The sequence below is a fragment of the Psychroflexus gondwanensis ACAM 44 genome, assembly GCF_000355905.1.
GTDB classification, from domain to species: Bacteria; Bacteroidota; Bacteroidia; order Flavobacteriales; family Flavobacteriaceae; genus Psychroflexus; species Psychroflexus gondwanensis.
In genome coordinates, this window is the sequence record NZ_APLF01000004.1 from 344482 (window position 1) to 402152 (window position 57671).

General features: G+C 36.5%; 54 protein-coding genes and 1 tRNA gene (2 of these 55 only partly in view). 16 read left to right on the forward strand and 39 right to left on the reverse strand.

Annotated features, from left to right (window positions below; genetic code table 11):
- The 8 genes from PGOND44_RS05345 to PGOND44_RS05380 all read right to left on the reverse strand — a co-directional run.
- Positions 1-738, reverse strand: the 5' portion of a protein-coding gene (locus PGOND44_RS05345) for an FAD:protein FMN transferase (protein WP_003437620.1). The gene continues 264 nt to the left of window position 1, outside the view; the window shows 738 of its 1002 coding nt (coding positions 1-738); it begins with the start codon at positions 736-738; the stop codon falls past the left edge of the window.
- A complete protein-coding gene (locus PGOND44_RS05350) occupies positions 735-1094 on the reverse strand; it encodes a hypothetical protein (protein WP_003437622.1) in 360 nt (119 codons plus the stop codon). Before PGOND44_RS05350 ends, PGOND44_RS05345 begins: the two co-directional genes overlap by 4 nt.
- A gap of 61 nt (positions 1095-1155) precedes the next feature.
- Entirely contained in the window at positions 1156-2445 is a 1290-nt protein-coding gene (gene nqrF / locus PGOND44_RS05355) for an NADH:ubiquinone reductase (Na(+)-transporting) subunit F (RefSeq protein WP_003437625.1), read from the reverse strand.
- A 12-nt stretch (positions 2446-2457) separates the two neighbouring features.
- Positions 2458-3072 carry an NADH:ubiquinone reductase (Na(+)-transporting) subunit E gene (nqrE, locus tag PGOND44_RS05360; protein ID WP_003437627.1) on the reverse strand — a complete coding sequence of 205 codons (615 nt, stop codon included), beginning with the start codon at positions 3070-3072 and terminating at the stop codon, positions 2458-2460.
- A gap of 15 nt (positions 3073-3087) precedes the next feature.
- Positions 3088-3837 (reverse strand): NADH:ubiquinone reductase (Na(+)-transporting) subunit D, encoded by a 750-nt coding sequence (locus PGOND44_RS05365; RefSeq protein ID WP_003437629.1) that lies wholly within the window; start codon positions 3835-3837, stop codon positions 3088-3090.
- Positions 3838-3840: 3 nt separating this feature from the next.
- On the reverse strand, positions 3841-4566 hold the full coding sequence (gene nqrC / locus PGOND44_RS05370; protein WP_003437630.1) for an NADH:ubiquinone reductase (Na(+)-transporting) subunit C: 726 nt from the start codon (positions 4564-4566) through the stop codon (positions 3841-3843).
- Between the two features lie 2 nt (positions 4567-4568).
- Entirely contained in the window at positions 4569-5732 is a 1164-nt protein-coding gene (locus tag PGOND44_RS05375) for an NADH:ubiquinone reductase (Na(+)-transporting) subunit B (RefSeq protein WP_003437633.1), read from the reverse strand.
- A 13-nt stretch (positions 5733-5745) separates the two neighbouring features.
- Entirely contained in the window at positions 5746-7089 is a 1344-nt protein-coding gene (locus PGOND44_RS05380; RefSeq protein WP_003437636.1) for a Na(+)-translocating NADH-quinone reductase subunit A, read from the reverse strand.
- 145 nt (positions 7090-7234) lie between these two features.
- Between PGOND44_RS05380 and PGOND44_RS05385 the strand changes: the two genes are divergently transcribed.
- Together PGOND44_RS05385 and pruA are read left to right on the forward strand one after the other, a co-directional pair.
- Positions 7235-8485 (forward strand): type IX secretion system plug protein, encoded by a 1251-nt coding sequence (locus tag PGOND44_RS05385; RefSeq protein WP_003437639.1) that lies wholly within the window; start codon positions 7235-7237, stop codon positions 8483-8485.
- 102 nt (positions 8486-8587) lie between these two features.
- The gene (gene pruA, locus PGOND44_RS05390; RefSeq protein WP_003437641.1) at positions 8588-10213 is read left to right on the forward strand and encodes an L-glutamate gamma-semialdehyde dehydrogenase; all 1626 of its coding nucleotides are present in this window, start codon (positions 8588-8590) and stop codon (positions 10211-10213) included.
- A gap of 75 nt (positions 10214-10288) precedes the next feature.
- On the opposite strand, the gene rsmG is transcribed toward pruA, so the two are convergent.
- Complete coding sequence (rsmG, locus tag PGOND44_RS05395; protein ID WP_003437644.1) at positions 10289-10918, reverse strand: 16S rRNA (guanine(527)-N(7))-methyltransferase RsmG; 630 nt, start codon at positions 10916-10918, stop codon at positions 10289-10291.
- Positions 10919-11133: 215 nt separating this feature from the next.
- Between rsmG and PGOND44_RS05400 the strand changes: the two genes are divergently transcribed.
- On the forward strand, positions 11134-12228 hold the full coding sequence (locus tag PGOND44_RS05400; protein WP_003437647.1) for a fatty acid desaturase family protein: 1095 nt from the start codon (positions 11134-11136) through the stop codon (positions 12226-12228).
- A 13-nt stretch (positions 12229-12241) separates the two neighbouring features.
- The gene (locus tag PGOND44_RS05405) at positions 12242-13429 is read left to right on the forward strand and encodes a pyridoxal phosphate-dependent aminotransferase (protein WP_003437650.1); all 1188 of its coding nucleotides are present in this window, start codon (positions 12242-12244) and stop codon (positions 13427-13429) included.
- Here the strand turns inward: PGOND44_RS05405 and PGOND44_RS05410 are convergent.
- Complete coding sequence (locus PGOND44_RS05410; protein ID WP_003437654.1) at positions 13422-14288, reverse strand: mechanosensitive ion channel family protein; 867 nt, start codon at positions 14286-14288, stop codon at positions 13422-13424. The genes PGOND44_RS05405 and PGOND44_RS05410 overlap by 8 nt on opposite strands.
- A 325-nt stretch (positions 14289-14613) precedes the next feature.
- Between PGOND44_RS05410 and PGOND44_RS05415 the strand changes: the two genes are divergently transcribed.
- Entirely contained in the window at positions 14614-15276 is a 663-nt protein-coding gene (locus PGOND44_RS05415; protein ID WP_003437671.1) for a ferredoxin reductase domain-containing protein, read from the forward strand.
- Positions 15277-15344: 68 nt separating this feature from the next.
- Here PGOND44_RS05415 and PGOND44_RS05420 read toward each other — a convergent pair whose 3' ends face one another.
- The 25 genes from PGOND44_RS05420 to alaS all read right to left on the reverse strand — a co-directional run bounded on the left by PGOND44_RS05420 (position 15345) and on the right by alaS (position 42140).
- A complete protein-coding gene (locus tag PGOND44_RS05420) occupies positions 15345-17405 on the reverse strand; it encodes an alpha-ketoacid dehydrogenase subunit alpha/beta (protein ID WP_003437672.1) in 2061 nt (686 codons plus the stop codon).
- A gap of 30 nt (positions 17406-17435) precedes the next feature.
- A complete protein-coding gene (locus PGOND44_RS05425; protein ID WP_003437673.1) occupies positions 17436-17783 on the reverse strand; it encodes a four helix bundle protein in 348 nt (115 codons plus the stop codon).
- 33 nt (positions 17784-17816) lie between these two features.
- On the reverse strand, positions 17817-19145 hold the full coding sequence (locus PGOND44_RS05430; RefSeq protein ID WP_003437674.1) for a dihydrolipoamide acetyltransferase family protein: 1329 nt from the start codon (positions 19143-19145) through the stop codon (positions 17817-17819).
- A gap of 53 nt (positions 19146-19198) precedes the next feature.
- Positions 19199-19798, reverse strand: coding sequence for an acyltransferase (locus tag PGOND44_RS05435; RefSeq protein ID WP_003437675.1), 600 nt, complete (start codon positions 19796-19798; stop codon positions 19199-19201).
- 42 nt (positions 19799-19840) lie between these two features.
- Positions 19841-20209, reverse strand: coding sequence for a four helix bundle protein (locus PGOND44_RS05440; protein WP_003437676.1), 369 nt, complete (start codon positions 20207-20209; stop codon positions 19841-19843).
- Positions 20210-20234: 25 nt separating this feature from the next.
- Positions 20235-20987: an enoyl-CoA hydratase/isomerase family protein gene (locus PGOND44_RS05445; protein ID WP_003437677.1), complete on the reverse strand. Its 753-nt coding sequence runs from the start codon at positions 20985-20987 to the stop codon at positions 20235-20237.
- A gap of 116 nt (positions 20988-21103) precedes the next feature.
- The gene (gene paaZ / locus PGOND44_RS05450) at positions 21104-23614 is read right to left on the reverse strand and encodes a phenylacetic acid degradation bifunctional protein PaaZ (protein WP_003437679.1); all 2511 of its coding nucleotides are present in this window, start codon (positions 23612-23614) and stop codon (positions 21104-21106) included.
- Positions 23615-23728: 114 nt separating this feature from the next.
- A complete protein-coding gene (gene pcaF, locus PGOND44_RS05455) occupies positions 23729-24934 on the reverse strand; it encodes a 3-oxoadipyl-CoA thiolase (protein WP_003437681.1) in 1206 nt (401 codons plus the stop codon).
- 40 nt (positions 24935-24974) lie between these two features.
- Positions 24975-25379: a PaaI family thioesterase gene (locus PGOND44_RS05460; RefSeq protein ID WP_003437682.1), complete on the reverse strand. Its 405-nt coding sequence runs from the start codon at positions 25377-25379 to the stop codon at positions 24975-24977.
- A gap of 24 nt (positions 25380-25403) precedes the next feature.
- Positions 25404-26582, reverse strand: coding sequence for a 3-hydroxyacyl-CoA dehydrogenase NAD-binding domain-containing protein (locus tag PGOND44_RS05465; RefSeq protein WP_003437684.1), 1179 nt, complete (start codon positions 26580-26582; stop codon positions 25404-25406).
- A gap of 68 nt (positions 26583-26650) precedes the next feature.
- A complete protein-coding gene (locus PGOND44_RS05470) occupies positions 26651-27016 on the reverse strand; it encodes a four helix bundle protein (RefSeq protein ID WP_003437686.1) in 366 nt (121 codons plus the stop codon).
- Positions 27017-27115: 99 nt separating this feature from the next.
- Positions 27116-27298, reverse strand: a complete 183-nt coding sequence (locus PGOND44_RS05475; RefSeq protein ID WP_003437688.1) for a four helix bundle protein — start codon at positions 27296-27298, stop codon at positions 27116-27118.
- 93 nt (positions 27299-27391) lie between these two features.
- Positions 27392-28174: an enoyl-CoA hydratase-related protein gene (locus PGOND44_RS05480; protein ID WP_003437690.1), complete on the reverse strand. Its 783-nt coding sequence runs from the start codon at positions 28172-28174 to the stop codon at positions 27392-27394.
- A gap of 272 nt (positions 28175-28446) precedes the next feature.
- Positions 28447-28944 (reverse strand): 1,2-phenylacetyl-CoA epoxidase subunit PaaD, encoded by a 498-nt coding sequence (paaD, locus tag PGOND44_RS05490; protein WP_040555814.1) that lies wholly within the window; start codon positions 28942-28944, stop codon positions 28447-28449.
- 89 nt (positions 28945-29033) lie between these two features.
- A complete protein-coding gene (paaC, locus tag PGOND44_RS05495; RefSeq protein WP_003437693.1) occupies positions 29034-29789 on the reverse strand; it encodes a 1,2-phenylacetyl-CoA epoxidase subunit PaaC in 756 nt (251 codons plus the stop codon).
- 39 nt (positions 29790-29828) lie between these two features.
- Entirely contained in the window at positions 29829-30113 is a 285-nt protein-coding gene (gene paaB / locus PGOND44_RS05500) for a 1,2-phenylacetyl-CoA epoxidase subunit PaaB (RefSeq protein WP_003437695.1), read from the reverse strand.
- Positions 30114-30159: 46 nt separating this feature from the next.
- Positions 30160-31143: a 1,2-phenylacetyl-CoA epoxidase subunit PaaA gene (paaA, locus tag PGOND44_RS05505; protein WP_003437699.1), complete on the reverse strand. Its 984-nt coding sequence runs from the start codon at positions 31141-31143 to the stop codon at positions 30160-30162.
- A gap of 72 nt (positions 31144-31215) precedes the next feature.
- On the reverse strand, positions 31216-32289 hold the full coding sequence (locus PGOND44_RS05510; RefSeq protein ID WP_003437702.1) for a 2Fe-2S iron-sulfur cluster-binding protein: 1074 nt from the start codon (positions 32287-32289) through the stop codon (positions 31216-31218).
- A gap of 94 nt (positions 32290-32383) precedes the next feature.
- Complete coding sequence (locus PGOND44_RS05515) at positions 32384-32941, reverse strand: nitroreductase family protein (RefSeq protein WP_003437704.1); 558 nt, start codon at positions 32939-32941, stop codon at positions 32384-32386.
- 12 nt (positions 32942-32953) lie between these two features.
- Positions 32954-34096, reverse strand: a complete 1143-nt coding sequence (locus PGOND44_RS05520; protein ID WP_040555815.1) for a DegT/DnrJ/EryC1/StrS family aminotransferase — start codon at positions 34094-34096, stop codon at positions 32954-32956.
- A gap of 10 nt (positions 34097-34106) precedes the next feature.
- On the reverse strand, positions 34107-34673 hold the full coding sequence (locus PGOND44_RS05525; RefSeq protein ID WP_003437710.1) for a sugar transferase: 567 nt from the start codon (positions 34671-34673) through the stop codon (positions 34107-34109).
- A gap of 85 nt (positions 34674-34758) precedes the next feature.
- Complete coding sequence (locus PGOND44_RS05530) at positions 34759-37887, reverse strand: T9SS type A sorting domain-containing protein (protein WP_003437712.1); 3129 nt, start codon at positions 37885-37887, stop codon at positions 34759-34761.
- A gap of 83 nt (positions 37888-37970) precedes the next feature.
- On the reverse strand, positions 37971-38546 hold the full coding sequence (locus PGOND44_RS05535; RefSeq protein WP_003437714.1) for a TetR/AcrR family transcriptional regulator: 576 nt from the start codon (positions 38544-38546) through the stop codon (positions 37971-37973).
- 6 nt (positions 38547-38552) lie between these two features.
- Positions 38553-39506, reverse strand: coding sequence for a GSCFA domain-containing protein (locus PGOND44_RS05540; RefSeq protein WP_003437739.1), 954 nt, complete (start codon positions 39504-39506; stop codon positions 38553-38555).
- A 15-nt stretch (positions 39507-39521) separates the two neighbouring features.
- The gene (alaS, locus tag PGOND44_RS05545; protein ID WP_003437742.1) at positions 39522-42140 is read right to left on the reverse strand and encodes an alanine--tRNA ligase; all 2619 of its coding nucleotides are present in this window, start codon (positions 42138-42140) and stop codon (positions 39522-39524) included.
- Positions 42141-42249: 109 nt separating this feature from the next.
- Here alaS and PGOND44_RS05550 point away from each other — a divergent pair, with 109 nt between their 5' ends.
- Genes PGOND44_RS05550 through PGOND44_RS05570 form a run of 5 tightly spaced genes read left to right on the forward strand, consistent with a single transcriptional unit; the run spans position 42250 to position 45420 of the window.
- A complete protein-coding gene (locus PGOND44_RS05550) occupies positions 42250-43224 on the forward strand; it encodes a M23 family metallopeptidase (protein WP_003437745.1) in 975 nt (324 codons plus the stop codon).
- A complete protein-coding gene (locus PGOND44_RS05555) occupies positions 43224-43553 on the forward strand; it encodes a MerR family transcriptional regulator (protein WP_003437748.1) in 330 nt (109 codons plus the stop codon). The genes PGOND44_RS05550 and PGOND44_RS05555 overlap by 1 nt, the downstream gene beginning before the upstream one ends.
- Before the next feature lie 11 nt (positions 43554-43564).
- Positions 43565-44164: a LemA family protein gene (locus tag PGOND44_RS05560; RefSeq protein ID WP_003437751.1), complete on the forward strand. Its 600-nt coding sequence runs from the start codon at positions 43565-43567 to the stop codon at positions 44162-44164.
- 11 nt (positions 44165-44175) lie between these two features.
- Positions 44176-44613, forward strand: a complete 438-nt coding sequence (locus tag PGOND44_RS05565) for a TPM domain-containing protein (protein WP_003437754.1) — start codon at positions 44176-44178, stop codon at positions 44611-44613.
- 3 nt (positions 44614-44616) lie between these two features.
- A complete protein-coding gene (locus PGOND44_RS05570; RefSeq protein WP_003437757.1) occupies positions 44617-45420 on the forward strand; it encodes a TPM domain-containing protein in 804 nt (267 codons plus the stop codon).
- 113 nt (positions 45421-45533) lie between these two features.
- On the opposite strand, the gene der is transcribed toward PGOND44_RS05570, so the two are convergent.
- Positions 45534-46838 carry a ribosome biogenesis GTPase Der gene (gene der / locus PGOND44_RS05575; protein WP_003437760.1) on the reverse strand — a complete coding sequence of 435 codons (1305 nt, stop codon included), beginning with the start codon at positions 46836-46838 and terminating at the stop codon, positions 45534-45536.
- Positions 46839-47289: 451 nt separating this feature from the next.
- A complete protein-coding gene (gene era / locus PGOND44_RS05580; protein ID WP_051044073.1) occupies positions 47290-48183 on the reverse strand; it encodes a GTPase Era in 894 nt (297 codons plus the stop codon).
- A gap of 101 nt (positions 48184-48284) precedes the next feature.
- Here era and PGOND44_RS05585 point away from each other — a divergent pair, with 101 nt between their 5' ends.
- Together PGOND44_RS05585 and PGOND44_RS05590 are read left to right on the forward strand one after the other, a co-directional pair.
- The gene (locus PGOND44_RS05585) at positions 48285-48812 is read left to right on the forward strand and encodes a hypothetical protein (RefSeq protein ID WP_003437767.1); all 528 of its coding nucleotides are present in this window, start codon (positions 48285-48287) and stop codon (positions 48810-48812) included.
- A 203-nt stretch (positions 48813-49015) separates the two neighbouring features.
- The gene (locus tag PGOND44_RS05590) at positions 49016-50476 is read left to right on the forward strand and encodes an AsmA family protein (RefSeq protein ID WP_003437771.1); all 1461 of its coding nucleotides are present in this window, start codon (positions 49016-49018) and stop codon (positions 50474-50476) included.
- Between the two features lie 41 nt (positions 50477-50517).
- Here PGOND44_RS05590 and PGOND44_RS05595 read toward each other — a convergent pair whose 3' ends face one another.
- Complete coding sequence (locus PGOND44_RS05595) at positions 50518-51354, reverse strand: universal stress protein (protein ID WP_003437774.1); 837 nt, start codon at positions 51352-51354, stop codon at positions 50518-50520.
- Between the two features lie 140 nt (positions 51355-51494).
- Here PGOND44_RS05595 and rimP point away from each other — a divergent pair, with 140 nt between their 5' ends.
- Genes rimP through infB form a run of 3 tightly spaced genes read left to right on the forward strand, consistent with a single transcriptional unit; the run spans position 51495 to position 56044 of the window.
- Entirely contained in the window at positions 51495-51968 is a 474-nt protein-coding gene (gene rimP, locus PGOND44_RS05600; RefSeq protein WP_003437777.1) for a ribosome assembly cofactor RimP, read from the forward strand.
- A 7-nt stretch (positions 51969-51975) separates the two neighbouring features.
- Positions 51976-53211: a transcription termination factor NusA gene (gene nusA / locus PGOND44_RS05605; protein ID WP_003437780.1), complete on the forward strand. Its 1236-nt coding sequence runs from the start codon at positions 51976-51978 to the stop codon at positions 53209-53211.
- A 55-nt stretch (positions 53212-53266) separates the two neighbouring features.
- Positions 53267-56044: a translation initiation factor IF-2 gene (gene infB / locus PGOND44_RS05610; RefSeq protein ID WP_003437784.1), complete on the forward strand. Its 2778-nt coding sequence runs from the start codon at positions 53267-53269 to the stop codon at positions 56042-56044.
- A 305-nt stretch (positions 56045-56349) separates the two neighbouring features.
- Here infB and PGOND44_RS05615 read toward each other — a convergent pair.
- Positions 56350-56422 (reverse strand) — tRNA-Gln (locus PGOND44_RS05615).
- A gap of 181 nt (positions 56423-56603) precedes the next feature.
- On the opposite strand from PGOND44_RS05615, the gene PGOND44_RS05620 reads away from it, so the two are divergent.
- Positions 56604-57671 carry the 5' end (the start) of a glycosyltransferase family 117 protein gene (locus PGOND44_RS05620; protein WP_003437787.1) on the forward strand. The gene runs 2256 nt beyond the window's last position, so 1068 of the gene's 3324 nt are visible here — the first part of the coding sequence; it begins with the start codon at positions 56604-56606; its stop codon lies beyond the right edge, outside the window.

The following is a 57671-nucleotide window of genomic DNA, read 5'->3' on the forward strand; positions in this document are numbered from 1 at the left end:
CAAAGAATCTGATCTAAACTTCCTATAATTTCCCGACGTGGCTAGAGACTCATTCTTAAGTTGAATACCGTACATCAATTCTCTAGAATTATTTGCAACAGGTAACTCGATCCCAACTTTCCAAGGGGAAGCCTTCTCTAGGTTCTTGCCTTTCACTCTCACCTCTCCACCAATTTCTACCAAATAATTATTAACGCCCTTGGAATGAAGATATTCTCCAAATACGTCCACAGTATAGCCTTTAGCTATGGCGTTAAAATCTAAATAGAATACAGGAAGGCTTGATGCCACTTGAGCATCTTCAGATAATTGAATATGGTTAAAGCCCACAAATTGGAATAGAGAGTCTATTTGTTTCTCTGTAACGTCTTCTGAATAACCTAAAGGGCCAAAACCATAAGCATTTACGAGCAAACCTACACTGGGATCAAAGTATCCCTGAGTATCTTCATAAATACGTTTAGAAGCTTTAAAAACCTTTTGGAAATTCTGATCAACAACGACCAACTCTCCAGAATTGATTCTTGAAATATCAGACTCAGGCATATAAGTACTCATAGATAAATTAATATCCTTTAAGATAGAATCAATTTCAGACCCCATAAGTATATAATCTTCTGAAAAATATTTAATGGAATAAGTAGTGCCTATAGCACTTCCTCTTAAAGATTGTGCGTTTGGAGTATCCTTATCGCAAGATAAAAAGAGAAGACTTAAGACTAAAAAAAGATATTTCATTTAATTTCGATTAAGCCCGTATAATTTAGAACGTAATCTTCTTCTGAGTCGACGGGTAGTTCATAGCTTATAGAATTAGCTACACCAACTCCTGCATAAAAAGTTTTAGCCTCATAATTAACAGCATGTTTACTAACTTTCTGCATTAACTCCTCATCATAAAGCACAGGGTTATCGGGGTAGTTAACTGCACGTACCACAACAAATATCAACTTCTTTTCTTTGGTCGCTACAAACTGTGGGTTTTTCGATTTTTTACTGTTTACAGCTAAAAATTCGTATCCCAGTTCTTCAAGATCCTTACCAACAACATTCATAGCAAGATTGTGTAATTGTTGATCTGTAAGTAGCCCCATATTTCTTTAATATAAAAACCCCAAACAGTATCCTGTTTGGGGGTATAAAATTCAATTCGTCTTATCCGCCGAAATCATCAAATCTGATATTTTCGTCTGGTATACCATAGTCTTCACCCATTTTTTGAACTGCTTGGTTCATCAATGGTGGTCCACAGAAATACAATTCCATGTCTTCTGGTTCTTCATGATGATCCAAATAATTGTCTATCACACATTGGTGAATAAATCCAACAAAACCGTCGCCTTCACCATCTATCCCATCTTTCACTTTCCAGTTATCTTCTTCTTGAGGTTCAGATAAAGCTAGGTAAAATTTGAAATTTGGATAATCCCGCTCTAAAGCTCTGAAGTGTTCCGTATAGAATAATTCTCTTTTTGAACGACCACCATACCAAAATGTCACTTTACGACCCGTTTTAATGGTTCTGAACAAATGGTATAAGTGAGAACGCATTGGAGCCATACCAGCACCACCACCTACATATAGCATTTCTGCTTCACTTTCATTGATGAAAAATTCACCATAAGGTCCGGAAATCGTAACCTTATCCCCTGCTTTACATCCGAAAATAAATGAGGAAGCAACACCAGGATTTACATCCATCCAGTCCCCTTTTGCTCTGTCGAAAGGAGGAGTAGCAATACGCACATTCAGCATGACTTTTCTGCCCTCAGCTGGATAGGACGCCATTGAATAAGCTCTTTCTACAGTCTCTGTATTTTTCATGACAAGTGGCCATAATTTAAAAGAATCCCATTCTGCTTTAAATTTATCTACCTCATCAGGGTGCTCTTCTGGATGAGCAGCTATGTCCATATCTTCAAACTTCACTTCACATGCAGGTATTTCAATTTGAATATAACCACCAGCTTTGTAACCCATATCTTCAGGAATTTCAACAATAAATTCCTTGATAAAAGAGGCTACGTTATAATTGGACACAACCGTAGCTTGCCATTTCTTAATACCAAAAACCTCTTCGGGAATTTGAATTGTCATGTCTTGTTTCACTTTCACTTGACAACCCAATCTCCAACCTTCAGCAATTTCTTTTCTTGTAAAATGTGGCTCTTCCGTAGGAAGGATAGCACCGCCTCCTTCTGTTACAATACATTTACATTGGATACAGGTTCCACCGCCTCCACAAGCAGATGGCAGAAATAATTTATTATCACTTAATGTATTTAGTAAAGTAGATCCAGAACCAACTTCTAAATCTTTCTCCCCATTTATATTGACCTTGACTGGTCCAGACGGAGATAATTTTGCTTTAGCTGATAGCAAAATAACCACCAACAACAAAATTAAAGTTAAGAATACCGCAACACTCGCTAATATAACTGTCATAATCCTCTTTGTTTATAATTTAATACCCATGAAACTCATAAATCCAATAGCCATCAGTCCTGTAATAATAAAGGTGATTCCTAATCCCTTAAGGGGAGCTGGAACATTTGAGTAAGCTATTTTCTCTCTAATGGCTGCGATGGCAAGTATGGCTAAAAACCATCCTAGACCACTTCCCAGCCCATATACTACAGCTCCTTCTATGCCGCTAAAATCTTTTTGCTGCATAAATAAAGATCCTCCTAAAATCGCGCAGTTTACAGCGATAAGGGGTAAAAATATACCTAAAGAACCATATAAAGCAGGTGCAAATTTCTCTACAATCATCTCAACAAGCTGAACCATAGAAGCAATTACAGCTATAAACATGATAAAGCTGAGAAAACTCAAATCCACATCAATAAATTCTGCACCTAACCAAGATAAAGCTCCTGGTTGAAGTAAGTAATTATCGAGAAGATAATTGACAGGAACTGTAATCAACAATACAAATATTACAGCAGCTCCCAGACCTACCGCAGTTTTCACTGTCTTTGAGACTGCGAGATAAGAACACATCCCTAGAAAATACGCAAAAATCATATTCTCTATAAAAATGCTTTTGACAAATAAGTTTACTAAATCCATCTCTAATGCTTTTATTTAATTTTCTTCAATTAATTTTCTATTGCCTGCTCTCTGCACCCAGATAATAACACCTACCACGATGAGTGCCATAGGGGATAATAGGAAAAATCCATTATCTTCATAACCTAAAGAGTATAATCCGGTAGACTCTGCAAGGGTTACCCCTTGATGTCCTAAAACTTCATAACCTAGCAATTTACCCGAACCAAAAAGTTCTCTAAAAAAAGCAATAACGATTAAAATAAGTCCGTAACCAGCAGCATTCCCAATTCCATCTAAAAACGACTTATAAACACCGTTACCTAAAGCAAAAGCTTCAAGTCGGCCCATGATGATACAGTTTGTAATGATAAGACCGATGAAAATAGAAAGTTGTTTACTCACATCGAAAGCATAAGCCTTTAAAATTTGATCTACAAGAATTACCATAGCTGCTACAACCACAAGCTGAACTATAATTCGGATTCGGCTTGGTATTGAGTTTCTAAGTAAGGAAATAATGACGTTACTGAAAGCCATTACAAAGACCACCGCTAGGGACATCACAATTGCAGGCTTCAGCTGAACGGTAATCGCTAATGCTGAACAGATTCCTAAAACCTGAACTGTAATAGGATTATTATCATTTAAAGGATCTTTTAAAATCTTACGATTTGCCTTTGACAAAAAATGTTCTTTCTCTTCCGAACTCGATAAAAAGAGAAGCATTTCACTCTTCTTCTTTTCGGCTTCAGTTTTAGATTTTGGATTTGTTTCTGAGCTCATAATTTATCGTGTTACAACTTTAATATTTTGACGCTGTTTGAAGAAAGGTAGATAATTTTTAAGTCTCTTTTCAATCATTTCAGAAACTCCATCACTAGTTATGGTCGCTCCAGAAATTGAATCGACTTGGTTATCATCCTTATTGTTTCCTCCGCTATATCCTTTTTTAACGTTTACCCCAACAAGCTCTCCTTGCTCGTTGAAAACTTTCTCATCAACAAAGCTTTGTTGAAACCAGTCCGTTGTAATTTCCGCACCCAATCCAGCGGTTTCTGCTTTATGGTCAAAAACAACACCTTGGACAGTGTTAGCATCTTCCTTAAGTGCTATATATCCCCAAATAGCATCCCACAGTCCATTACCTCTCAATGGAGCGATATAAAACTGGGAACCTTCGTAATCTGCTACATAGATAGGAAAACTTTGCTCTTCATCTGGTTTTGACAATTCCTTAGCTAAGTTGACATCGAAGGCATTGACATCTTCTTTCTCTTCCCCTTTGGAATTTAGAGCGATTTGCTGAGTAATGTATTTGTTAAATAATACTTCTGCATCCTCCCTACTTGTTTCAATACCAATAGTAGAAAGTATATTTTGCATTTTTTCTTTACGCACATTTTCCTTTTGCAGGGGTCCTAATGTAGTAGCAGTAAAAGAAAGTGTTACCGCAACAACAATGACCATGATTATTGCAAAAATAAAAGTGTATGAATTGCTATTTTTATCCATAATTAAGCTGTTTTAACTGTTTTCATTTGTAAACGGTTCTGTCTTTTCTTCACATTACCTTGAATAACGTAATGATCTATCGTTGGGGCAAAAACATTAAGTAATAATATGGATAACATAATGCCCTCAGGATAAGCCGGATTAAACACCCTAATCATAATACCGAAGAGTCCTATTAAAAATCCATAAATCCATTTTCCCCTTGTAGTTTGTGCTGCACTCACGGGATCTGTTGCCATAAAAACAATTCCAAATGCAAAACCACCAACAATTATATGCTGATACCAAGGGAAATTAGTTAAGCCGTTACCTTCAATATTTAAGGCATTAAAGATTAATCCCATTACAGCTGCCCCTATTAAACCACTTAATATAATCCTCCAGCTTCCAACTTTAGTCAGAATAAGAATTAAAGCTCCTGCAGCAATACACAGGGTAGAAGTTTCAGAAATAGATCCGGGTATTATTCCTGTAAACATCTCTGCTGTATTGTAACCTATTTCTTTGTTAGCCGCTAATGAACCTAAAATCGTTTCACCAGATATAGAATCAACATTTGATGCTTCACTTACCCAAATCTTGTTTCCAGACATATAAGTAGGATAGGCAAAAAATGCAAAGGCTCTTGCTGTTAGTGCAGGATTTAAGATGTTCATTCCAGTACCTCCAAAAGCTTCTTTCCCAATCAAAACTGCAAAGATAACCGATAAAGCTACCATCCACAATGGGATATCTATAGGCATAATCATAGGAATAAGCAACCCTGTAACTAGATAGCCTTCGTTCACTTCGTGACCCCTCATAATCGCAAATGCAAATTCAAGACCCAATCCTACACCGTAGGATACTACAATCATTGGAACAATTTTGTAAGCTCCATGAAGAATAGCCTCCAATATAGCCGGGGTTTCACCAAGTTGGATATAGTGCTGATAACCGGCATTCCACATCCCAAAAACCAAAGCAGGAATTAAAGCTATAACTACTGTAATCATAGTTCTCTTTAAATCTACAGCATCACGAATATGAGCTCCCTTTTTGGTTGTATGGTCTGGAACAAATAAAAAAGTATCCAATGCATTTATAGCTGGGCGATACTTTTCGAGCTTGTTCCCTGGCTCAAAAGGCTCTTTAACTTGATCAATTTTCTGTCTAATCCAATTCATAATTATTATAAATTTATCCTACTTCTGTTAACATAATATCCAGACCGCTTCGAATAATTGATTGCGCTTCGATTTTGGATGTATTTGTGTAATCTATAAGCGCAAAATCTTCAGGTACTACTTCGTAAATCCCTAAGCTTTCCATTTTTTCTATATCGCCAGCCATACAAGCCTTAATGAGCTGCATTGGAAATATATCCAACGGCATGACCTCTTCCATCTCTCCAGTCACCACCAAGGCTCTCTCTTCTCCGTTGATATTGGTATTAACTTCATATTTCTTCTTAGGAAACAACCAGGATAATGAAGTTTTGGACATGGAGTGAATATTGTTATCTTTAAAAGGTAACCATCCAAACATCCTATATTCATTTCCTTCAGGAATAACAGTAAGTTCATTAGCGAAAAAGTTTAAATACCCATCGGCCTCTACTTTTTCACCAGTCAATACATTCCCACTTATAATCCTAGAATTATCTTCAAAGTCTTTTAAAACCGACTTTACTTCTGAACCAGCAATGGTTTTGAAGTAAAGTCTATTTTTAGCAGATGTCCCAGTAACAGCAACTGTTCGCTGAGCATTATACTTCCCTGTTTTAAATTGCTCTCCAATGATAGCGACATCTTCAGGGTTTACGGTCCAAACTCTCTCTCCCCTATTCATAGGTTCTGTTTCATGGATAAGTGTTCCTACGTTTCCTGCTGGATGAGGACCAGAAATATTTAAAACTTCTACGTTCTCAATATCCTTTAAAAAAGAGGCAGATTGTTTATCAACACCTAAGTAAACTATCCCGCCAGTAAGTTTAGTTAAGGCATTTATACCTGCTTGAAAAAATTCAACTCTATCTTTTAGTATAAATTCTGCTGAACCCGTTAACGGGGCCGTGTTATATGCAGAAATATAAATTGCTTTAGGCGTATCATCTGCATTTGCTGGAACATTATAAGGTCTCTGGTTTAAAAGAATTCCTAGACCAGTTGAAAATATACGCTCTTTAACCTCAGAAGAATCTGATTTTAAGGGATCCATTACTCCAAAATCTTTATATTCTTGAGTCTCATCTGCTTCGATGATGACATCCAGGATTTTTCGCTTTGCACCTCTACGAACCTCTTTGAGTGTTCCGCTAACAGGGGATACCACTCTAGTTTTATCTGAATATTTCGAGAAAAATACCTCATCTCCAGCTTTCAATTTAGCACCTTCTTTAAGTACCATTTTCGGGACTAGAGAGTAGAAATTGGCTGGTCTTAGAGCTATGGTTTTGGACTTTTCAGCTTGTTCAAAAGTTTTAGTAGCTTCACCCTTTAGATTTAGCCTTAAACCCTTTTTAATCTTTACGTCTGTGGGCATCTTAAATTATCGTTTGATTTTGGTCTGCAAATTTAATAATTAAACTTGCATTCTTATAGCAAACAAATCTTATAGTTATATTATTTATAATCATTCTAAATAAATATACTTTAGATTTGTAACTTTACACCTTAATCTTTTAAAAATGAAATTAAAACTTGTTTTTCTAGCCCTGTTTATAGGTTCCTTAAGTCATTCTCAACAAGACTACGAAACCTTGCCCCCAGATTTTATAAAAACCATTGAATTTTACGGCTCTAGTGAAGAATTTAGTGGGACTCCTATCATTGCTAGAGGAGAAAGTTTGATTTTGAAATTTGATGACTTGAGAGCTGCAGAAAATGATTATTACTATGAGATAGAACATTACAACTTTGATTGGACCCCTTCCATCCTTTCAAAAAATGAGGTTTTAGAGGGCTTTGATGACATTAGACTTTTTAATTTCAGAAACTCATTTACAACCTTGCAACCTTACACACATTACGAGTTAAGATTACCTAATACGAATACAAGACAGCTTAAAGTTAGTGGAAACTACATGTTGAAAATATTTAACGACGATAAACAGATTATTTTTTCTAGGAAGTTTATTGTTTATGAAAATTTGGTCAATGTAGATCTTACAATAAGACGGTCTCGAGAACTTGACTACATCGGTGAAAAACAGGTTGTGAATTTTGAAATAGGTAGAGATAGTTTCATTTTTAGAAATCCTGAACAAACCGTCAAAACCGTTGTGGTTCAAAATAACGATTTCAGCACAGCCATTTACAATCTAAAACCTCAGTTTGTTCAAGGTAATACTTTAGTTTACAGATATAATGACGAGTCTGCCTTTTGGGGAGGCAACGAATACTTAAATTTTGATAATAAGGATATTAGACAAGGAACTTTAAGAATTGAACGCATAGAATTGCTAGATCTCTACAACTCTTATCTTTACCGTAACTTCGTAAGAGACGGAAGAGAATACACCTTCAACCCAGATATTAATGGGGCCTTTAGAATTAACACTGTTCAAGGTGATGATCTAGACATCGAATCTGAATATGCCAAAGTTCATTTTTCTTTAAACAATTACAAAGACTTAGAAGGCGGAGAAATTCACCTTTATGGGAGATTCAATAATTATGTATTGGATGACAGCACCTTGATGACCTTGGATAAATCTAGGTCTATGCTCACTAATGAATTGATTTTAAAGCAAGGCTTTTATAATTTTAAATACATTTATCTAGACGCCAACGGAAATTTTGATGGTGGTTTTATAAGTGGAGACCACGACGTGACCGAAAACGACTATCAGATTCTAGTTTACTATAGAGATATCGGGGCAAGATTTGACAAGGTTATAGGTATAGGTAATGGGAATAGTCGAAATATTATCAACTAATTAAATCCTTATTAACAGGTATTAATAAAAGCTTATCATGTTAAGTTTTATAGTTGAATTATATCAATTATATTTACGCTAATATTAAATAACACATAAATTATGGGAAAAGGATATTTTCAAGTGCCAAAAGCAATAAACGAACCTATTAAATCATACGCACCCGGTTCTCCAGAGAGAGAATCGATACAAAAAATGTATAAAAAGGTGTATAACGAAAAGGCTGAAGTACCCCTATATATTGGAAGTGAAGAAATTAAGACCGGGCACACTAAAAGCATCCGTCCTCCTCACGACCATCAACATGAAGTCGGTATCTTTCATAATGCTGAAGAAAAGCACGTAGAACAAGCCATTAATTCTGCTCTTGAAGCTAGAAAAAAGTGGGCCAAACTTCCTTGGGAACAAAGAGCTGCTGTATTTCTTAAAGCTGCAGATCTTATTGCAGGTCCCTACAGAGACAGAATAAATGCAACGACCATGATTGGTCAATCTAAAACTGTTTTACAAGCCGAAATTGATTCAGCTTGTGAGCTTTGTGATTTCCTAAGGTTCAATGTAGAATATATGACTGAAATCTACAGAGAGCAACCAGAATCTGCAGACAATGAGTGGAATAGACTAGAACATAGACCTTTGGAAGGATTTGTATATGCTATTACCCCTTTCAATTTTACGGCCATTGCGGGAAATCTACCTTCTAGTGCTGCATTAATGGGTAATGTAGCCGTTTGGAAGCCAAGTGATAGCCAAATGTTATCCGCTCAAGTTATCATGGAAGTCTTTAAAGAAGCTGGCTTACCTAGTGGTGTTATCAATATGATTATGGGAGATCCAGTAATGATTACCGATAAAATTTTAGCTAGAAAAGAATTCGCTGGAATCCATTTCACTGGAAGCACCAATGTCTTTAAAGGAATTTGGGCTAAAATTGGAGAAAACATACATACTTATAATACTTACCCTAGAATTGTAGGAGAAACTGGTGGTAAGGATTTTATTATCGCCCACAAATCAGCAGATGCGCAAGTAGTTGCCACTGCTTTATTGAGAGGTGCTTTTGAATTTCAAGGTCAAAAATGTAGTGCGGCTTCAAGATCTTATGTTTCTAACAGCCTATGGCCTAATGTAAAAGAAAGATTAGTAAAAGACGTAAAGTCTATTAAAATGGGTTCGACTGGTGATTTCGATAATTTTATTGGTGCCGTCATTCACGAACAGTCCTTTGATAAACTAGCAAAATACATCGATAGAGCCAAAGATAGTAATGAAGCTGAAATTATTGTAGGTGGTAATTATGACAAGTCTAAAGGTTATTTTATAGAACCTACGGTAATTGTGACCTCCAATCCACAGTATGAAACTATGGTGGAAGAATTATTTGGTCCGGTGTTGACTCTTTATGTTTATGATGACGACAAATATGAAGACACTCTTCATCTTGTCGATGAAACAAGTCAGTATGGACTTACAGGCTCAATTATCTCTACAGATCGTTATGCAGCCTCTGTAGCTACAGATATTTTACAAAATTCAGCTGGTAATTTCTATATCAATGACAAATGTACTGGTGCTGTTGTAGGACGCCAACCCTTTGGTGGAGCTAGAAATAGCGGTACAAACGATAAAGCAGGTTCAAAATTTAATTTATTGAGATGGTCTTCTCCAAGATTGATCAAAGAAACTTTTGTACCAGCCACCTATTATACCTACCCACATATGGGATAATTGATTGAGTTGTTATGACATTAAAAACCTCTGGACTTTTAGTTCAGAGGTTTTTTTCAATTTTAAAGCTAAAGTTTAGCCTTTGTATTTCATAGGTAAATAAACCACTTTTTTGGTGTCAAAAAATTCTTCTTCAAAAATATCTGAAAGCTCAAATACTTCTACGGTTCTGTATAGCTCCAACTCATCGGATAGATCTCCACCTTTTAGATAAAGAATACCATTTTTTCTTTCGTGCAGGGAGCGCTTAGCGATTTTACCTTTTACCCAATGCACAAAGCTAGGCATAACAGCAACTGCTCTACTAACTATAAAGTCAAATTCACCTGAAATATTTTCAACCCTATCGTTAATAGCTTTTACATTTTGAAGACCTAGTTCTTCAACCACTTCCTCAACGACTTTAATTTTCTTACCAATGCTATCCACCAGGGTAAATTCAGTTTCTGGAAATAAAATCGCCAATGGAATTCCTGGGAACCCGCCTCCAGTTCCAACATCTAGGACTTTTGAGCCAGGTAAAAAGGCTTGGATTTTTGCAATTCCCATACTATGTAAGACATGGCGAATATAAATCTCGTCGATATCTTTTCGAGAGACCACGTTGATTTTTTGATTCCAATCTTTATAGACTTCAGAAATTTTCTCAAACTGCTTTATTTGATTGTCATCTAAATCTGGAAAATATTTTACTAATAACTTCACGCTTTTAAGTTTAATGAATGTCAAAAATAACAGATATTATCTGTTATTAAAGGTAATCGACTGTTTTACCCTTATTTATTTAACTTATGGGCTCGAGGAAAGATACTCGACTAAACAAATTTTGAAGTTGAAATTATTATAAATCCAACACAATTGGGAGGCATACTTAATTTTGATAAGGATTAATTTTTATATTTGTTAATATAACTATTACAATGGTAAATTCAACGATCAAATTTTCAAGGAAAGACCCACAAAAGTTTTTTAAAACGCTTAACAAAAGGGTCAACGCTTACTTCAACGACAACAACATTAAGAAAACAGGAAACTGGAAGTTGCACATTAAGACCATTTTCATGTTTAGTTTATTTTTAAGCCCTTATTTCTTAATCTTATTTCTAGATATTTCAGATTGGTGGAAATTACTTTTCACTGTATTTATGGGAATAGGTATGGCTGGTGTAGGCATGAATGTTATGCATGACGGGAATCATGGTACTTATTCAAAGAAAAAATGGGTGAACAAGTTTATGGGAAGCTCCATTTATATACTTGCTGGGAATGTTTATAATTGGCAAGTTCAGCATAATGTTCTTCACCATACTTATACCAATATTCATGGCCATGACGAAGATATTGATGCTGGTGGAATTATCCGTTTTTCTCACGACGCGAAATGGAAACGTTTTCATAAATTTCAACACATTTATTCCGTCTTTTTATACGGTTTATTAACCTTCAACTGGGCATTAACGTCAGATTTCAAGCAAACCAAACGCTACTTAAAAAAACAATTATCTTACGGTAAAATGCCGAGCCATTTTAAACAATGGGGGTTACTAGCCGTTACGAAAGCTTTGTATCTTTCTATTTGGATAGTTATTCCTATTTTGATCGGGATCGTTTGGTGGAAAGTTTTGCTTGGTTTTTTTGTAATGCATTATACCGCAGGTCTTATGTTGAGTGTTATATTCCAATTGGCTCACATGGTTGAAAAAAATGATATGCCTATGCCAAACGAAGTTGGTGAAATGAAAAATACGTGGGCTATTCATCAATTGTTTACGACGACAAATTTTGCGACTAATAATAAGATTATGAATTGGTTTAGCGGTGGTCTTAATCATCAGGTAGAACATCATATATTTCCAAATATTAGTCATGTTCATTACAATAAAATTAGTGAAATTGTAAAAGAAACAGCCCTAGAATTTGATTTACCTTACAACGAGTATAAATCTACTCGAGAAGCAATTAAATCTCACTTCAGACATTTACGAACGTTAGGTAGCGAACCTCAACTTTCTTAATTTATTTATATTTATGATTCAACTTTCTGATAAAATTCAAAATCTTGAAACTTCAGCAACCCTAGCTATGGCCGCTAAGGCCAGAGAATTAAAGACTGAAGGCAAGGATATTATAGGACTTAGCCTCGGAGAACCAGATTTTAACACTCCAGATTTTATCAAGGAAGCTGCTATCCAAGCTATAAACGATAATTATAATTCTTATACACCAGTAGACGGTTATGAGGATTTAAAAAAAGCTGTTCAACTAAAATTTAAAAGAGATAACCATTTAAATTATAATCTCAATCAAATCGTTGTTTCTACCGGGGCTAAACAGTCGCTTTATAATATTGCATCCGTCATTATAAACCCAGGAGATGAAGTTATTTTACCCTGCCCATATTGGGTGAGCTATAAAGATATGGTAAAATTGAACGAAGGGGTGCCTGTTGAAGTACAGACAGATTTAGAACAGGATTTTAAAATGACTCCAGATCAGCTTAGATCTGCCATAACACCTAAAACAAAAATGCTTTGGTATAGCTCTCCTTGCAACCCAAGTGGTTCTGTTTATACCGAAAAAGAGCTTCGAGCTTTAGCGGAGGTCCTTAAAGAGTATCCAGACATTGTTGTGGTAAGTGACGAGATTTACGAGCACATCAACTTTGGAGAGGAAAAGACGTTCTCTATGGCACAAATTGATAGTATGTATGATAGAACGGTCACAGTAAACGGTGTCTCTAAAGCTTTCGCCATGACAGGTTGGAGAATTGGATATATTGGTGCTCCAGAGAAAATAGCCAATGCCTGCAAAAAACTTCAGGGTCAAGTGACTAGCGGAGCCAACTGTATTGCCCAGAGAGCTGTCATAACAGCTCTAGAAGCTCCTGTGGAAAAGATTCAATACATGATCGATAAATTTAAGTCAAGGCGTAAATTGATATTAGATTTAATTAGCAGAATTCAGGGTTTTGAATGTAATGAACCTAAGGGTGCCTTTTATATATTTCCAAATGTCTCCTTTTTTTTCGGTAAAACCTTTAATGGTAAGAAAATAGAAAACGCAACTGATTTCTCAATGTTTTTATTGGAAGTTGCCAATGTAGCTACAGTGACTGGTGAAGCTTTCGGCAGTCCAAACTGTATTAGAATTTCTTATGCTGCCAGCGAAGCTAATATTGAAGAAGCCTTAGAGCGCATCAAAAAATCCCTTACTTAATAGGTTGATCCGGTTCTGATTTAATGGAATCGGGATTGACTTCTCCTCCCTGAAATACCAAACGACGCGGAATTGGAATTTCAATTCCATGATCATCTAATGCTTTTTTAACAGCTTCCAACTGCTCCCAATAGGCTGGCCAATATCCATGAGAATTTACCCAAGAACGGGCTGTGATTTTCATATCATATTCACCAATTGAATCTAACCAAACGTCGGGCTCGGGTGTTTTTAAAATTTTGGGGTGCTTTTCTAAAGCTTCTAAAATAATTTTTCTGACGTCATCAATATCAGCGTCGTAGTTAAACTTCAAACTCAAATCTATTCTACGGGTTTCTTCCATCGTACGGTTGTCGACATCACTATTTGCAACATTTCCATTGGGCATAATAATAATTCTTCCGTCGAAAGTTTTAATTGTCGTGTAAAGGATATCAATTTTAACAACAAACCCCACATTGGATCTTACACTAATTAAATCTCCTACTTTAAAAGGTTTGAAGACTAAAATTAAAACTCCACCTGCAAAATTCGATAAACTTCCTTGAAGAGCTAAGCCAATTGCAATTCCTGCTGCGCCAAAAATAGCTAGAAAGGATGTTGCCTCCACACCTAAAATTGAACCAATAAGTGTAAACAACAATCCATATAATATGAAAAATGATAAGCTCTCTACAAATGTTTTAAGAGATGACTCAACTTTGGATTTTCTTAAAATGCGTTTCAAAACACGCATTGTAAATTTAATTGCGAAAACACCAAGCACCAAAGCAACCAGCGCATAAAGAATATTAGGGCCGATTTGGGTAATGAAGTTTAAAAATCTATTTTTTACCTCTAACCAAAAGTCTTGATTCATTACTTTCTATTTTCAAGTAATTTACAAAAACCAAGTCATCTAATGGAAATTTTTTCTGTTCATCACATCGAATAATTCTGCAATATTTTTTTTCCTAATCGCTATAACAATTCAGGCTACTTTAAGAATGATCTTTATCACATTTGAAGATTTGTCTTGCACAAATAAAACCATAAAATGAGAGTATCAAAATGAAGCTCTATAATAAGTAGGGTTTAATCTAAGTCATAATACCGGTTGAAAATAATTCAAGTGTTAAAAAATCAGTGCAATACTCTTAATCGCCGTGACTAAAACCTACAACTTTTATAAATTATAATAAAAAATGAATACATTAGAAATTAAGACCATTGAAAAAATTACTCCTGATGTTCTACAAATCAGGACCAATAAACCTGAAGGCCTTGAGTTTAAACCGGGGCAAGCTACAGAACTTTTTATAAAAAAAGAGAATTGGGAAGAGCAAGGTAGACCTTTTACCTTTACGAGTCTACCAGATGATTCTGATCTCGAATTTGTCATTAAAACCTATACAAGTCACGACGGAGTCACGGATAAACTACTCGACTTAAAGGTGGGTGACGAATTATTACAAAATGAAATCTTTGGGAATATTTACTTTAGAGGTGAAGGGACTTTTATTGCAGGTGGAGCAGGACTCACACCTCTTATCGCTATTCTAAGAGACCGCCAGCGAAATGGTGGTAATGAAACCAACAAATTGATTTTCGCAAACAAAACCAGCAAAGACATCATCTTAAAAGACGAGCTTAGAGAGATGCTCAGCGATCGGTTTATCAACATTTTATCGGATGAAAAAACAGAGGAGTTTGCATATGGGCATATCGATGAAAGTTTCCTGAAACAACATATTATCAATTTAAACCAGAAATTCTATGTATGTGGTCCAGATCCTATGATTGAAAGTGTTGTGAGCGATTTGAAAGCGCTTGGTGTTGAAGATGAAAACATTATAATAGAAGGATAATCCAAAAGCATTGTTTAAAAGTAATACCCTGTGGTAATCCTAGGGTATTACTTTTTATATGAGAAAAATTAATAGCTTAAAAGTTCCTGTATTTTAACTTTCACTTTTTCTGTACTCGGAATCATAGTTTGTTCTAAAGTTGAATTCAGCGGAATAGCGGGCATGTTTTCAGACCCAATCGTCATCACAGGTGCATCCAGATACTGAAAACACTGTTCTTGAATTTTACCGCTTAAGGCTCTGGCAAAAGTGTTGTCTGAAGGTTCTTCAGTGACTACCAAACACTTCTTACATTTTTTGACAGACTTCATAATCGCTTCTTCATCTAGAGGATGGAGTGTTCTTAAATCTACAATTTCAATTTTGTCCTGAAGGCCAAGTTCCTGAGAGGCATTCATCGCCCAGTGAACTCCCATTCCATAAGTGATAATGCTCATAGTCTCATCATCATCTTGAGGCCAAATTTCCTGAAGCACCCAAGCTTTTCCAAAAGGCAAGACGTAATCTTCTGCAGGCTCTATGCTTGTAGCTCCTTTAGTGCCAGGCACCTTACTCCAGTAGAGACCTTTATGCTCGAAAATAACTACAGGATTTGGATCATGATAAGCTGCTTTCATCAACCCTTTTAGGTCTGCACCATTGCTTGGATAAGCAATTTTTAATCCACGGATGTTGGTGATTACACTTTCAACGGAAGATGAATGATAAGGCCCTCCGCTACCATAAGCACCAATTGGCACTCGGAGAATCATAGAAACAGGCCACTTTCCGTTAGAAAGATAGCAACTGCGACTCACCTCAGTAAATAATTGATTTAACCCTGGCCAGATGTAATCTGCAAATTGAACTTCTACAATAGGTTTTAAACCAACCGCAGACATGCCTACTGTAGAACCGACAATAAAAGCCTCTTGTATTGCCGTATTGAAGACGCGATGATCTCCGAATTTTTGTGCTAAAGTGGCGGCTTCACGAAAGACTCCTCCTAGCCTACCCCCAACATCTTGTCCATAAAGTAAGCATTCAGGATGTTGGTTCATAAGTTCTTCAATAGCAAACAAAGCACAATCTACCATAACCACTTTTTCTGCACCTTCTGGAGAGCGATTGCCCTTTTCTTCAGTAATGGGTGTCGGCGCAAAATCGTGGGTAAATAAATCCTCTGGCTTGGGATCTTCCGCTTGCAGAGCCTCTTGATATTCTTTAGCAACAATAGCTTTAGCTGCTTGTTCAATAGCGTCTAGCTCACCTTCAGTAAACCCATTTTCTAGGAGTTGCTTTTTTAGTTTTGGATAGGGATCTCTCTTTTTAGATTCTTCCAAGTCGTCTCTATAAAATTCCATTCTCACCCCTGAAGTATGGTGATTAAGTAAAGGACATTTCGCATGGACTAAGAACGGTCTTCGCTCTTCCCTTACGGTGTTAAGCACTTTTTCAAATTCGGTATAAGACTCTATAAAATCCGTGCCATCAATACTAATAGCTTCGAGTCCATGAAATCCTTTAGCGTATTCAAAAGCATCTTGAGCTCTAGTTTCTTCAGCATTCGCTGAAATATCCCATCCATTATCTTGCACTAAATAAATGATAGGCAGCTGCTTAAGAGCAGCCATTTGAAAAGCCTCTGCTATTTCGCCTTCGGTGACCGAAGCATCTCCCAAAGAACAGACAACCACTGGCGATTTTGAATTTTGAGTATCGAACTTTGAATCTTTGTGTTCTTTATACCAAAACCCCATAGCGGCACCAGTCGCGGGAATCGCTTGCATCCCTGTTGCCGAACTTTGATGTGGAATTTTAGGCTTATCTGCATCGTTTAAACTAGGATGAGAATAATAGGTCCGTCCTGCCGAAAAGGGATCATCTTTTTTGGCTAAAAGCTGTAACATCAAATCTTTTGGCTGCATACCAATGGCCAATAAAATGGAATCGTCGCGATAGTATGGGTATACATAATCTTGAGGCTGCAATTGCATCCCTACAGCAGTTTGAATCACTTCATGACCACGAGAAGTAGCATGTACATATTTGGAAACCACTTTAAAGTTCTCTTCGTATAATTCTGTCAAGGCTTTTGCCGTGACTAAATTGGTGAAGGCTTTTTTGAATATATCTCTTTTTAATTTCATCGTAAGAATTTTTAATTATAAATTTTTAATCTATAATTTAGATTTTGTTGTCTTAATAATTGAAGTCAATAAACGAACTATTTCTTCACAATCTTCAAGGTGAGTTTTCAAATCAATAACAACCAATTTGCTTTTATCTAAAAGCTGAAGCCAGTAGAGAGTTTCTCTAGCTTCTTTAGATGAAATTGATAATTTGTGAATAAAATCACTAAGACTTTGAGCTGCTTCTGACTCAGCTATATTAGCCCCAATACTTGTTCCACATCGTAGAATCTGCTTTGAAATTATAAATTCCTTCTGATCTTGCATTGTTCTGAAGAGCAGAATAATTTTCAAAGAGAAATCAAAGCTTTTATCTTTTACTATATTTTTTTTCATTAAAAATTTTTAATTCAAAATTCTTAATTAATATTAAGTATCTCTTTTTTCTTCAAGATAATCTGCAATTCGTCTTAAGAAGCTACCAGCTAAAAATCCATCTACTATTCTATGATCAAACGATAAGGACAAATACATCATCTGCCTGATTTCAATTTTATCACCATCCTCATACTCTATCACTTCGGCTCTCTTTTTGATAATACCTGTCGCTAAAATCGCTGCTTCAGGCTGATTGATAATTGGAGTTCCCATCAAGCTTCCAAAGGTCCCTACATTAGAAATAGTGAAGGTACTGCCTTTAGTTTCTTCACTGGTCAACTTATTATCTCTTGCTTTCCTAGCTAGTGCATTCACGTTTTTCGCCAAGGCTTCTAAATCTTTTTGATCTGAATGTCTAACTACCGGTACTATTAGATTACCACTTGGTAAAGCCGTGGCCATCCCGATATGAATATCATCTTTCACTATGATGTTTTTACCGTCTAGTGAAGAATTAATCATGGGAAAGTCCTGAATAGCTTTAGTGACGGCCTGAATAAATAAGGGCGTAAAGGTTAATTTTTCTCCAGTTTTCTTTTGGAATTCTTTTTTATTGGCATTCCTCCAGTGAACCAAATTAGTCATATCTGCTTCCACATAAGCGGTAACATGAGGAGAAGTATGCTTTGAATAGACCATGTGGTCTGCTATCATTTGACGCATGCGATCCATCTCCACAAGCTTGCCTTCTCCTTTATCAAATTTTAAGTCGGGAACTTGAAATCCAGAAGACTTTTCGACTTGGGTTTGAGCGAATTGGGCCGGACGGCCTTCCTCGATATATTTAAAAACATCGGACTTCTGAAGTCGATCCTTCTTCCCTGATGCTGGAATGCGGGCTAACTCCTCATAGCTGATATGATGCTCTTTTGCAATTTTTTCAACCAAAGGAGAATAAAAGTGATTCCCTCTAGAACTGGGCATCCAAGGTTGGCTTTCAGTAGGAGGTTGAGTTTTAGGTGTTTTTGAAGCAGGCTTTGGTGGTGAAGGTTTAGTTGGCTTTTTGGCAGTAGAATTATCTTGACTTTTTGTCTTTTCTTCAGTAGATTTACCACTTGTTTCTGAAACGCTGGTTTCTTCTAAAACAGCGATCACCTCACCAATTTTGACAATATCATTAGCTCCGTATTTGGTTTCCACTAGGGTTCCAGAAAATGGAGCTGGAACTTCATTATCTACCTTATCTGTCCCCACTTCTACTAAAATATCTCCTTCTTGAAAGCTTTCCCCTTCACTAACTATCCAATTTAAAATTGTCCCTTCAGTAATGCTTTCTCCCATTTTAGGAAGTTTGAATTCTGTTTTTCCTTTGCTACTCATAATCCTTTTTGTGTAGAACTGAATTTTACCAATTCAAGGTCTATTAATTCATGTTAATCTTTCTTCCGGAATTCCTCAAGCGTCTTGTAGAAATTCTCTTGTTTTGGACGGTGTTCGGGAATCTCTCTAAGGGGTTCCACTTCTTCTAAACTTTCATGACAGTCTGCAGGCAAACGTTGGTATAATCTGGTTCCTGCGGATTTCCATGCGATCATGTCTTCTGAGACTTCTTTTATGATCTTTGCAGGATTTCCAACCACCAAACTGCGTTTAGGAAACTTAGATTCTGCTTTTACAAATGCCAAAGCTCCAACGATGCACTCCTCACCAATTTCAGCATCATCCATAATTACAGCATTCATACCAATCATACAGTTTTCTCCTAAATTTGCTCCATGGATAATCGCACCATGACCTACATGTGCTCCTTTTTTTAAGGTAATGCGTTTACCTGGAAACATGTGGACCGTACAATTTTCCTGAACATTAACCCCATCCTCTAGAATAATTTCGCCCCAATCTCCACGAATAGCAGCACCTGGACCAATATAACAGTCTTTTCCTATAATCACATTACCAGTGACTGCGGCCAAGGGATGTACGAAACTCGATTCGTGAACAACAGGGATATGGTTTTTGAATTTGTAGATCATAATTAGTTAATTAGAGGTGAGAGGTGAGTCAATATAGATTCATTATTTATTTCTAAGGTGTTTTATTAAAGCTGAAATCATTTTAGATATTTCAGTAATTTTTTTCCTATTTTCTTCATCTACCTCGAAGCTTATATAATTTCGAAGTTTTGCTTTAGTTGATGCTGCAACACATTCATGACAGCTATTCCACGCCATTTTCAAGTATCTTCCAAAATTAGCATCAGAACTGGCCGAGCCTTCTGCAATATTCAAGGCTATAGAATCTGCTGCTCGGATGAATTGAGAAGCTAATTTATATGTTTCATGACTTGGGAAATTTTCTATCTGATGATTTACTTGCTCACCAAAATCAATGGCTTTTTGATAAACTTTTAAATCTTCAAACTTAAAATGATAGTTACTTTCCATATTACTCACCTCTCATAACTCCTCTCTATTCAAACCTCTTCAACTTCTCCTTAGTAAACGAACTCAACACCAGCTTACCGCTTATTTTAGCACGTTCTAGAAGAAGTTCATCCCAATCTTCAGTCCCTCGCCAAAACATTTGCTTCATATGTTTTACCGCCTCTGGATTATATTCACACACGTTTTTAGCAAACTCTTCTACAGCGAGATCCAACTCTTCAGTAGTATCAAAAACCTTTGCAAATAATCCTTTTTGATTTGCCCATTCTGCTGAATAAAAGGTATTGGCATCGATAGCTATTTGTGACATTCCACTTACGCCCAGTTTGCGTTCTACAGCAGGTCCAACGACAAAAGGCCCAATGCCTAAATTTAATTCACTGAGTTTAATTGCTGAATATTGCGTGGCCATGCAGTAATCCATAGCAGAGGCTAATCCAACTCCACCGCCAACAGTTTTTCCTTGCACGCGACCAATGATAAATTTTGGGCATTTCCTCATCGCATTGATCACATTGGCAAATCCACTAAAAAAGGTTTCGCCTGTCGCTTCATCATTAATGGAAATCAGCTCTTTAAAGCTTGCTCCAGCACAAAAGGTACGATTTCCTCCAGATTTTAAAATGATTACTAAAACCTCATCGTCTTTGCCTGCGTCTGTGATGGTACTTGCCAGTTCTGCCAAGATATCACTAGGCAAAGAATTATGAGCTGGATGAAAAAATTCAATAGTTGCAATTTTGTCCTTAATATCTTTTTTTACGTATGGTTTGGTCATGTTTTTCTGTATTTCTCAATCGTTTTCGAATGCTTTTCAAAACTAATGATTGTTAGTCTGATAAACAATTGGATTAACATTTAGCTAGATCATTTAAAGTAAGTAAATCTGCTTTTTTACAGCAACCCAAATTGCTCAAAATGGTGATTAAAATGCTTGCGGTTTAATAGTTTCCAATCAAAACTATTAAGTTCACCGAAGACTGCGTTTTTGGTAGTCGCCTTAGGATCCTCTCTAAAGAATACCACAAAATTATCATACGCCTCTAGCAGAGATGTTTTAGCTTTAGATAAGCTCTCATGCTTCAAAGTTTCCAACTCATCTTTCTTCATCAAAGGCATTTTATAGCCCCTAGGCATTTTTTCATAATTATATAAAGTTTCTTGAACTTTGTCAATATGTTCTTCTGGAGTATTAATTTCAAAATTGGAAATTTCACCTGTAGCGATTCGCAAACTCATTTCGAGATGTTCTACCATATGCTGTGGTGTCATCATTCCCCATTGAGCAGTTGCCGATTCATCTAAATCGCTCAACTTTTCTTCAATAAAAGATCGATCTACTTCATGAAAAGTGGTTTGTTTTTTCTGTACCATTGTCAAGATCGTAGCAATAGCGACTAACTTATCGTCCTCTTCCACAGCCTCTGTATCGAAGACTTCCACGAACCATTTTACAATACCGCTGGGTAACTCTTTTCCTTTTTGATCGCGGTCTACCTTTTCTTTACAGGTTAAGCGCACATGAATAGTATCATTATGATATAAGGGGCGTAGAAATCGGATTTCCTCTAAGCCGTAATTGGCCGCTACAGGTCCTTTGTTAGGATATACAAACAATCCAGCTGCAGCAGAAATAATAAGATAACCATGTGCAGTCCGCTGTTCAAAAATACTGCCTTCTAAAGAAGTAATGTCGGTATGCGCATAAAAATGGTCCCAAGTTAGGTTTCCGAAATTAATAATATCGGTATCCGTCAAAGTACGGTTATGAGTTTTGAGGGACATCCCAGGTTGAATATCCTCCCAATGGTAAGCAAAGGGATGCTTTTCAGCATCTTTATAGTCAGCTTTGGGTTGATAAATTCCAGTAATTTCGGTTAATGTTGTTGGACTTCCTTGAATAGCACAACGCTGCATAAAATGCTTAATACCACGCTTTCCACCCATTTCTTCGCCACCGCCAGCCCTGCCTGGGCCACCGTGAACTAGACTTGGTAATGGCGCACCGTGACCTGTGCTTTGCTTAGCAGATTCTCTATTGATCGACAGTATTCTACCATGATGAGAAGCTGCTTGAATGGTATAGTCTCTTGCAATAATGTCACTATTGGTAAAGATAGAACTGACTAATGAGCCCTTTCCTTTTTTAGATAATTTTATAGCATCTTCCAAGGTTTTATAAGGCATAAGTGTACTTACAGGACCAAAAGCTTCTGTAATATGGGCGGCTTCGTTTTCAAAAGGATGATTTTCTCTTAGTAAAATAGGCTTCATGAAAGCTCCTTTTGCATAATCAGCTCCAATGGTTTTAGCTTCATCAAAATCGCCAAAAACGAGCTCAGCTGTTTTTGAGAGTTCTGAAATTGACTTTATAACGGCCTCTACTTGGTTCTTATCAATTAAACTGCCCATGCGAACTTCTTTGAGTCGGGGGTCGCCTAGCGTAACTTTGTCTAAGGCTTTTCCTAAAGCAATTTGCACATCTTCCATGAGGTGTTCTGGAACTAGAATACGTCGTATCGCTGTACACTTTTGACCACATTTTACGGTCATTTCATTTCGAACCTCCCGAATAAACAAATCAAATTCTGGTGTCCCAGGTACAGCATCTTCCCCTAAAACGGAAGCGTTCAAAGAGTCGGCTTCCATCGTAAAAGGCACAGATTCTTCTAAAAGTCTAGGATGATTTTTAAGTAACCGACCCGTTTTGGCCGACCCTGTAAAGGTGACAATATCTTGAGATTCTGTAGAGTCTAAAATATTCTTTGCCGTCCCACTGATAAGCTGTAAAGCGCCTTCTGGCAAAATTCTAGAAGCAATAATTTCTTTGACGACAGCTTCAGTTAAATAAGCCGACTGTGGCGCTGGAAGGACTACTGCAGGTACACCAGCCATCCAATTGACCGCACATTTTTCCAACATACCCCAGACTGGGAAGTTAAAAGCGTTGATATGAATAGCAACTCCTTCTTTAGGAACTAAGATATGATGGGCCATAAAACGACCACCGTGTGATAAATCTATAGGATCCCCTTCCACATCAAAAGGTTGATTAGGAAACAGTTTACGCAGAGAAGCATTGGCAAAAAGATTACCGAAACCTCCATCGATATCGAACCAAGAATCCATTTTGGTAGCTCCTGTTCTGTAACTTAAATCATAAAAGGCTCTTTTCTTTTTTTGAAGATGAAATGCTAAAGCCTTCAGCATATTTCCGCGCTCCTGAAAGGTCATCTTTCTTAAAGTATCTCCTTTTTCTCTTCCATAGGCGAGGACTTCAGGAATATCGAAACCATCCACGTTGATGTTTGTAAAATGTTCCCCAGTTATGGAATCGAAGATAGGTCTACCTTCTCCTTTTCCCTGTGTCCATTGACCTTGAATATAACTTTGTGTGGTTTGCATAGTTTATTTTAAAGAGTTTAAAACTAATATTTAATAATTTTGTTGAGGCTTTCAATAATTTTAGACAGTTCATCACTATTTAAATTACCTAATTTATTATTCTAAAGCAAAAACTTAGCTCACATTTTCAATTACTGCTGCGTAACCTTGTCCTACACCAACACACATCGTCACTAGGGCGTATTTCTTTCCAGTTAGTTTTAATTCTAAAGCTGCTGAATAGGCTAATCGGGCTCCGGTTACCCCAAGAGGGTGGCCAATGGCAATTGCTCCTCCGTTAGGATTAATTCTAACGTCATCATCTTTTAAGCCCCAAGCTCTTATACAGGCTAGAGATTGGGCAGCAAAAGCTTCATTAAGCTCAATAATGTCCATGTCCTCCATTTTTAAACCAGCTTTCACCAAGGCTTTGTTGGAAGCTTCCACAGGTCCAATACCCATGATTCTTGGTTCAACGCCAACGACGGCAGAACTCAGGATTTTAGCCATTGGTTTAAGTCCGTATTTTTTTACAGCGTTTTCTGAAGCTATAAGAGTAGCTGCTGCTCCATCATTAAGACCCGAAGAATTACCTGCTGTTACACTCCCGTCTTTACGGAATGCCGGTCTTAATTTACCCAAAATCTCCAATTGGGTTTGTGGCTTTATAAATTCATCTTGATCAAATAAGATCGGATCTTTTTTTCGTTGTGGGATTTCTACGCCAATAATTTCTTTAGAAAGTCTGCCGTTTTCTTGAGCTTTTGTAGCCTTCATTTGGGAGCGATATGCAAAAGCATCTTGGTCCTCTCGTGAAATTTTATGAATGTCCACGAGATTTTCAGCGGTAACGCCCATACCGTCTGTTCCATAAAGCTCTTCCATTTTTGGATTAATAAATCTCCACCCAAAGCTTGTGTCGTACATTTTAGCATCATTTCCATAAGCCGAAGAGGGTTTTGCTATAGCATAAGGCCCTCGAGTCATGTGCTCAACCCCTCCCGCTATAAAGACATCGCCATCTCCAGCTTTTATTGCCCTATTTGCGTGTATAATAGCAGAAAGTCCACTACTACACAATCGGTTCACGGTTTCCCCTGGTACTGTAAAAGGTAAACCCGCTAACAGCGAACACATACGAGCTACATTTCGATTGTCTTCACCAGCTTGATTGGCACATCCTAAAATCACATCATCATAAACTTCTTTGGGAATTTCAGGATTTCGCTTTACTACTTCTTTAATAACCAAAGCCCCTAAATCGTCTGCCCTTACTGGAGACAGGGTTCCCTTATAATTTCCTATTGGCGTTCTTATGCCATCTATAATATACGCGTCCATATTTTATTATTATCTAAAAGTAAATTCTATTATTAATGACTTACTCCCATTCTTTAGAAGTTCTATAAACCACTCCCTTGAATAAGGCTACTATTTTGTCTCCCTTTTTAAGTTCAACAAAGTGAAATCCTAGCTTGTTTTTGGTGACTTCTACTGTTGATTCTGCTGTGATATAATCATTTTCATGCAAGGTTTCTATATGGTTAATTGATGTTTCTATAGAAACTGCATAGTTTCCGTAGGTATTCGCTGCAAAACCGAAGGCAGTATCTGCCAAGGCATAGGTAATGCCGCCATGGGCTTTCTGCATAGAATTCAGCATTTCCCTTCTTATTTTCAAGCCTATCTTGCATTTTCCAAGGCTAACTTCCAAAATTTCAATACCTAGCCAAGAACTAAAGGCATCTTGGGAAAGCATTTTTTCGGGTATGGCAGTTGGTTTCATAGGTTGATTAACATATTTAAATTCCTAAACCTCAAACACTTTATTTTCTTCCATCATTTGGCGTAACATTGGACTACATCTGTAGCGATCTTCTCTATACGTATCGTAAAGAAGGTCCATCTGTTCTACGCACCAATCGATTCCTTTTTCATTGGCCCACCTCAGTAAGCCTTTCGGATAATTAACACCTTTGGTCATTGCCAAATCGATGTCTTTGGCTGTAGCAATATTCAAAAATAAGGCATCAGCAGCTTCATTCATAAGCATAACGAGGATTCTATTGCATATTTTTTCACCCTGAACTTTATCCTTTACAGGAACAGTTTTCTTGGCATTTTCTGAATAATTATAAAATCCTTTTTCAGATTTCCTACCTAAATATCCTGCTTCAGCATAGCGTTTTTGTGTCAAAGATGGCTTATAACGCGGATCGTAGTAAAAAGCAGTAAAAACAGTTTCTGTTACGGTGTAGTTGACATCATTCCCTATAAAATCCATCAGTTGAAAAGGTCCCATCCTAAACCCTCCAAACTCTTTCATAGCCCAATCTATAGTTGCAAAACCGGCTTCCCCTTCTGGTACTCCCGCAAAACCTTCTTCATAAATCCGCAGCGCTTCTCCATAAAAAGGCCTAGCCACTCGATTCACTATAAATCCAGGAGTGTCTTTTGCTTTAACAGCTATTTTTTTCCAACTCTCAATAATTGAAAATACATCATCAAATACCTTACTTGAGGTTTGTACAGCTGGCACCACTTCTACCAAAGGCATCAAGGGAGCTGGATTAAAAAAGTGAATTCCTAGGCATCGCTCTGGTTTTTGTAAGGCGGAGGCTATGGACGCAATGGAAAGTGAAGAAGTGTTACTGGCTATTATCGCTTGGTCGGATTGATAGCTCTCCAGTTCTTTAAAAACCTTTTGCTTGATGTCTAGATTCTCGACGATAGCTTCGATGGTTAAATCGGCATCCGATAAGTCTTTCAGGCTTTCCACATAAGTGATATTGGACTGTATCCTCGATTTTTCTGTTTCATCTATACGTCCTTTTTCAATCAAACGATTGAGGATTTTCTCTAAAGAGTACTTCGCCTTTTCTAAAGCTTCCTTTTTTGTATCGTAAATCTTTACGCGACACTCAGCTGTTGCAGCGACTTGAGCAATACCACTTCCCATGGTTCCGCTTCCTATGATAGCTATGTTCATGATTGTTTTAAATTTTTCATTTCAAAAATGACATTTCAAATTTTAAGTCAGATACTTACTTTTGAAGTCTATATCTTTTTATTATTTTGTTTAGAAGTTGCTATACTTTTTGAGAATATTTTCACTAACTCATTAGCTTCTTCTATTAAATATTCAGTTGCCTTATTATCTTCATAAAAATCTGATTTACTTTGGATAATTAGATTGGTTTTCGATTCTCTTAATTCCTTTAAACATATTTGCATTTTATTAATGTAGTCTCTATATGAAGATGCTCCGATTGACTCTGAATAATTTAATGCAGAACTTGTTGACGAGCGTATCAATTGTCCACTCATGTGTTCTGCAGCAAAAGATTTTACAACTGTTTTCGTTAATTTGATACAACCAACAGCAAAATCAATCAATCTATATTCTAATTCAGCGGAAGTCATAGCTACTTATAATAATATATTTTTCAAGTTAAATTTGAAATATCAAATATGAAATCTGAAATTTTTAATATTCTCTGTTAAACATTCTCTATTCGTTATTCAGTATTTTCTATATGAAGATGCCCCAATTGACTCTGAATAATTTAATGCAGAACTTGTTGACGAGCGTATTAATTGTCCACTCATGTGTTCTGCAGCAAAGGATTTGACAACTGTCTTTGTTAATTTAATACAACCAACAGCAAAATCAATCAATCTATATTCTAATTCAGCGGAAGTCATAGCTACATATAATTATGTTTTTTCAATATAAATTTGAAATTTGGAATAAAAAATATCAAATATGAAATCTGAAATTTCCAGTATTCAGTATTCCTACTTCCCTTTAAATTCAGGCTTGCGCTTCTCGATAAAGGCGGCAACTCCCTCTTCATAATCCTCTGTAGACGCAGCTGCAATTTGATATTCTGATTCTAGTGCTAATTGTTCTTCTAAGGAGTTATTGAAAGATTTATTGAGTGCTTTTTTGGTGTATGCCAAAGCTTTTGTAGGCATTTTTGATAGCTTTTTAGCCAAGCTTTCCACTTCCTCTTGAAAGGTTTCTGTAGGAAAATATTTATAAATCATCCCCATACGCTCAGCTTCCACAGCCCCTACTTTATCTCCAAGCATTGCAAGAGCGGATGCCCTTTGAAACCCGATTAACCGAGGGAGAAAAAATGTTCCTGCTGAATCTGGAATTAAACCAATTTTAGAAAAGGCTTGTATAAAGCTTGCTTCTTCCGAGGCTACTACTATATCGCAGGCTAAAGCAATATTAGCTCCTGCACCAGCGGCGACTCCGTTAACAGCAGCGATCACTGGCTTTTCTACATTTCTGATTCTGGTGATAATCGGGTTGTAATGGTCGTCCAAGATCTTTTTAAACCCAGGATTTTGTTCGGGGTCTGTGATTTCTTGTATATCTTGACCAGCACAAAACGCTTTTCCTTCTCCAGTAAGCACTATAGCTCTCACCTCATCATTTCTGATACAATCGTCTAAAGTTTTCTGCAGGTTGAAAGCCATTTCTCTATTGAAGCTATTGAATTTCTTAGGCCTATTGAACTTAATATAGGCGACTTGATCTTGTATATTTAGTAAAATACTGGAATCCATTATTTTAAAATTTTAGGAATTAATAGACCGAAAAGTTACGAAATTGAGATGTAACTGATTTGAATTTTGCAGCTGAGCTTTAGAACTAGAAAACTGAAAGCCACTTAAAAATTTGTAGGTGAATAGCTTTACAAAAAGCCTTTTGAAGTTAGCCTCGGTTAGGGATTGAGGCCTTTGTTGGAGCTCTTCTCGTTTTTTAACGAGAAAGCGACGGCCGAAAGCGCGACCCCTCTCCATAGCGATAGCGATGAGAGGGGAACCGCCAAATTCTTTTAAATTAGACATTTGAAATAGTCGAAAGTTTCTTCGCAATCCTCGCACTTAAACATAGCCTTGCAAGCCGTAGAGCCAAATTGACTTACCAATCTTGTATTCTTAGACTCACACTGAGGACAGGGGATTACCCGTTTGTTTCCTAATAAAGCCTCCTTATCTGAAGTGGCGTCCATAGGAGGGGCTATCCCATAATCTTTTAGAGCTTGTTTTCCTTCATCGGTCATCCAATCGGTAGTCCAAGCCGGAGATAAAATGAGTTTAACATTTGGAATATAACCGTTTTTCTTGAGTTCGGTTTTGATATCGTCTCCTATCACATCCATAGCTGGACAACCGCTGTAGGTTGGTGTAATCTCGACAAAAGCATTCTTACCCTCCAGATATGCAGACCTTACCACACCTAAGTCGATAATAGAAAGCACAGGAATTTCCGGATCCGGAACCGACTTGAGGATCGAAAAGAGTTCTGTATCTATGTGGACATCTTTAGTCAAAAGCTATAGTGAATTTAGAAGTTTATAAATAACGTCGCTGAATCAATATTTTTAATTTGGTGTATCCAACTCAATTTAAGACGTAAGACTTACCATTTCATATCTGGATAAGTACGCTGCATAAACTGCATGTCGGATAAAATATATCCCATATGTTCTGAATGTATTCCTTTTTTTCCTCCTTTTTGGAAATATTCTACCTCGGGGATTAGGAGTTTACATTCTTCAAGCAAACTCTTCACCATTGTATAATATTCAGATTTCAATGTTGAATTATCCACTCCAAAACCAGCATCAGCGACAACTTGGTCATCTTTTGTCATGTGAAACAATTCATCGGTAAACACCCATAAATCATTAACGGCCTGTTGAGTTTTTTGTTTACTTTCTTCGGTTCCATCTCCTAGTCTTTTCAACCAATCTCCTGAAAATCGCTTGTGATAAGACACTTCTTTTAAACTCTTTTTGGCGATAGCTTGAAAGTTGACATTCTTGGATTTCTCTAGTTCTTTTAAAAGTAAATAATGAAATACATCAAAGAAATACTGTCTAACAATGACATATGCGAAATCTGTATTTGGCTGTTCTACCAAGAGGACATTTTTATACTCTCTTTCTTTTCTTAAAAAAGCCACATCATCTTCAGTAATATCTTTTGGAGACAATTCGGCTACGTATTGATAGTAACTCCGAGTTTGCCCTATTAAATCCAAGGCTATATTTGTTAACGCAATATCGGTTTCCAAATTAGGCCCGTGACCACACAATTCTGAAATACGCTGACCTAAAATCATTGAGTTATCAGCGATACCATGGATATAATGTATTAAATTTTCATTTGTCATTTGATAGTGTCTTATAAATTTGAAGGAGAAAATACCTTTCTACATGTGTTCAATATCGTCTGGTAAGTCGTAGAATGTAGGATGGCGATATGCTTTATCTGTTGCGGGTTCAAACATTTCTCCATTATCGTCGGGATTGGAGGCTTTTATATTTTTGGATTCTACTACCCAAATACTTACTCCTTCATTTCTTCTCGTATAAACATCTCTCGCATTTTTGAGAGCCATGTCAGCATCTGGAGCATGTAAGCTTCCAAAATGGCGATGTTCTAAGCCATTTTTACTCCTTACAAATACTTCCCAAAGCGGCCAGTTCTTTTTCATACTCATTTTATTAAGAATCGATTTCTAGTCATCGTACTATTTTGACTTAAACAGCCTGTTTTGCGTCTTGACTTTCGGCTTGTTTTTCGGCATAGGCTAGAGCGGCATCTCTTACCCATTCTCCATTATCCCAGGCATTTTTTCTAGCGGAGATTCTCTCTTTATTACACATACCATGGCCTTTAACCACTTGCCAAAACTCCTCCCAGTCTATCTCTCCAAAATCATAATGACCCGTTTCGTTATTATATTTTAAATCTGAATCTGGGATGTTCAGGCCAATTATATCTGCTTGTGGTACCGTTTGGTCAATAAACTGTTGACGCAACTCATCATTCGTCTTACGTTTCAGTTTCCATATCATGGATTGCTCCGTGTGTGTAGATTGCTCATCGGTTGGACCAAGCATCATTAAAGCAGGCCACCACCAACGGTTCAAGGCATCTTGCGCCATGTCTTTTTGTTCTTGAGTTCCGTTACAAAGGGTCATCATGATCTCATAACCTTGTCTTTGGTGAAAACTCTCTTCTTTACAAACTCTCACCATTGCTCTGGCATAAGGTCCAAAAGAGGTGCTACAAAGCGGCACCTGATTAATAATGGCAGCGCCATCGACTAACCAGCCAATCGCACCCATATCTGCCCAGGTTAAAGTAGGGTAATTAAATATACTTGAGTATTTCGCTTTACCAGAATGCAACTGCTCGTAGAGTTCTTCTCTAGAAATTCCAAGAGTTTCACAAGCAGAATAAAGGTATAAACCATGACCTGCCTCATCTTGAACTTTAGCTAAAAGCGCTACTTTTCTTCTTAGTGACGGTGCACGTGAAATCCAATTTGCTTCTGGAAGCATTCCTACTATCTCAGAATGGGCATGCTGGGAAATTTGTCGAATATGTGTTTTTCTATATTTTTCTGGCATCCAGTCTTTTGGTTCAATCTTTTCGTCGCGTGCGATTTTAGCATCAAACATCTGTTCCAAACTACGGGTTTGGTCAGCATTAAAAATCTTCTTTTCTGTATGACTCATAGCGTTTAACTTTTAAAATTCGTTTTCACTTTATTCTTCTTTATAATCTGTTGATGTTTGACTATCTAAATTTTAGACATCAAAATCAACAGTAACTTTATCTGATGTTGGAACCGCTTGACAACTCAAAATATAATTTTGAGCCACTTCGTTTTTGTCTAGTGCATAATTAACCTTCATCTCCACATTGCCTTCCATCACTTTACATTTACAGGTGCTACACACACCCCCTTTACAAGCGAAGGGTAAATCTGCTCCAGCTGCTAAAGCAGCATCTAAAATATTATCAAAGTCCTTGGTCATTGCAAAGTGAAACTCTTTCCCACCATCTAAAATAGTGATTTGAGTGCCATCTATCCTTTTGGCCATTGCTGCTTCTGTACGCTTCTTATCTTCTTCAGAAAGACCAGTTACAAAAAGTTCATAATGAATATGATCTTTACTTAATCCCAAAGCAGACAATTCATCACGGATCATAAAAATCATCTTCTCAGGTCCACAGATAAAAGTCTCATCGACTTGCTCAATATCAAATACCGTATTGGCTAAAGTTTGAATTTTCTCTGGTGTAAATCTTCCGTTGAGAAGCTCTATATCCCGTTGCTCTCTCGTCAAAAAATAGAAAATTTCAACTCTTCCAAAATACCGATTTCGCAATTGTTCTATTTCTTCTTTAAATATAATGGATTTTGCATTCTTATTTAAATAAAACAGCTTACAATTTGCTTTTGGCTCTTTGGCAAGGTGAGTTTTAAGCATTGACAGGACGGGAGTGATTCCGCTACCAGCTGCAAAAAATAAAAATGTTTTTTCTTTATGATCGTCCACCTCAACTCCAAAGTCCCCGCTCGGCGGCATGACTTCCAAAACATCATTAGCCTTCAACTCTTCATTCACAAAAGTTGAAAATTTACCTTCAAATATTTGCTTAACGGCTACTTTCCATTCGTCATCCACAGGACTCGAACACAAAGAGTAAGTCCGCCTAACGTCTTCTCCGTTGATATCCTTTTTTAAAGTTAAATGTTGACCCTGCTGGTATCGAAATTCATTCTTTAACTCCGCGGGAATATCGAAAGTTACTACTGAACACTCTTCAGTCTCCTTGTAAACTTCTTTTACCTTAATCGGAAAAAAACTAGCCATTAATTATTAATTTATAAACAAAACTAACGATTGTTAGTTTATTAATAGAAAAATTGATGTTAAAATATATATAGTCTAGAAGAGATAATACTAGCTACAGGTACTCCACTTTAGCGTCGATAGAAGATTTCCTCATTCCTTGTGGGAGTTCGCCATCTAGTTTTCCCATATAGAAAAAACCTAAGCAGCTTTCACCTTCGTTAAAGTTGAAGAATTCATCCAAATGGTTGATAAGAGAAGGGGAACTCCAATACGCACCAATTTCTAGTGCTGTACAAGCAAGCCACATATTCTGAACAGCCATGGCAACTGCAGAAATTTCTTCCCATTCTGGAGGCACCCCTTTTGAGTTTTTTTGAATACAAATAGCTATAACCGTATGGGAATTTTCAAATTTGGAACTGATTTTCTTATTTTTAAAAGGAGAAGGCTTATCCTCTAATTCTGCATTTTTTCCTATAAGATAATCAGCAAGTTTCAACCTGCTTTCTCCTTGCATAACTTTAAACCTCCACGGTTCGGTGTTTTTATGGTTTGGAGCCCAATTGGCAGATTCCAAAATTTTTTGCAACTCTTCCTCTGTAATAGGCTGCTTATTATATTGGTTTGGTGAGACTGTTCGTCTTTGCTGAATAAGTTCAAAAATATCCATATTCCATTTATTTTAAAAAATTTCTAGAATCGCTTTCTTAATTCGTGTTCTGTCTTCATCGCTAAGATTGGATCCTGATGGTAAGCACAAGCCTCTCTCGAATAAGTGTTCTGCCACTTGGCCACCATAAAAGGGCATTTTTTCGAAAACAGGCTGTAAGTGCATCGGTTTCCAAAGTGGACGGCTTTCGATGTTATATTGGTCTAAATGCAAACGAAGATCTTCTCGACTTATCCCCTTTGTAAGCTCTGGGTGAACTGTAATAGCAGATAACCAATGGTTACTGAAAAAATGATCATCAGGCTCGGTAAAGACCTCAACTCCTTCAATAGTTTCGAATATCGACTTATAAAAGTGAAACATCTTTCTTCTCAGCCCGACATGCTCATCCAGAACTTTCATTTGTCCACGACCAATGCCAGCTGAAATGTTACTCATTCGGTAATTGAATCCAATTTCAGAATGTTGATAATGTGGTGCAGCATCCCTAGCTTGAGTCGAATAAAATACTGTTTTATCTTTAGCGAACTTCGTATGACATACCAACGCGCCTCCACCAGAAGTCGTAATGATTTTATTCCCATTGAAGGAAAGCGCTGCAAACTCACCAAACGTCCCACAGTTTCTGGATTTGTAAGTGGACCCTAAAGATTCCGCAGCATCCTCAATAATAGGAATACTATATTTCTGAGCAACAGCCGCTACCTCATCAACTTTATAAGGCATCCCATATAAATGAACTGGGATAATAGCTTTAGGCTTTTTACCTTTAGATATTCTATCTACAATAGCCTCTTCTAAAGCTTTGGGACAAATATTCCAGGTTGAAATTTCGCTGTCTACAAAAATAGGAGTTGCCCCTTGATACATAATAGGGTTTGCAGATCCACAAAAGGTAAAACTTTGGCAAATCACCTCATCTCCACGACTCACTCCTAGCTGGACTAAAGCCAAATGAATCGCTGCTGTACCACTGCTTAAGACTCCAATATGCTTATCATTTCCAAGATACTGTTGTAAGTCTTCTTCAAATCCATTGACGTTTGGACCTAAAGGAGCAATCCAATTTTCTTCAAAAGCTTTTGCAACAAACTCTTGTTCTTGGCCTCCCATATGTGGAGAGGATAACCATATTTTTGATAATTCTGAAGACATTGACTTTAGATTAGTTGTGGAATGGTAAAAGTATTGTTTTTATAAGAATGTTTAGGTCAAATACAAACGAAACCTCTTTGTAATAGTGAAGATTTAACTCTACTTTTTTAGGGAACAAGACTTCGTCATTATAGGCCAATGGATTGCTTTGCTGAGCAAGAATTTCTTCTTCGTTTGCAAATTGTAAAGACGCTAGACCCGTGATTCCAGGTTTCAATTGAAGGATCAAACGGTTTTCCTCGGTCAATTTATCGTAATACCCAGGAATATCTGGCCGTGGTCCAACAAGACTCATATCTCCTTTTATAACATTGAAAAGTTGTGGAAGTTCATCAACTTTTGTTTTCCGCAAAGCCTTCAAAAAAGCATTATTAGAATTATTGGTTTTGATTGTTTTAAACTTATACACTGTAAAATACTCCCCAAACTGCCCTACTCGAGTTTGATAAAAAACAGGATTGGAGGCATGGATAAGAAAAAGAATGACGTAGATTAAAATCAAAAATGGAAGCAGGATTATTAATCCAAAAAGGCTTAAAAATACATCCAAAATAGGCTTTCCAAACTTTAAATACATTCGACTAAAATAAACAAAGCTTTTTACAAACAATAAAGGTCTCAAAATAAGATTGAGACCTTTAATTTAAAGAATATAATTGTGTTTAATTTTTAATGAAGCGCTTTGTTGTAGTTCCCCGTTCAGTTTCAATTTTGACTAAATAAACACCCGTACTCAATGTCCTGGTATTTATTTGAATTCCTTTACCTGCTTCGATTAAATCTAAATTTATTTTTTGACCTATTACTGAATAAAGCTCAAGGTTGACGATTGGATTATCAGTTTCACTATCAATATTTAAAATATCATTTACTGGGTTTGGATGTAACTTGATTGACTTCGTTAAACTAAAGTCATCCTGACTTAAGGTTACTGGAAACAACATCAATTGAAATCTAGTTTGATCTACACTTCCCTCAATAGAACTATCTACTGTGTAATTGTATGACATTCCATTCGTTACTTCAATCTCATCTTGAAGATATTTGTCAATAAGAATTAACTTTTTCTCTTCTGGCATATGATCAAAATAAAAAGCAAGGGTATACTCTATTTGCTTATAATTAGCTATAGCCAATTGAATTTTCTCTTCGTCTTCGGGAAGCTTTCTTTTATCTATAGATAAGATCTTTTCATTATAAATTACTAAGTTTTCACCTGAGTTTATGAATTTGTCTGCATCTTCATCTGAAGGTGAAGTTGTAAAATCATCTGAAAACCTTAATCCTGCCGCATCTGCTTCCATTGATTCATTAAAAAAATCTTGAGCTCTATAAAGTCTTATGTTTAAGTATGCAAGATTATTTTTAGATAAGATTTCTGGTTGTGGTTCGCTAGAAGCGATAGCATTTGGCGAAAACGTCAAGCTAGAAGAGCCACTTAAAGTTTCATTATTTTTTACAAAAAAGGCCTGACCTGGAATTAAAAACTTACTAGCATCTGAACTTGAAGGGTCTGGAGCTGTACCTGATGGATCCACAGTAACGTACCCCCCTTTGCCATTATTACCTTCTATTCTAGCATCCCAGATATAAAGAAAATTGGTAAGCTCCGTAGTTACAAGTTGTGCAAAGTCAACAACAGCTTGATAGGGATTTGCAACAAAACTAAATTTATCACTTACCTGAGATAAAGCTGGGAGTTGGTTACCTGTTGTGAGTTCACCGGATAGCATATTACCTTTAGATACCAAGGTTGTCGTTGAGGACTCGGCCTCATTATCTGTTAAATCTACACTTCTATCTCCTCTAACCAAAATCCTGTAAGGCTTACCAGCTTCCAATATATTAGTTGTGCTTGTAATTGCTTCCCATCCAGCTCCATTTGAAGGGTCAGAAATTTGATTATCATAAACAAATAATGAAGGGTTATTAGTTGTAGTTGCATCAAAGCCATTATTAGCGCCTCCAGCTCCTGTAATATGAGTATTTTGCTGCCACGAATTGGCAAAAGATTGTCCACCAACAGATGAACTCAATAATCTAAAAGCGCGTTTTGCGGGGATGTAACGTTCTACAGTAATATCTCCAACTATGTTCGAAGTGGTTTCATGAACTAGCTGTGCGCTTCCAGTAGCATCGCTTTTAAAAGTAAAATTACCGTTAACCACAAGGTTTCCAGTTACTTTTAAAATATTTGAAACATCTACAACAGCTTCACTTCCAACTTGAAAATCATTTGTGATTAATTCTTGATTTAAAGTTATGCTTCCATTTTCAACCAAGATATCATCATCACTTGTGGAAATGCCTATTGGTGATTCTGGGGTCCAAGCCCCATTATCAAAAGTATAATCAAAAGGTTTATTAATAATTTCACCATCTATTTTAACATCATCTATTCTAAATTGACCACCACCAGTGGTTGACCTTGAGCCGTTATCCCAGCCTTTTATTTCAACCCTAACTTCAGCTAAATTATCATAGCCAATTAACGACTCAGAAAATAGTGCTGGATCGCTCTCTGTTGCATCAAAAGTTGCAATTTCAGTTCCATTAATTTCTATAGTAATTGCTGATGGCCCAGCCCCCGTTACTTTCCATTCAAACGAAATGTTACTTAGATTTGCTCTATAACCAGCATCTGGCTTTAAAGTGAAAAAAAAGTTTTTTGCGACATCAGGTGACAATGCACCCCAACCACTATTTCCCTGAGCATAAGGTGTTCCAGACCCAGACCAAGCTCCTGTGGTACCATAATTTATAGAACCCGAAGAAATTGAAAAATCACTTAAAGCAGAGCTTGAAGGAATAAAAGAGGATGTATTTGAGTTACTGGTAAATTCATATAGAACAAAAGCGTCACCTAAAACCTGACCTTCTAAATAAACCCCTGTGGCATAAGAACCGCCGCCATTAATTGAAATCACATCACTGTAGCTAAAAATACTTAAGCCTTGCTTTAATCTTACAAAAACACTAGAAGATGAACCGTCGAAAGCAGTAAGTAAAATTTGATTTGAATAGGTTCCGTTTTCAGTTTGCGAAATTTCAAAATTTGATGATGTAGGAAGATAAATTATTACATCTGTTTCGTCTAAATTATTTCCTGAAATGGAAAATGATTGTGATGAAGACGGCCCTTGACCTTCTTGATAAATCAAATCATTCAAAGTCACGACTGATGCTTTCAAGCTTGCATCTGAGGTTGAGACTGGTGCAATACCAAAACCTTCTAAGCCATTAATTCCTCCAGGGTTTGAATTCACAGTTTCAAAACGTGTGCTGGGATCTGTAAACCCTGTTGTCGCACCTGTTATTATGTTATCTTTGAGCTGAATATTTTGGTCTGCAGTGGAAACTCCATTACCCGACCAGGCAGAGCCAGGGTCTGTTCCCGAGGTTCCAAACTGATCTATAATAGTACCACCATATTTTACAACTAAAGCATCGTTTCCATTAAAAGTGAAATTCTTGATAATAAATCTTACTGAATTTGCTATTGCTGATACCTCCATGTCGGAAGTACCAATTATTAAAACCTCGTCTACAGCTAGAGTACCAGTACTAACTATTTCCAAACTAGTAGGCGATGTTCCGTTAGTACCCTGCTCTATAACAAGATTATTTGTAGAAAAATTAAGTATCGCTCCAGTGTTATTCCAAATTTCTATACCTTTTGGAAACGTCCCAGGATTGGCATCCACATATTGACTTATAATTTGTCCCCAGCTTGCGTTAAAAAACAATAAAAAACAAATTAAAATACTTGATCTAAGTAAAGTTATTCTCATAAAGATTTCGATTAAGGTGTGTAGAATTAAAGCCACAAATTTATATTAATTAATTTGTTATAATGAACTTAGATATGTATAAATTAATTTAATTCACCAGAAACAATTCCTTTAAGCAAAATCTCTGTCATATCACTTTTCAATTGCCTACTATCAATTCCACTTCGTTTTCGGTACCAAGAATGCAATGTTCTTAGTGTAGATAACATTGAAAATAAAATAACTTCCACGTTTTTGGATTTCAATTCTTCACTTTCAACACCTTCAGAAATAATTACCCGTAAATCTTCTTCGTAAGCATTTCGCATTTTCAAAAAGATCTCATAATGTTCTCCTTCCAGATGCATCCAATCGTTATTGACGATAGCAATAGCCTCAGGGTTTTTAAGGGTTAGATCGATGTGATGATCTATAACCGCTTCCAAACGTGTTTTAGTATCCGTTTCAATTTGTTTTACTAGCTCCATTTCACGGGTAAAATAACGAGCAACATCCAATACAATATCTGCTAAAATCTCCTCTTTAGAAGAAATATGATTATATAAGCTAGCCGCTTTAAAGTCCATTACTTTGGCCAAATCTCGCATACTTACAGATTTGTAGCCTCGTTCTCTAAACAATGTTTTGGCAGTTTCTATAATTTCTTGCTTTCGAGTCATAGGGGTTTAGAATCTCATAAAAGAATACTTTTTAATAAGCTCTTCTTTAAATTTATATTGGTAAGCTCTCAATTTTGAGTCGGTTTTTCCAGAGGAATCCATAGGCCGATGTGCCAAGGACTTTTGAAGCTTTTCCACTTTAGCCATGTCCTCATAAATCCCTTCAGAAATAAAGCTATGCTTAAATTTTTCCCAGATCATATCAATAGCTAATTCACTAGGATGAATCAAATCTCGTTTGTAGAATCGATAATCCCGAAACTCGTCCATCATCAATTCATAAGACGGAAAATACTGAACTTTTGAAGATACCATCTCCTCAATAACAGAATGTAAAGCAGCTATTAAATGAGATTTGCTTCTTGAATTCTCTAGCATTCCATCCTTGATATGTCTTACAGGAGATACCGTAAAAATAATATTAACCTTTGGATTTATCTCCCGAATACAGGTAATAAGTCTAGACAAAATTTGATGTAACTCTACTACCGAAGTCAATTGCTTTTTGAACTCGGCTTGAGGAACTTTGTGGCAATTGGCTACAGGTAGACCTGAAGCTTTGTGCTTATAAATAAAGGCCGTACCTAGGGTAATAAGAATATGACTAGACTCTACACAAGCCGATTTAAGTTCTTTTCCTGCTGAATTTAATTCTGCTATAATTTCAGCTGAAGACTCCCTGCTTAATCTGGAATGCGCATAAAAAGAATGCCATTTTTGGTCCTGCTGAAATACATCCTCTACTGAAAAGAATTCGTTAGACAATGCTTTCTCCAAGACATTCAATAAGGCCTGCGGATGAAACAAGATACCAAATGGATTCTGTGTGGTTCTGAATTTATAATAGGTCAATTTATCACCGATATGTTCCGCAAAACAAGAGCCTAAACTCAAAAGCTTAGACTCGTAATCGAGTGGTGATGACGATAACTGTAGAGGGATTTCGGTGGTTAACTTCATCTATTTATTTTTTGATTACTTGCCTTCTACAATAGCCTTTGCCTCGGCTAAAGCTTGAGATATACCCTCTGGGTTTTTACCTCCAGCAGTGGCGAAAAAGGCTTGTCCGCCTCCACCGCCTTGAATATGCTTACCTAAATATTTTATAATTTTTCCAGCATTCCAACCCTTTGACTCCACAAGAGCCTTAGAAATATAGCAGGCCAGTAATGCCTTCCCATTTTGCTTCGACGCTAGCACTACAAATAAATCATTGCGTTCTCCTCCAAGCTGAAAGGCCAAATCCTTCATAGCATTTGCGTCCAAATTGACCTGATGAGCCAAAAATTGAATGCCATTTATGTCTTTCAGTTGAGATTGAAGTTCCGTTTTAACCTGCTTTAGCTTCAAGACATTCAACTGCTCAATCTCTTTTTTTAAGCTAGTATTTTCTTCCTGAAGAGATTCTACTGACTTCAAAATATCTTGTGGCTGATTCAGAATAGATTTTACTTGACTTAAAACCTCTGACTCTTTGGTCAAAAATTCTTTTGCAGCATCTGAGGTAATAGCCTCTATTCGTCTTATACCTGAGGCTACAGAAGCTTCGTTTTTGATGATAAAATGCCACAATTGGGAAGTATTCTCTACATGAGTTCCACCACAGAGCTCTTTGGAATTCCCAAATTTCACAAACCTAACAGTGTCACCGTATTTTTCACCAAATAAAGCAATGGCTCCTTTATCGATAGCTACAGCATAAGGAATATTGCGCTCTTCTTCAAAGGATAAATTTTCTTTGATTCTCGCATTCACGAAATTTTCAATAGCCTGCAGTTCTTCTTGAGTGAGTTTTGAAAAATGAGAAAAATCAAATCTTAAATAACCTGAATGCACCATAGAGCCTTTCTGCTCAACGTGTTTTCCTAAAATACTCCGCAAGGCTTGATGTAGCAAGTGAGTTGCAGTGTGGTTGGAAGCCGTTCTTTGACGCTGGTTTACATCGACCACCGCCTTAAAATCCTTTTGAAGATCTTTTGGCAAAGACTTGGTGATGTGTATAATTTGATTGTTTTCCTTTTTGGTATCAATCACAAAAACAGTATCGCCATTAGGGGTTTCCAGGTATCCTTTGTCCCCTACTTGACCGCCTCCTTCCGGATAAAATGGAGTAAGGTTAAATACCAACTGGTAGAGTTCTCCTTCTTTTTTGGAGGTTACCTTTCTATATTTAGTGATACTTACATTGGCTTCTGTATAATCGTATCCAATAAATTCTTCTTGATCATCGGTCTTTAAAACCACCCAATCACTAGAACTCGTTTGGGCAGCAGCTTTGGATCTTTGCTTTTGTTTCTGAAGCTCCTCCTCAAAGCCCTTTTGATCTAATTTGTAGCCTTTTTCACTCAAAATAAGAGTCGTTAAATCAATTGGAAATCCGAATGTGTCATAAAGCTCAAAGGCTTTTTGTCCACTTATTGTTTTGGAGGACGACTGGTTAACAATACTATCTAGTAATCCTAAGCCTTGTTCTAAGGTTTTCAAGAACGACTTTTCTTCCTCATGAATCACATTTTCACAAAGGTTTTTTTGAGAAATAAGCTCTGGAAAGGCCTCTCCCATTTGCTTAGATAATACATCTACAAGTTTGTAAATAAATGGGGTTTGGGTGTCTAAAAAGGTAAACCCATAACGAATAGCTCTTCTTAAAATCCGACGAATCACATACCCAGCACCAGTATTGCTAGGAAGCTGACCATCGGCAATTGCAAAAGCGACCGCACGAATGTGATCAGAAATAACCCGTATGGCGATGTCTATATCTTCGGTTTTTCCATAGGTAGCTCCTGTAATGGTTTCTATTTCTCGAATGAGCGGAGTAAAAACATCGGTATCGTAATTGGAAGTTTTCCCTTGCATCACCATACATAAACGTTCAAACCCCATCCCCGTGTCAATATGTTTAGCAGGAAGAGACTCCAGACTCCCGTCAGCCTTACGATTATACTGTATAAACACCAAGTTCCAAATTTCCACAACTTGCGGATGATCTCTATTCACTAAGTCCTTTCCAGGAATTTTCGCCTTTTCCTCTGCAGACCTCAAGTCAACGTGAATTTCTGATGCAGGTCCACAAGGTCCTTGGTCTCCCATTTCCCAGAAATTATCCTTTTTATCGCCCAATAAAATCTTATCCTCATTCACCAAAGCCTTCCATAAGTCATAAGCTTCAGTATCCTTTTGGAGACCATCAGCTTTATCCCCTTCGAAGATGGTGACATATAAATTATCTTTAGAAATCTCCAAGACGTCTGTTAAGAATTCCCAGGCCCAATCGATAGCTTCTTTTTTGAAATAATCCCCAAAACTCCAGTTACCAAGCATTTCGAACATAGTATGGTGGTAAGTGTCTTTTCCCACTTCTTCAAGATCGTTATGCTTACCACTGACTCTCAAACATTTTTGAGTGTCTGTCACCCTAGTTTCTTTGGGGGTGGAGTTTCCAAGAAAATAAGATTTAAAGGGGTTCATTCCCGCATTTGTAAACATAAGCGTGGGATCATCTTTAAGAACAATAGGTGCAGAATTCACTATGGCGTGAGATTTGCTTTCAAAAAATTCTAAAAACTGACGACGAAGAAGGGTTGATTTCATAAAGTCTCTAATGAATAAATTTTAAGATGTTTTAATTTTAAGCTATATTTGTAGGTTACAGACTAGTATTTTGCAACCTATTTGTGCAAAAATACTATAAAATAAAAGAATGAGTAAAGTAAAATATTACTACGACAGCGACACGCTTTCCTACAGGAAAATTGAGCCTAAAAAGGGTAAAAAATTTGCGTTAGCTACTTTATTTTTATTGGGAATTATTACAACAAGTTTCATACTAGCTTTGGTCTATCTTAATATCCCAAGTGTAGAAACCCCTAAAGAAAAAGCTTACAAAAGAGAAGTTGAAAATATGAAATTTCAATATGAGCTTTTAAATAAACGTATGGAGGACGTTGTAAGTGTCTTGCAAAATGTAGAAGAGCGAGATAATAATATTTATAGAGTCTATTTTGAGGCTAACCCGATTAGTATAGATCAGCGAAAGTCTGGTTTTGGAGGAATTAACCGGTATAAGAATTTAGAAGGTTATGAGAATTCTGAAATCATTACTGAAGCTACAGAAAACCTGGATAAGCTCTCAAAAAGGCTGGTGATACAGTCAAAATCTTTAGATGAAATTACAGTGTTGGCCAAGAACAAAGAAGCGCTTTTAGCTTCTATACCAGCGATACAACCCGTAAAAAATGATGATTTGAAGAGAATGGCTTCTGGATATGGTATCCGTATGCATCCTATTTTGAAATACAGAAAAATGCACAATGGCATGGACTTTTCTGCCCCTTCTAATACCGAAATATTTGCTACAGGTAATGCTACCGTAAAAAAAGCCAGACGGACCAGCGGTTTTGGAAACCTCATCGTCTTGGATCATGGGTTTGGTTATGAAACTTACTATGCTCACCTAAATAAATTTAACGTTAAACCCGGACAAAAAGTGAAGCGTGGCGAAATTATAGGCTATGTTGGAAACTCTGGACTTTCTACAGCACCGCATTTACATTATGAAGTTCATAAAAACGGTAAAGTAGTCAACCCAATCAATTTTTACCATGGCGATTTGACAGCAGAAGAATACGACATCATGTTGAATCAATCCGCTTTAGAAAATCAATCTTTAGACTGATGAAACACGATTTGGCAGACAAACTCTATTATACAATTGGAGAAGTTGCTAAAGCATTTGATGTGAACTCTTCACTAATTCGATTTTGGGAAAAGGAATTTGATGAAATTCAGCCTAAAAAGAATGCTAAAGGCAATCGCAAATTTACCCGTCAAGATGTAAAAACTATTGATCTTATTTATCATTTGGTCAAAGAACGCGGGTTTACACTAGAAGGTGCTAAAACTCATTTACGAGAAGATAAAAAAGAAACGCTTTCAAAATTTGAATTGATTAGCAAATTGAAAGCCATTAAATCTGAACTTATTTCTATTAAAAATCAACTTTAAAATTAAAAACTATGAAGAAGTGGTTAATTCCCCTTATTGTTATTCTTGTTGTAGGATTCGGCTTATACAGCTGGACCAAAGGATTTAATAATACAGCTATAACACTCCAAGAAGATGCAAAAACATCCTGGAGTAATGTAGAAAGTGCTTATCAACGACGTAATGACCTCATCGGTAATCTGGTAAAAACCGTACAAGGTGCTGCCGATTTCGAAAGAAACACGTTAACGGAGGTGATAGAAGCTAGAGCCAAGGCTACTTCTGTAAACATAGATGCTGGAAACTTAAGCGAAGAAAGCATGAAACAATACGGGCAAGCACAAGGGGGCTTAAATTCTGCCTTATCTAGGCTTTTGGTGAGCGTTGAACGTTATCCGGATTTGAAATCCAACCAAAATTTTATGAATTTACAAACCCAATTGGAAGGTACTGAAAACAGAATAAATGTCGAGAGAAATCGCTTCAATGGTTCTGTAGGCACCTACAATAAACACATTAAGGTATTCCCAAATTCAATATTTGCAGGATGGTTTGGTTTTGAAGACATGTCCAGATATTCCGCCGATGAAGGTTCTGAGGATGCCAAAGAAGTTGAATTTGACTTTGAATAAATATTAGCATTATGACAAAAGTATCTGAATTTATTACTCCTACCGATGAGAAAGACATTATAGAGGCTATAAAAAAAGCCGAATTAAATACGTCTGGAGAGATAAGAGTTCACATAGAAGTAAAATGTGCTAAAGACAGATTTGAAAGGGCTTTAGAGGTTTTTCAAGAACTCAATATGCATAAAACGGAACTCTCGAATGGTGTTTTAATCTACGTTGCAGTGGATGACCATCAGCTCGTAATCTTAGGAGATAAGGGCATAAATGAAGTTGTACCCAAAGGGTTTTGGGAAAGCACAAGGGACGAAATCTTAAGCGAATTCAAACAGCATGAGTATAAAACAGGCTTAGTGAAAGGGATTCATGAAGCTGGCGAACAATTAAAACAACATTTCCCTTATCAATCTGGCGATATTAACGAACTCGACAATGACATTTCTAAAGGTTAATCTATGAAGTTATCACATACTCTATTATTACTCACTACCTTATTCCTTAGCTTTTTAAGTTTTGAAGGTTATTCTCAAATTGAAATTCCACAAAAACCCTCTAAAGAAATGGCTGTTTACGACGGTGCCAAATTCTTTAAGGACAATGAGGTGAAGCAACTTAGGCAGAAGTTAGAAACTTATGCAGATACGACCTCTACTCAAATCGTAGTAGCAACCATCAACACATTGAATGGAGAATACATAGGAACATATGCAGCTGAGTGGGCCCAAAAATGGGGAATCGGTCAAAAAAAGGAAGATAACGGTCTCCTGATTTTAATATCCAAAACAGATAGTAAAATCTGGTTCACAACGGGTTATGGTTTGGAAGAATACCTTACTGATGCTACGACAAAAACAATTATTGAAAATATTATACTCCCCGAGTTTAGGAAAGCAAAATATTATGAAGGCCTAGACAAAGGTACCAGCGCCGTTTTTGAAGTTCTTGCTGGAAATTTTGATGGCTCTAAAGTTCAGGAATCCTCAAAAAACAATTCGTGGCCATTTGCCATATTACCTATTCTCATTTTTATCGTCATTCTCATTTTTGCAAGGAGAAGAAATAAAGGTGGTGGATCAGGAAAAGGAAATAGAAACTCTTCACCAAATTTACTAGACATCCTCATCCTCGGCAGTATGGGGCGCAGCATGGGAGGTAGCTTTGGCGGCGGATCCTCCGGAGGCTTTGGCGGTGGTGGCGGTTTCGGCGGGGGCTTTGGCGGCGGCGGTTTCGGTGGAGGTGGTGCTGGCGGAAGCTGGTAATCTTAAACCTTATACATATAAACATATCTAAATAAAAATCCTTAAACCTAACTATGTTAAACCTTAAACATATTAGTTAAGGATTTTTATTTTGTCTTTAAATTCAAAAAAAATTATTTTTTCCTCATATAAATAGAAATAGGAACACCGTTAAAATTAAATTCCTGTCTTAGTTTATTTTCAATAAAACGTTTATAAGAATCTTTCACATACTGTGGAAGATTACAGAAAAATGCAAATTGAGGTTGCGGAGTCGGCAATTGAGTAATGTATTTAATCTTCACGTATTTACCCTTAAGGGCAGGCGGAGGATTTTCTGCTATAATAGGGAGTAAAATGTCATTCAACACCCGAGTTTTAATTTTTGTGCTTCGGTTTTTATAAACCTCTACAGCTGTTTCTATAGCTTTATAAATTCTTTGCTTGTTCAATACCGATATAAAAACAATAGGCACATCTACAAATGGAGAAATCTCTCTTCTGATTTTGGCTTCAAAATCCTTCATGGTGTTGGTCTCTTTTTCTACCAAATCCCATTTATTGACAAGGATTACAATACCCTTTCTATTTTTTTCTGCCAACCAAAAAATACTTTGGACTTGGCTATCAAAACCTCGTGAAGCATCCATGACAATCAAACAAACATCTGCATTTTCAATAGCTCTCACACTTCGCATGACAGAATAAAACTCAAGATCTTCTTTTACTTTGGCTTTTCTTCGAATTCCTGCAGTATCTACAAGCTTAAAGTCAAACCCGAATCGAGTGTAACGTGTATCTATAGAATCTCTAGTGGTTCCAGGAATATCGGTAACGATATATCGGTCTTCACCAATAAGAGCATTGATAAAAGAGGATTTTCCTGCATTAGGTCTACCAACGACTGCAAATTTCGGTAGGTCTTCTTCTTCCTCCAGCTCTCGTTCTGGTAATCTCTCTACTACAGCATCTAAGAGTTCGCCTGTACCACCACCGCTGGTTGCGGAAATGGAATAGTACTCCCCTAAGCCTAAATTGTAAAATTCAAGAGCGTCTGTTCTGTTTTTGTTGGAATCTACCTTATTCACACACAACACAACGGGTTTATTGATTTTACGTAGAAGTTTTGAAACATCTTCATCCATAGGGGTAATCCCAGTAATCACATCCACTACAAAAATAATCACATCTGCTTCATCTATAGCAAGCTCTACTTGTTTGTCGATTTCTTTTTCAAAAACATCATCACTTCCTATGACGTAACCGCCAGTATCAATTAACGTAAATTCACGCCCATTCCAATCCGATTTACCATAGTGCCTATCTCGTGTTACTCCACTTACAGAGTCCACAATGGCTTCTCTGCGTTTTATCATTCGATTAAAAAGGGTAGATTTTCCTACGTTTGGTCGACCTATAACAGCTACAATACTATTCATTTTTGTATTTTAAATAATTTGCAAAGATACAATATATTGTCCAGCTATTTCACTAAGCGTTAAAATGGTTTATGGATTACAATTTCTCTTAAAAAACAGTAAAAAATAAAACACAAAAGTCTTCACTTTTGTATTCAGAACGAAGATCAATTCATTTTTTAACCCTCGAAAACATTTTTCTAAGTTAAAAACCCTTTAGAAGACGGTATTTCAGTCAGGGATCCTAAAAATTAAGATTGTATTTAGAATCTTAGTGTTCAACAAAGATCCTACTCTAGTCAATGTATGGACTTAGAGAAACTCAGAAGTGTTTTAAGACGGATGTATCCATGATTTTGAGATATCTAAAAAGAAAACGAATTACTAAAGATAAGCTCGTTTTTTGAGAGATCAATACCCGAGAAATACCAAGCTAAATAAACTCGGGATGGAAAGTATTGAGGAGGAATAACTAGTCTTTGTTATATCCGAAACGCCTAAGTTGCTTATCATCGTTTCTCCAATTCTTATTCACTTTCACATAAGTTTCCAGATGAATTTTTTTATCAAAAAACTTCTCTAAATCTTTTCTAGACTCCGTTCCAACACGCTTTATAGCAGAGCCTTTGTGACCTAGAATAATAGCCTTCTGAGATTCGCGCTCTACAATAATAATACTACGGATGTGGATAATAGATTCGCTTTCTTCAAAACTTTCAGTTTCCACCTCGACGCTATAAGGGATTTCTTTTTTGTAATGTATTAGGATTTTTTCTCGAATTTTCTCGTTGACAAAAAATCGCTCTGGCTTATCTGTTAATTGGTCTTTGGGATAAAAAGCAGGCGACTCTGGTAACAGATCCAAAATACGATTGAAGACTTCGGTAACTCCAAAGTTTTCCAAAGCTGATATAGCAAAAATTTCAGCATTAGGCAATTGCTCTTGCCAATGCTTCTGTTGAGATAACAAAAGTGCCTCATCACCTTTATCTATTTTATTGAGAAGTAACAAAACTGGCATTTCGGCATGCTGAAGTTTTGTAAAAAATGACTCGTCCTTAAGTGCTTTTTCGCCAATCTCCACCAAATACAAAAGCACGTCTGCATCTTGAAAGGCCGATTTTACAAAATCCATCATAGAATTTTGCAATCCATAAGCAGGCTTTATAATTCCAGGAGTATCACTAAATACCATTTGAAAATCATCCCCATTAACAATTCCTAGAATTCTATGACGAGTGGTTTGGGCTTTGCTCGTAATAATAGAGAGCTTCTCCCCTACAAAGGCATTCATCAATGTGGATTTCCCTACGTTTGGATTTCCTATGATGTTTACAAATCCGGCTTTATGTGTTTTTGCTTCGATGATAATTAATTTTATTTTTTACAAAAATAGACAATTCGTAACAACTCATAGCTAACAAACCAAAGTCGATATCTTATATTTGTCTCTAAAATAATCTCACAATGAAAAAAATACTTTTTGCAATCGTCATTTTTTGTTCACTAAATGCTTTTGCGCAATCTGAATCTACATTTTCTTATACTGAATTTCACGAACCAAAAATAAATGTTGGCTATTTAATTCTTGGCAACTTCGATGTCACTTACGAGTACCTACTTAATGAAGAGTCTGGTGTAGGAGTAAACCTCATGGTTCCATTCGATGATTATGTAGAATGGAATATCAATTATAATCTCACTGGATACTACAGGTTTTATTTCGGGGATAATTATGCAGATGGATTTTTTGGTGAAGTTTTCGCAAACTTAAATAGTGTAGAAGATAGAATTGAAGTTGAAGGAGTAAGACAGGATAAAGACATCACCGATTTGGCTCTTGGATTTAGCGGGGGCTATAAACTGGTCTCTAGCGGAGGTGTAGTCTTAGAAGTTTTCTTAGGTGGAGGTCGTAACTTGTTTAGCGAATATAATTCTGAACGTAATTTTGATTTTGTGTTAAGAGCTGGACTTAACGTAGGCTATAGATTCTGATTTTTTTTCTAAAAGAATTCATTAATAGCATACTCATAAATACCCTTCTATCTTGACTATAGGAGATAAACTTCACCCATTACTTCTTTGAGTAATGGGTGAAGTTTTATAATTTATTTTCAATTTTCTTCTCTAAAGATTGTTATCTAAAGTGAGGCTGAACCATATTTTTGAGTAATTTCAAAATTCCAATTAAATTTAAAATGAAAAAAGCTCTATCCTACATTGTCATTCTATCCGCAATAATTATCGTTGGCTTTCTTATTGCTGATTTTATTATATCCAATAAAGTAAAAGAAAGACTTAGCAAAGAGCCCTCCATATCCTACACTAGCTTTAACGTGAATGTACTTACAGGAAGTCTAGAACTAGAGGAATTTAAATTCTATGATTCTATCAAAGATATTCAGGCAGACTATATTTATTTGAATGTGGATGTGTTGCACTATACTTTAGAAAAGGAAATCAAAATTGAAAACCTTGACGTAAAAGGTCTTAATCTGAAATACGACAATTCTCTAGCCAAAGAAAACAATAATAAAAATACTTCAGACGCAGTCTCTCTAGTTGAAATTGAAGCTATAAAAATCAGCCAATCTACTATTGAATACAAAACGGCAAAAGGCAAAAAACTTCGTATTAACGAGATAGATTTAGCCACCAAAAATGTTCAATGGCCTTTAGACAAGAACTTCGACTGGCTGAAGAACAATTCTTTTAATATAAAAGCAAAAGACTTAAGTTATGATTTAGACAACTTACACGATCTAAAAATTGACGATCTCAGTTTTGAAAATAGAAAAGTAGACTTTAAAAATTTCAAAATAAAACCAAAGTACACTCAGCAATCCTACATCGAACATATCGAAGTAGAAAAGGATTTAATGACTCTGGATGCTAAGACGATAAGCCTTGAGGGATTAGAACTAGGCAAAAACGAAGATAAGCTTCAGCTTTCCCTAAGCAGAATCCTTGTGGACTCTACTTATTTGAGTATTTATAGAGATAAAAATATAGCAGATGATCTCAGCTACAAGCCCTTGTATAGCGAATCCTTAAGGGGTCTAGGATTTGATCTTAAGGTAGATTCTGTCTTGATTTCAAAAGCATCTATCAATTATCAAGAATTATTGCATAAAGACAGGCCTCCGGGTGAAATAAGTTTTGAATCTGTAGATGCTCAAATCATCAACTTACATAACGACATCAACAAAGAAAACTCTGAGATAAAGGTGATTGCTTCAGGGAAATTATCTAAGCAGTCTCAGATTTTATTCAATATGATTTTGAAACCAAGTCAAGAAAAATTTGAGGTTTCAACACTAATAAAGGATGTGAAGGATAGCTCTGTGAATACATTTTTCGCTCCTGCTATGCGCATGAAATTTGATGGAAAAATCAATAGAATTGAAACAACATTTACGGGAACCAATTCTGAAGCCAATGGACAATTCAGGATGGTCTATAAGGATCTCAAATTAAAGATTCTCAATAAAAATGGGGGCGAAAATCATTTTGCGAGTTTACTTAGCAATGTATTTGTAAACAATAAGGATGTGGATAAAACTTTTAAAATAGATAAAATGAAAAGAGATAAAACCAAGTCGTTTTGGAATTATCTTTGGAGCTTTCACCTCGAGGGTTTGAAACGATCCCTTTTATAATATTCATTCAAAAACTGAAGTTTAAACTTTTCAACAAAAAATTAAATCTTGAAAGTGACAATAGGATTCTTAATGTGGTTGACAATATTCTCAGCTAAGCTTCCACTTATAAAATGAGAAATACCTTTTCTACCGTGTGTCCCAATTCCTATGAGATCGGCATCCAATTTAATAGCAAGATTTCTAATACCGCGTTCTACTGTAACATCATTATAGACTTGAAATTTGGATGAATTGAAGTTGAGTGGTGATGAAAACTCATCAAAAGATTGATCAATCTCTTTGGTGGTTTTAAATTTATGCGGCGTATTGATATAAACCAGATGTAGTTCGACATCTAAAAGATTTGAAAAGACTAACGCTTTTTCGAAAGCATTTCTATTATTCAGTGTAAGATTGGTGGCAAAAACAAAAGACTTAATATCGAAAATAGGTATATCTTCTTTAATAACTAACACAGGAACATGAGAAAACCTCACCACCTTTTCTGTATTAGACCCTATAAAAACCTCGTGTAAACCTTCAGAACCATTAGACCCCATAACAATAAGTTCGCAGTCGTGTTTTGTGGCAATAGCCATAATACCATCGAAAGCTTCGTCGAACTCTACCGTCTCGTGAACCTTAATCCCTTCTAGATGATCCTTCATGTTATGAAAGGTTTCGGTGAACCTCCTGTGGGCTAGCTTCATAAAAAACAAAGATTCTGGCAAATCACCCCCTACTCCTTCATTTATAGGATCGATAAGTCCTAAAGGGAGATCCAGCAAATGGAGCAAAAAAATCTCGCTATCATATTTTTTGGCGAGTTGGGCAGCTACTTTCAAGGCATTTTCAGCTTGAGGAGAAAAGTCTGTGGGAACTAGGATTCTTTTCATAGGTTGAGAATTTATACTTCTACTAATTTAGTTTAAATTATAAAAAAATCCCCTCTTTTATAACTGATAAATTATTGTTACATTTGCAAAGTTTTGAATATGGAGGGGACAAATTAGTCCCCTCTTTTTATAAGTAAATAATGGCTTTAGATAAAGAGCAAATTTTAACCTTGGTTAATCAAGGATTGGAGGAAGACGAGGCTCTATTTTTAATTGATATACAAATTTCTGGCAACAATAATATCAACGTCATCATAGATGGTGATAGAGATTTATCTATAACAGATTGTGTCAATATGAGTAGGGCTATAGAACATAATCTGGATAGAGAGATAGAGGATTTCTCACTAGAAGTCGCTTCCTGCGGAGCCACTGAGCCGCTTAAATTTCCAAGACAATTCAAAAAAAATATCGGCAGAAAACTCGCAGTCGAAAGCCAAAATGAAACTATAGAAGCAACACTTACGGCAGCAACTGACCAAGATATTGAATTAAAATGGAGTGCTCGAGAGCCAAAACCAGTTGGGAAAGGCAAACATAAAGTAGAGAAAGAAGCAAAAATAGCTTACGAAAACATCGACAAAGCTCAAGTTATAATAAATTTTAACAAATAAAGATATTATGGAAAATATCGATTTGATCAACTCATTTTCTGAATTTAAAGACGACAAATTAATTGATCGAGTAACCTTAATGGCCATTCTTGAAGATGTATTCAGAAATGCATTGAAGAAAAAATTTGGACAAGATGATAATTTTGATATCATTATTAACCCAGATAAGGGAGATTTAGAGATTTGGAGAAACAGAATTGTAGTAAACGATGGTGAAGTAGAAGATGAAAACAAAGAAATTTCACTAAAAGATGCTAGAAAGATAGAACCTGATTTTGAAGTAGGTGAAGATGTTTCTGAAGAGGTTAAGTTATATCAACTTGGTCGAAGAGCGATACTGGCCTTAAGACAAAACTTGATTTCTAAGATTCATGAACATGACAGCACCAATACATTTAAATATTTCCAAGATTTAATTGGAGAAATCTATACTGCAGAAGTTCATCACGTGAGACACAATGTGGTGATCTTATTGGATGATGATGGTAACGAATTAATTATTCCAAAAGAACATCAAATCCCATCTGATTTTTACAGAAAGGGAGATAGCATAAGAGGTGTCATCGAAAAGGTTGAACTTAAAGGAAACAAACCTATAATTATCCTATCGAGAACGTCTCCAATGTTTCTTGAAAAGTTATTTGAACAAGAAATTCCTGAAGTGTTTGATGGGCTTATCACCGTTAAAAATGCAGTGAGAATACCTGGAGAAAAAGCGAAAGTTGCTGTAGATACTTACGATGACAGGATAGACCCTGTAGGAGCATGTGTAGGTATGAAAGGATCTCGTATCCATGGTATTGTTCGCGAATTGGGAAATGAAAATATAGATGTAATCAATTACACCAACAATCCACAACTCTATATACAACGGGCCTTGAGCCCTGCGAAAATTGTAAATATTAAGTTGGATGAGGAAAGAAAATATGCTGAAGTAACTTTGAAACCAGAAGAAGTTTCTAAAGCTATTGGACGTGGTGGACATAATATAAGACTCGCTGGACAATTAACTGGCTATAACATAGAGGTCTTTAGAGATGGTATCGAAGAAGAAGATGTGGAATTAACAGAATTTAAAGACGAAATAGAAGACTGGGTTATTAAAGAATTCAGTAGAATAGGTTTAGATACTGCAAAAAGTATCTTAGAATTGGACGTAAGTGATATCGTAAGAAGAACGGATTTGGAAGAAGAAACCGTTTTGAACGTAGTCAAAATTTTAAAAGAAGAGTTTGAAGAATAGATTATTTAAACTCATCTTTGCAACATTATAAAAGAGGTAATATTAGAGGCAATTTATGGCTGAATCAAAACAAACAAGATTAAACAAGGTACTAAGGGAGTTTAACATTTCGCTGGATCGGGCAGTCGAATATCTGAACGATAAGGGTTATGAAATTGAAGCAAGACCTACGACCAAAATTTCTTCGGAAGTTTATGAAGTATTATCAGATAAATTCGAAACTGATAAAAGCAAAAAGGTAGCTTCAGAAGAAGTAAGCGAGGAGCGAAAAAAGGAGAAGGAAGAATTGCGTCAGGCCAGGGAGCAGGAGCTTGAGAAGAAGAAAGTAGACGAAGTTAGGAAAGAGCAACAAGCTGCAGACAACAAGAAAAAAGCTGCTGCTGCCAAAGCTGAAGAAGAAACTAAGGCTAAGGCTGAAGAAGACTCTAAGAAAGCAGCAAAAGAGGAAGAAGAAACTATCAGGTCCAAGTCCAAAATTTCTGGCTTAAAGCAAGTCGGCAAGATTGAACTTACAGATACTAAAAAAGGGAAACCTAAAAGCAAAAAAGAATCTGATAAGCCTGAAAAGTCTACCGAACCCGCTAAGCCGACTTCTGAAAAGCCAGCGAAGGACGCCGAACAAAAGCCTCAAGTTAAAAAAGAAGAAGAAGAAGAAAAAGAAGTTGAGGATCCTCTACATAAGACTCAGTATACGAAGCTTTCTGGACCCAACTTCACCGGTGAAAAAATTGATTTAAATCAATTTAAGAAAACTCCAACCAAAAAGGAGAAAGAAAAGGAGAAGGAAAAAGAAGCAGCTTCCAAAAGAAGGAAGCGTAAGCGTATATCCAAAACTAACACCTCCCCTGGAGCGAGTAAACCCAACTTCAAAAAAGGTGCAAAACCTGCTCCTAGAAGAAATGTGAAAGCAGCTCCAAAGGAAGATCCTACTCCAGAAGAAGTCCAAAAGCAAGTTAGAGAAACCTTAGAAAAACTTCAAGGTAGATCTGCTGGTAAGAAAGGAGCAAAATATAGACGAGACAAAAGAGATCAACATAAACAACGTTCTCAAGACGACCTCGATCAACAAGAAAAAGAAAGTAAAGTCCTTAAGGTAACAGAATTTGTAAGTGTCAATGAGATCTCTACAATGATGGATGTGCCTGTGACTAAAATTATATCTGCCTGCATGTCCTTAGGGATGATGGTAACTATGAATCAAAGACTTGATGCTGAAACCTTAAGTGTTGTCGCTGAAGAATTTGGTTATGATGTAGAATTTGTAAGTGCAGAAGTAGAAGACCACAAAGAAGTAGTTGTTGAAAACCCTGATGACTTAAAACCCAGAGCTCCAATCGTTACCGTTATGGGTCACGTAGATCACGGTAAAACTTCTTTACTGGATTATATCCGTAAAGAAAATGTCATTGCTGGAGAGTCCGGTGGAATTACTCAGCATATTGGTGCCTACAGTGTTAAGATAGAAACTGGAGAAACCATTTCATTCTTAGATACGCCTGGTCACGAAGCCTTTACTGCGATGAGAGCTAGAGGTGCACAAGTCACAGATATTGCGATTATTGTAATTGCAGCAGATGACGATGTGATGCCTCAAACTAAAGAAGCTATTTCCCACGCACAAGCCGCGGGAGTTCCTATCGTTTTTGCAATAAACAAGGTAGATTTATCTACTGCCAACGTAGAAAGGATAAAACAATCCTTAGCAAGTATGAATTTATTAGTAGAAGACTGGGGAGGTAAAGTTCAATCCCAAGAAATTTCTGCTAAAAAAGGTACAGGTATTCCTGAATTACTTGAAAAAGTTCTACTTGAAGCTGAATTACTAGATCTAAAAGCAAATCCAAATCGCCTCGCAAAAGGAAGTGTAGTGGAAGCTTTTCTGGATAAAGGTAGAGGTTATGTATCTACTATCTTGGTTCAGGCGGGTACTCTTAAAATTGGAGATTATGTCTTAGCCGGAACAACAAGCGGTAAAATAAAAGCCATGCAAGATGAACGTGGTAATAAAGTAAAAGAGGCTGGCCCTTCTACTCCTATTTCTATTCTTGGACTAGATGGAGCTCCACAAGCTGGTGATTCCTTCCAAGTTATGGAAGATGAAAGAGAAGCAAAAGAAATAGCCTCGAAAAGAAATCAACTTCAAAGGGAGCAAAGTGTTAGAACACAGAAACACATTACTTTAGATGAAATTGGAAGACGAATTGCTCTTGGAGACTTTAAAGAATTGAACATTATCCTGAAGGCGGATGTGGATGGTTCTGTAGAAGCCTTAACAGACAGTTTACAGAAACTCTCAACAGAGGAAATTCAAGTCAATATTATACATAGAGGGGTTGGAGCCATTACTGAAAGTGATGTCTTGCTAGCCTCAGCTTCTGAAGCTGTTATCATTGGATTTAATGTAAGACCTGCTGGAAATGCTAGGACACTTGCAGATAATGAAGAAATCGATATCAGAATGTATTCTATCATCTACGATGCTATCAACGACATTAAAGATGCCATGGAAGGTATGCTTTCTCCAGAACTTAAAGAAGAAATTACAGGTACTGCAGAGATTAGAGAAACTTTCAAAATTTCTAAAATTGGAACTATTGCAGGATGTATGGTGACTTCTGGGAAAATCTACAGAAGCTCTGGTATACGATTGATACGTGACGGCATTGTTATCCACACAGGAACACTCACTTCTTTAAAACGATTTAAAGATGATGCTAAGGAAGTCTCTAAAGGTTATGATTGTGGTATTCAATTGAAAAACTACAATGACATCCAAGAAGGTGACATTTTAGAATCTTACCGAGAAGTAGAAGTTAAGAAGAAATTGAAATAAGTTCTGAATAAACTCTCAACTAAAAAGCTCCGTAACATAAATTACGGAGCTTTTTTTGGTTTGAAAAAATACCTAATAGTAGGTATTGACATCACTGTTATTAAATATTAAATTTACATTGTAGCATATAAAGATATTATCTATTATGTTCATCCTAAAGTTTAAGGAATCAAACATCCTATAAAAGCTGATCTAACCCATCAGCTTTTTTCATGTCCAGACTTCATCTTATAATATAAACACCATAATAAATACTCCCCTAAAAATAAAAACCCCTTAACTTGTTTAAGTTAAGGGGTTTAATGTTGGCCTACTAGGTTTCGAACCTAGACTCTTCTGGACCAAAACCAGATGTGTTGCCAGTTACACCATAGGCCAATATTCAATTGGAATGCAAATATAAAACTAACTTTTATATGAGCAAAAGTATTTCAAAATTTATTCAAAAAAATATTTACAGTTCATTTCAGAAAGATGGTTGGTTTCTAAGTAATAATAATCAGATCATACGTTTATAAGATTTCATAATTGTTTATTTTCGCTCAAAATATTTATATCCATGACTAAATCTGCCTTCTCATTTTGGAATAAACTTTTAGGCTGGTTTGCCTTTCTTGTTGCTCTTGTGACTTATATCTTAACCGTAGAGCCAACAGCAAGCTTTTGGGATGCTGGTGAATATATAGCGACCTCTGCTAAGCTTCAAGTTGGTCACCCACCTGGAGCTCCATTTTATCAAATTTTTGGAGCCTTCTTTTCCATGTTTGCTTCAGATGAAAGTCAGATTGCCTACATGGTAAATTTGATGTCTGGTGTGGCGAGTGCTTTTGCTATTTTATTCATGTTTTGGTCCATCACTTTATTACTAAAAAAACTTACTAAAACAATAGACGCCAAAGGAACTTCTTCAGACTTTGCTATTTTGGCAAGTAGTCTGGTTGGAGCATTAGCCTTTACGTTCTCAGATAGTTTTTGGTTTAGCGCTGTAGAAGCAGAAGTCTATGCCATGGCAGCATGTATTATGGCGGCCATGTTTTATACCGGATTGCTATGGGAAAGAGATATGCATAAGCCTAGAGGAAATCGTTGGCTAATCTTAATCTGTCTGATAGTGGGGCTTTCCTTTGGAGTTCATTTTATGGCCCTATTAACCATTCCCGCGATAGGCTTTTTATATTATTTCAAAAATTTCAAAAAAATCACCATCAAAAACTTTGTGATTGCCAACTTCGTCGTTGTTGGAATCTTATTGTTTATTTTTAAACTCCTCCTGCCCTATTCCTTGACCTTTTTCGCAAAAATGGAAGTCTTTTTTGTAAATAGCATAGGCTTACCCTTCAATTCAGGTACTGTTATAGCAGGCTTACTAGTAATTGCTGCGTTTTATTTTGGACTCAAATACACGAGACGTAAAAATTATATTCACATCAATACGGTTTTACTTTGTATCCTATTTGTATTTATAGGCTTTTCTAGTTGGATTATGCTACCCATACGGGCCAACGCTGGGACTGTAATTAATGAAAATAATCCTAGTAGTGCTCAACAACTCCTCGCTTATTATAACAGAGATCAATATGGTGAAACGCATCTGTTTTACGGTCCTCAGTTTACCGAGTTATTTGCT

Bases quoted from the DNA above. Each gene is read 5' to 3' on its own strand.
- PGOND44_RS05585 (WP_003437767.1), top strand. From the start codon at position 48,285: ATGAAAAAAATACTTTTTGCAATCGTCATTTTTTGTTCACTAAATGCT.
- PGOND44_RS05400 (WP_003437647.1), top strand. From the start codon at position 11,134: ATGGTAAATTCAACGATCAAATTTTCAAGGAAAGACCCACAAAAGTTT.
- PGOND44_RS05405 (WP_003437650.1), top strand. From the start codon at position 12,242: ATGATTCAACTTTCTGATAAAATTCAAAATCTTGAAACTTCAGCAACC.
- PGOND44_RS05425 (WP_003437673.1), bottom strand. From the start codon at position 17,783: ATGAAAAAAAATATAGTAAAAGATAAAAGCTTTGATTTCTCTTTGAAA.
- PGOND44_RS05530 (WP_003437712.1), bottom strand. From the start codon at position 37,887: ATGAGAATAACTTTACTTAGATCAAGTATTTTAATTTGTTTTTTATTG.
- PGOND44_RS05550 (WP_003437745.1), top strand. From the start codon at position 42,250: ATGAGTAAAGTAAAATATTACTACGACAGCGACACGCTTTCCTACAGG.
- pruA (WP_003437641.1), top strand. From the start codon at position 8,588: ATGGGAAAAGGATATTTTCAAGTGCCAAAAGCAATAAACGAACCTATT.
- nusA (WP_003437780.1), top strand. From the start codon at position 51,976: ATGGAAAATATCGATTTGATCAACTCATTTTCTGAATTTAAAGACGAC.
- nqrC (WP_003437630.1), bottom strand. From the start codon at position 4,566: ATGGATAAAAATAGCAATTCATACACTTTTATTTTTGCAATAATCATG.
- PGOND44_RS05435 (WP_003437675.1), bottom strand. From the start codon at position 19,798: ATGATCTACAAATTCAAAAACCATATCCCTGTTGTTCACGAATCGAGT.
- PGOND44_RS05365 (WP_003437629.1), bottom strand. From the start codon at position 3,837: ATGAGCTCAGAAACAAATCCAAAATCTAAAACTGAAGCCGAAAAGAAG.
- PGOND44_RS05380 (WP_003437636.1), bottom strand. From the start codon at position 7,089: ATGCCCACAGACGTAAAGATTAAAAAGGGTTTAAGGCTAAATCTAAAG.
- PGOND44_RS05350 (WP_003437622.1), bottom strand. From the start codon at position 1,094: ATGGGGCTACTTACAGATCAACAATTACACAATCTTGCTATGAATGTT.
- infB (WP_003437784.1), top strand. From the start codon at position 53,267: ATGGCTGAATCAAAACAAACAAGATTAAACAAGGTACTAAGGGAGTTT.
- PGOND44_RS05475 (WP_003437688.1), bottom strand. From the start codon at position 27,298: ATGACTTCCGCTGAATTAGAATATAGATTGATTGATTTTGCTGTTGGT.
- PGOND44_RS05515 (WP_003437704.1), bottom strand. From the start codon at position 32,941: ATGGATATTTTTGAACTTATTCAGCAAAGACGAACAGTCTCACCAAAC.
- PGOND44_RS05465 (WP_003437684.1), bottom strand. From the start codon at position 26,582: ATGAACATAGCTATCATAGGAAGCGGAACCATGGGAAGTGGTATTGCT.
- rimP (WP_003437777.1), top strand. From the start codon at position 51,495: ATGGCTTTAGATAAAGAGCAAATTTTAACCTTGGTTAATCAAGGATTG.
- PGOND44_RS05420 (WP_003437672.1), bottom strand. From the start codon at position 17,405: ATGAAATTAAAAAGAGATATATTCAAAAAAGCCTTCACCAATTTAGTC.
- PGOND44_RS05570 (WP_003437757.1), top strand. From the start codon at position 44,617: ATGAAGTTATCACATACTCTATTATTACTCACTACCTTATTCCTTAGC.
- PGOND44_RS05595 (WP_003437774.1), bottom strand. From the start codon at position 51,354: ATGAAAAGAATCCTAGTTCCCACAGACTTTTCTCCTCAAGCTGAAAAT.
- PGOND44_RS05480 (WP_003437690.1), bottom strand. From the start codon at position 28,174: ATGGATTCCAGTATTTTACTAAATATACAAGATCAAGTCGCCTATATT.
- PGOND44_RS05555 (WP_003437748.1), top strand. From the start codon at position 43,224: ATGAAACACGATTTGGCAGACAAACTCTATTATACAATTGGAGAAGTT.
- der (WP_003437760.1), bottom strand. From the start codon at position 46,838: ATGAATAGTATTGTAGCTGTTATAGGTCGACCAAACGTAGGAAAATCT.
- PGOND44_RS05590 (WP_003437771.1), top strand. From the start codon at position 49,016: ATGAAAAAAGCTCTATCCTACATTGTCATTCTATCCGCAATAATTATC.
- PGOND44_RS05535 (WP_003437714.1), bottom strand. From the start codon at position 38,546: ATGACTCGAAAGCAAGAAATTATAGAAACTGCCAAAACATTGTTTAGA.
- paaA (WP_003437699.1), bottom strand. From the start codon at position 31,143: ATGAGTCATACAGAAAAGAAGATTTTTAATGCTGACCAAACCCGTAGT.
- PGOND44_RS05540 (WP_003437739.1), bottom strand. From the start codon at position 39,506: ATGAAGTTAACCACCGAAATCCCTCTACAGTTATCGTCATCACCACTC.
- PGOND44_RS05470 (WP_003437686.1), bottom strand. From the start codon at position 27,016: ATGACTTCCGCTGAATTAGAATATAGATTGATTGATTTTGCTGTTGGT.
- PGOND44_RS05385 (WP_003437639.1), top strand. From the start codon at position 7,235: ATGAAATTAAAACTTGTTTTTCTAGCCCTGTTTATAGGTTCCTTAAGT.
- paaC (WP_003437693.1), bottom strand. From the start codon at position 29,789: ATGACAAATGAAAATTTAATACATTATATCCATGGTATCGCTGATAAC.
- PGOND44_RS05560 (WP_003437751.1), top strand. From the start codon at position 43,565: ATGAAGAAGTGGTTAATTCCCCTTATTGTTATTCTTGTTGTAGGATTC.
- PGOND44_RS05430 (WP_003437674.1), bottom strand. From the start codon at position 19,145: ATGAGTAGCAAAGGAAAAACAGAATTCAAACTTCCTAAAATGGGAGAA.
- PGOND44_RS05565 (WP_003437754.1), top strand. From the start codon at position 44,176: ATGACAAAAGTATCTGAATTTATTACTCCTACCGATGAGAAAGACATT.
- PGOND44_RS05375 (WP_003437633.1), bottom strand. From the start codon at position 5,732: ATGAATTGGATTAGACAGAAAATTGATCAAGTTAAAGAGCCTTTTGAG.
- paaZ (WP_003437679.1), bottom strand. From the start codon at position 23,614: ATGCAAACCACACAAAGTTATATTCAAGGTCAATGGACACAGGGAAAA.
- PGOND44_RS05520 (WP_040555815.1), bottom strand. From the start codon at position 34,096: ATGTCTTCAGAATTATCAAAAATATGGTTATCCTCTCCACATATGGGA.
- nqrF (WP_003437625.1), bottom strand. From the start codon at position 2,445: ATGACAGTTATATTAGCGAGTGTTGCGGTATTCTTAACTTTAATTTTG.
- pcaF (WP_003437681.1), bottom strand. From the start codon at position 24,934: ATGGACGCGTATATTATAGATGGCATAAGAACGCCAATAGGAAATTAT.
- alaS (WP_003437742.1), bottom strand. From the start codon at position 42,140: ATGAAATCAACCCTTCTTCGTCGTCAGTTTTTAGAATTTTTTGAAAGC.
- paaB (WP_003437695.1), bottom strand. From the start codon at position 30,113: ATGAAAAAGAACTGGCCGCTTTGGGAAGTATTTGTAAGGAGTAAAAAT.
- PGOND44_RS05415 (WP_003437671.1), top strand. From the start codon at position 14,614: ATGAATACATTAGAAATTAAGACCATTGAAAAAATTACTCCTGATGTT.
- PGOND44_RS05460 (WP_003437682.1), bottom strand. From the start codon at position 25,379: ATGAAACCAACTGCCATACCCGAAAAAATGCTTTCCCAAGATGCCTTT.
- PGOND44_RS05445 (WP_003437677.1), bottom strand. From the start codon at position 20,987: ATGACCAAACCATACGTAAAAAAAGATATTAAGGACAAAATTGCAACT.
- nqrE (WP_003437627.1), bottom strand. From the start codon at position 3,072: ATGGATTTAGTAAACTTATTTGTCAAAAGCATTTTTATAGAGAATATG.
- PGOND44_RS05410 (WP_003437654.1), bottom strand. From the start codon at position 14,288: ATGAATCAAGACTTTTGGTTAGAGGTAAAAAATAGATTTTTAAACTTC.
- PGOND44_RS05510 (WP_003437702.1), bottom strand. From the start codon at position 32,289: ATGGCTAGTTTTTTTCCGATTAAGGTAAAAGAAGTTTACAAGGAGACT.
- PGOND44_RS05525 (WP_003437710.1), bottom strand. From the start codon at position 34,673: ATGTATTTAAAGTTTGGAAAGCCTATTTTGGATGTATTTTTAAGCCTT.
- PGOND44_RS05440 (WP_003437676.1), bottom strand. From the start codon at position 20,209: ATGGAAAGTAACTATCATTTTAAGTTTGAAGATTTAAAAGTTTATCAA.